Origin of the sequence: Phyllobacterium sp. YR531 (assembly GCF_000282595.1) — a bacterium.
Taxonomy (GTDB): domain Bacteria; phylum Pseudomonadota; class Alphaproteobacteria; order Rhizobiales; family Rhizobiaceae; genus Phyllobacterium.
In genome coordinates this window covers 345067-401158 of sequence record NZ_AKIZ01000016.1, presented here as the reverse complement: position 1 = coordinate 401158, position 56092 = coordinate 345067, and the positions used below count along the sequence as shown (strand labels likewise).

Below are 56092 nucleotides of genomic sequence, written 5' to 3'. Positions count from 1 at the left end.
CGTGATACCAACCGCATGGAAGGCAGGCGCACTGAAGCACAGACATTTGGTACGCCTTACTGGACAGCAAGCTATCGCGCCGGTGCCTTGACTAAGGTGCAGGAAGGGCTTGTGCGTGGTTTCATGATGCAAGCCGGTGATGATGGTGAAGTCTTCGCTGCATACGATGCTTGGCGGCCACGACCGATAGCATATGCGGAGGGAAACTACTTTCCCGGAGTAAACTTCGGCAACTTGATGTCAAACGGCGGATTTGAAACCGGGGCTTCCTCACCATGGGCATTCAGTGCAGGCGTTACCATCAATTCATCAATCGGTCATACTGGCTCTTATTGCATGCAATTGGACAAAGGCACGTCTGGCATAGGTAATGGTACACAGCGTGCTGCCAACCAGTTGGTCACGAATAACATCATTGCAGGAAAGCAATACCGGCTTGGCGCTTGGGTGATGGGTAATGTAAACTCATTGGCTGGTGCGTATCTCTCGATTGAATGGCGCACTGCGGCAAATGCTATCATTTCAACGTCTCCTATCGTGACAAACGCAGGCTTTACGACGGCGTGGCAATTCCTGTCAGGGACGGCTGTTGCGCCAGCCAACGCAGCCAGAGCAGTGGTGTATGCTACTCTGGCGACTACCGGCGCAGCACAAATTATGTTTATGGATGATTTCACCTTTGGACGATATGAATCGTTCGTTGGTTCTGGCGTTTTGCAGGCAATCACAAACGCCTTCACCATCGTCGTCAATGGGCTGCCAGATGGCTTCAAACTATCGGTTGGTGATTATGTTGAAATCCGTAAATCGCTGACTGTGAGATCACTTCACCTCATAACGGAAGATGCGATTGCCAACAGTAGCGGTGTCGTAACGTTGAAGATCAAGTACGCTCTCGATCTGCAAACCTTCACGTTGCCTTGCACCGTACACTTCGAAAAGGCGTCCTGCCTCATGCAAATTGATCCGGGTTCCTATGCCGGACCAAAGTCGTGGGCAAGCCGTGAGCCAAGTTTCGCTGCTACTGAGGTATTCTTCTCATGAGTGTTGTGCTTGATCCCGCTGTCAATGCTGCAGTCGAGTCCGGCCAAATTCGTCGTCTCGATCTCATCCGCTTCGACTTGCCGGGAAAGACTATCGGATACCACCGGGGAGGAAGGCCATTCACCTATAACGGTCTGGTCTATCTGCCTAATCGCTTTCTTTCAGCCGGATCAATGAACAGTGCGCTCGGCGTGGCAGTTACTACCAGGACGATCACGTTCTCCAATGTTCCAATCGCCGATCCAAACGACGCCATAGCGAAGATTGAGGAATACAATTATCCGAACGCTCCGGTCATTATTGCCCATCTTTGCGGCGATCCTGCAACTGATGAGGTCTTGGGTGTTCTGGCATCAAGCCTCTATGAGATCGACAAGGTTTCCTACAACAAGGGCGCTGTTGATGCGAACGGGGAGCGTTCACTGACCCTCTCCATAGACCTTCAACCGCCGGGGCGATCTGCTCGCGGCTCTACTCAAGTGAAACGCTCTCAGGAAGAGCAGCAGTTCGATAACTCGCTGACCGACACATGCTTAGAATATGCATCTGTCACAGGCAGCCAGCCTATCGAATGGGGCCAAAAGACAGGCTGATCCATGACCAGATTCGAGATTGTCGAGGCTACGCTTACAGCGGAGCTAGCGAAGCCGTATGCGTTTGGCATTGCCGACTGCTTCTTTCTTGGAATCGCCATGCTCGATGCGCTGTCCGGTTCGGACAACCGCAAGAAGTTCGCCAAGGCATATCGGACCATGGCGGGCGCGCAGCGAGCATTGCGGCGCAGAGGGCATACTTCTCTCGTTCCACTGTTTGAAACGCTCACCGAACGCTGTGCGCCGGCTGAAGCGCGTCTTGGCGATATCGTCATCCTTCAGCTTGGTCCGCATGAGCATGTCGGCATATGCCTCGGCTCGCGCTTCATCACCAAGATTGAGATTGGCCAGTCCTACCACAACCTGACTGACTGCATCGCAGCGTTCCGCGCAGGATAATCATTCATGCCCATTTTTTCGGCTATTGGCGCTGCGATTGCTGGCGCGCTTTTTGCTGGCTCTACGCTTGCAGCAACACTGATATCCTCGGCACTCGCTTTCGGTGCGCGCCTTGCAGTCAGTTATCTAAACCGGCCGAAGAAGCGTAAGTATTCCGCTGTTCAAGGAGAAATTCAGTACGGTGCTGATGTTCCCGTTGGAGCGATGTATGGCACCGGCAAAGTCAAAGGCCATCGCGCCTATTATGCCAAATGGGGCAAAGGCAACAAGTTCAATGGCGACGTTTATATCCTTTCAAACGGATGGTGTGACGGGCTTGAGGGACTGTATTTTTATGGCGAAAAGCAGACCCTTGTTCCTCAACCTGTAGAAGGCGGGGAGGTTGCTCGTTACTATGTCGAGGACTTCGGCAACAACCTGACGATCCGTTTTTATGACGGGCGTCCGGGGCAGCCGGTTGATACCAAGCTTGTCAATGATACCAATGATCTTGGCCGTAAGTGGAAGGCGACAAGTGTTTGCGCAGGCCTGTGCTATGTTGTTGTCGAGCGCGAATACGATAATCGCTTCGAAAAAGGCCAGCCAGAGTTCGAGTTCGTGCTTCGCGGGCTTCGGCTTTATGACCCGCGCAAGGATAGCACTGTTGCCGGAGGTTCTGGCGCCCATCGTTTGGACAATCCTGCGACTTGGCAGTTCAGCAAGAATCCCGCCCTGCAACGCTTTAATTATCAGCTCGGTCTGAAAGGTTTAATCTCCGGCCGCACATTGATTGGTGAGGGCAAGTCACTCGGTCAGCTTGATTTGTCGTCATATTTCGCTGCGATGAACGTCTGCGACACTATCAGGAAGGGAAAGCCAACCTACCAGAGCGCCATCTACGTTCAGGGCGATGATGATCATACAGAAATCCTGAAGGAATTTGACGATGCCATGGCAGGGTATGGCCTGAATCGTCGTGGCCTTTCGGGCGTTATTCCGGGTGCGCCCCAAATACCTGTCCTGGAAATTACTGCCGCTGATATCCCGATAGACCGTGCTCAGGAACTCAGCCTGCGCAAGTCGGCCTTCGACATGTTCAACATGATGTCGGGCCAGTTCACCTCCATTGAAAGCAACTGGAGCGCCGAGAGCCTAAAGCCGATTGTCGTCAACGCGGATATTGCGACAGATGGAAGGCGACGCCAGACCAGCAATGATTTTCTGCAGGTCTCTGATCCGGATATTGCTCAATACCTGCTCAATATTCGCTACCGCCAGAACAGAAAAGGCGGCCAAGCTACGGTTCCGGTCAGCCGCCGTGTAGGACTGAAAGTACAGGAAGGTGAATGGGTTACATTCCAAAGTAAATCTTGGCTGATAACAGAATGGCGATGTGACGAACGTTTCCAGTTCACGCTTCTCCTTTCCGAAACTGGCGCAGATATCTATGCGGATGGCAATATTGAGCCTGGCCCTGTCATCATCCCGCCTTCACCGCCAATCAATCCTTCCATCCTGACAACGGTACAAGGCTGGGCTGTCGAGGTAGGCATACAAGAGGGCGAGGACGGCTTTGAACGTCCGACGCTTCGTTTTGGTTGGACACCGCCCCAAGACCCAACGATCATTGCCGTTCGCTTTTTCTATCGCGTGGCAGGCACGACGGAAGAGTTTGAAGACCAGACCGGATTGCCGGAAAAAGGCGTTTACACAACTGCGAAGAATGTTCAGTCCGGCGTGTTCTATGAGGCACGGGCAACGATTGAGACGGTACCTGATCGTTTCAAAACATTCACGCCTTGGCTGACCACTGCGACAAAGACCAGCCGCGAAACGGTATATCTGCCAGGCATGGTTGACGACACCATTGCCAAGTTAACGCAAAAGCTCGACTGGATCGGCAAATCCCTGCGTGTTGCATCCGATGCGAGACAGCAGATAATGTCGCTGATCGCGGAGTCCGGTGCACAATCGGCAGAGGATTTCAAAGCAGTTCAGGCCAAGGTCGGAAACTTTGCAGCGTCGTTCCGTCAGCAGATCAGCGCAGTGGCTACCCAGAGCGCAGCAGCGGCACTCAGCATTACTGAGCTGACGGCAAGAATGAATGATCCGCAAACGGGTCTTCAAGCGCTTGCTGCCATCACGAACACGCTCTCGACAACAGTCAGTACAATCGACGGTGAACTGACTGCTGTTACCAATCGCGTTGATGTCAATGAAGCGCGTGTAGGGAATGTTTACGCCAACGGCATCTTTCGCGCCGAACAGGTTGCAACGCAGTCCGGTGCACTTTCCACCATGGGACTGAGCGTATCGGCATCAGCCGGAGGTGTTACTAGTCAAGCAGCGGCCTTCCTGAGTGCACTTGCCGGAGGAATGAGCGAATTTCTGGTCAATGCAGATCGTTTTGCCGTCATCAGCGGATCGGCGAAAAAGTATCCGTTGATCTTTCAAGCCGGTGTGCTTTACCTCAATGATGTTCGCGCAAACATGCTGTCGGCGATCTCGTCCACGCTTGGCAACGTGGATATCAGCAATGCGATCATTGGCAATCTCATCGTCGGCACTTCAAACCTTGGCTTTCGTGCGGTGACGGCAAATGCCGATTATTCTCTAGCGCAGCAAACAAATGGCAACAACAACGCAGGCTGGACCACGGTTGCGGGTTCGACAATCGTTACCCAGAATCCTGAACAGACCCCGGTGTTTTGTGAGTATGGCCTATTCACGTTCGTTAGAGCAGCTACTGGCTCGATATCATTTGCGAAAGTTCGCTGACGTCATGTTCAATCCGGCGAAATCCTGAAATCTATCGACAACACAGTTGCAGCGTCTGGCGGTGGTGCCGTTGAACGAACGATAAACGACGCCGGATTCTTTCTACACACCACACCAGCACTGGGCACAAATACCTACATTCTTGAATATCAAAACCAAACCAACACCGTGGGTGCAACTGTCCTAAGCGCCTACGTCAAATCCGTCTGGTGGAAAAAGTAACACCACAACTCTTAGAAAATTCCACTGCAGCCCGTGAAAGCGGGAAGGAGAGAACATGACTGTTGAAACGACAAACGAAGCCGGAACGCTCGAAGCCATTGCCGAAGCGATGGCACCGAAGGAGCCGGATATCCTGCCGATTGACCATGCCGAAGAACTGATGGCGGTGAAGATGTTCTATGAAACCCGCACCATTGGACTTCGGGCAGCATTGCGCCGCGAACAGCAGAAGAATGCGGAACTTCTGGAATCCAACAAGCAGCTACAGGAGCGGGTGGAAGCGGCAGAGAAGAATTTGGATGAGGTTCGCGAGGACGTCGCAAAGCTGACCCCTTCGAAACCCGGAAAGGCAAACTGATGGCGGAAGACACAGACATCGTTGCCGGGACCGTATCAGTCACAACCGGCACCAAGAATGTAACCGGCGTTGGCACGTTCTGGCTCACTGATGGCATCCAGCCCGGTGATACTTTCGGCAGTGACGGTTATACCCGTGCCCGTATTGATACGGTGAACAGCAATACGTCCATCACCCTGAAGGACAACTGGCGTGGTCCGACACTGCCTGCCGGTTCGGCTTATTGGATTAGGTGGCAGGGTGACAATTCCCGTTATGGCGTCCTGCTTGGCCAAGTGCGCAAGATGCTCAGCCAGGCAAGCGTTGCCGCCTTGGCCGCATTGAATGGTGCGCCGAACAAGCTCACGATGTTCACGGATGCAACCACCATGGGGCTGGTTGACTATATACCGCCACAAGCGAACGGGTTTGACATTACGGCTGGTCGTTCCGTGCTTGTCGAGGGTGCACTGGCGGCGTCACTGTCACGGTTTGGCGGTTATTATCCAACGGCAGCGGATGCCAATCTCAACAATGCTGTAGCAGGTGATTCCGGCCTGTACGGGACGGCAGTTGCAGGAACGCCGACGATCCCGGGCGTTTCGTTCTTCCACGTGATGACACAAGCAATTTACGTTGGAAACAATGCTCTTCACCAGATCGCCAGAGCTTATTTCGGAACGACTGCGCTGCCCTACGTTCTCGTTAGAACCAAGGGCGTGACCGATGCGACATGGTCCGCGTGGGCTTCGGCAAGTTCAGTGGCTGGCAATAATGCAAATGGATACTTCATAAGGTTCTCCGATGGCGTTCAGATTTGCTGGGGTGGCGGTGTCATCAGCGCGGCTGGCAATGCGGTCACGAGTGGCGTGTTTACCTATCCTGCTGCATTTGTTGCTGGAGCTGTTGGGCTCCGATCCAATGTCGCATGCGTGACCAGTGATCCGAGAGCGTTCATGGTTTCTCCGGGCGGCGCAAATGCAACAAGCATCACCATTTATTGCGGTCGGACGGCAGCGGGTGCGACCGTGGATATCGCTGTGTCTTATTGTTCAATTGGAAGGTGGTACTGATGAAAATAACATTTTCACCCATCGTCATGGATGCCACTCTCACTTTGAGCAAATCCGGTGACATTCTCACCATCAACGGCGAACAGTTCGATTTTACCGATTTGCCGGATGGAGGAACAATCCCTTCAGGCATCATCCCGTGTGATTTCATCTGCGGTGAAGTCTCGCGCATCAACGGCAAGATCAATCTTACCCTTGCGCTTCCTCATGGTCTCAATCCTTCCCAGCACGTCGCTTACCCACGCTGCATCAGGGATGCGGCTGACGGTGACATTGCTGTCCCGCATGATCCGGTGATTGAAGAGCCGCCCATGCCGACAAGGGAAGAATGGGAAGCGATGTACCCAAAGGTTCAGGTGGGGGAACAAACCGATGTGGAAGATTGATCCTGCAACTGTCGTCACCAAGGAAATGAAAACGACTGCCTTGGTGCCGGATCGTGTCACGCGCCGCCAGTTCCGCCTGCAGCTCATCGATGCCGGGCTCCTTGATCAAGTTGGGGGCTGGATTGCCACGCAGGACGAGCGGACAAAAGCTGCCTATGCCGACAGTGGAACGTTCCTGCGCACAGACGAAATGCTGCAGCAAGGCTTTGCGGCATTGGGCTTTGCCCTTGAACAGGTCGATCAGTTCTTCACCGATGCTGCCAAGCTGTGACGGGAGGTTTGATGAAAACCCTTCAGGAAGTCAAAAACTGGATTTCTGCTGTCGCTTACAGCGTTGCCGATACAATGGATCAAACCGGCATTACCGCCGCTTCCTATGATCGGCTTGGTTCAGTCGAAATCATCCGCAACGGTATGGCTAAAACTATCTTTTATGATGTTGTTGAAGGCAAAGCGCAAAACTCCCTCAGTCAGGAATTGCTTGACTGGATAGAGGCTGGCAACGAAATCAAACCATTTGATACGGCGTTGTTAGTAGAAGAAGCGTGGCAGGCGCTGCGAGCAAGGCGAAATGCCATCCTTGCAGAAACTGACTGGACGCAAATGCCTGATGCTCCGGTTGATACAGCGAAGTGGGCCGCATACCGGCAAGCGCTTCGCGACATGACCAATGGATTGGAAGACCCCACCATGGTCATCTGGCCGGTGCGGCCTTAGTTTACTGCGACCCTGCCTAATCGATAGAGCGCTTTTGGACTTTCAACAATGTTATGAGACCTAGGAACAAAACTGCGATAACGCACGCGAACGCTACTAATATTTCCATATATATCCCCTGAGTTTCTTCAGTTCTCTGGTTATTATTTTTGGCATTCCTGATCTTGGGGAGTCGAGTGCAGAAAGAGCACACCGACCAAATGTTATCCCAGCGCCGATAAAGGGCTAGTTAAGTCAGCGCTGGGAAGGTGCCATTCTATAGGGTGGCATAGACCAGTTAAACCCACTTGTAGGACAAGTGCAATTCATCATGCATAGTTAAATGTGTTGAGGGTGGCTCGAGGCTCGCTATCGTGCAGAACCCCGAGCCGTGCTGAAACTCCCATATCAGCAGCAACAATTTGGAGTACAGATTGAGGCAGAACAATACACACTTCGATCTAGCAACTTATTGCACATCTTTATGAGCTGGTACTCGATATCCATGCTCATGCCTTTCAGAACACGCGCGACCGGCAACAATCGATACCACCGACAGCGCAGCGACGATCAGTAAATAGGGCCATACGCTTGTAAGATAGGGTCTGTCCTTCTCATCGGTCATGACATTCACCTCCGATAATGAGGTTATACGTCTAAACTGAAACTTCAGATTAAAGTGAGGCCTGACGCCCTTCGTCATTGGAGTGATGTAACGGCGTCAGGACCTCTGCCGACACGTATCTACCCATGCCAGCCTCGTATTAACTCGCGCTGGCTCTCTCATGTTCCATATCTTTGAGGAAATCATCATGACAACGATTCTGGATAACCAGAAGCGCCTGACAGCGCTTGGCATTGACGTAGGCGTGCTGGATGGCAAGGCCGGACAGAAGTATCACGATGGCGTGGCTCTTGCTTTGGATCGACTCAAAGTGCCGGTTGCCACAATACCGCCTGTAGACAGCAAGTCGCCAGTTACTGCCCAGCCCAAAGCCACCCGTGCTATCAACGAAATCATCATCCATTGCACTGCCACGCCAGAGGGCAGTGATGTTTCGGTTGAGACAATCCGGGGCTGGCACAAGGCGCAGGGCTGGAAGGACATTGGCTATCACTACGTTGTTCTGCTTGATGGGACCGTTCAGCCAGGACGGCCGGAAGCGCAGATTGGCTCACATGTAGCGGGTCATAACACCGGCACGCTTGGCATCGTGTATGTCGGCGGCGTCGCGAAGGACGGCAAGACAGCCAAGGACACGCGCACGCCAGCCCAGAAAGCCGCGTTGATCGCGACGGTAAAGGCGCTGATCTCCAAATATCCCGCGATCAAGAAAGTCACCGGCCACAAGCAATACGCCGCCAAGGCGTGTCCCTCATTCGACGTTCGCAAGGACGCTCTCGGATCAATCATCTAATCCTCGAAGGAAATTCCCATGGACAAGACTGTCATCTTCAACACCGTCGTTCTGCCAATGGTTCGGCACTTCCTGCAAATCCTCTCCGGCTATCTCGTCGCAAGCGGCGGGCTTGATCAGGCCAATGCTGAGAATCTTACTGGCGCCTTCCTCGCGATCATCTCTGTGGGCTGGTGGTACTACACCAAAAACTCCACCAAGGCGCTCACTGCTGCTGCCCAGATTGATGCGAAAGTGCCGCCAAGTGTAAGCGTACAGATCAAGACGCCGGCCGGAATTCCCGACATAACAATACCCGCAGCGAAATAGCATTCCAGCATTGCGATAGGACAGGGCATGCCAATGGACAAAGACGCGGCTGCAGTACAGCGCTGGATTCAGCTACCAGACAAAACCAAGAGGTTCTTCGAACAGCTTGAAGAGAAGAACATCGACACTTTGGAAGTGGTAGCTGAAGCGCCAGCAGAGGATGTCACCGAAATCTTTGTCATGGTTCGCAATGCCAAGGTGATCGGCAAGTTCTTCAAATGGCTCATCGTGGGCGTACTCGGGATATTCCTGGGAACCATCATGTTCTGGGAAGGAATGTTGAAGGTGTTCGCATGGTTCAAGATCTGAAATCAATGAGCATGTGGGCAAAGGGGGCGATGACACTGTTTGCAGCCTTTGCCATCTACGGGGCGGTCAGTCTCGGGATAATGGTCGCTGATCGCCAGCCACCGATATTTTACATCAAAGCATCTGCGCTTTCGGTATCAGTCCCACAGGGCGGAACCATTGAGGTGGAATTTGAAGTCGAGCGGTCCCGGATTTGTTCATCAACCGTAAAGCGCTGGCTGGTGGATTCGGCAGGCACTCGTCATTCAATAACGAACTTCACTGTCGGCTCCAATCTTAAGAAGGGGCGAGAAGTCTATCAGCGCAGCATTACTATCCCAGCCAACGCTGCCGTTGGAACCGCCTATTATGAGGTGAAGCTGGAGTTTGCTTGCAATGTCATTCAGAGATTGGGCTGGACTGTGAAGGTAAATGCCCCACACATAAAATTCGAGATAACCCCGAGCACATCACTCGTGCCGTTTCAGCCGCCCGTTTTTGAAAGTATGGATTGAGGTATAGCCATCCATGTTATAGCTCAACCATCCATGCCAAGCATACATGTTATGAGTCCCCGGTGTCCTGACGGATGCCGGGGCTTTTTTAAGTGATCTGAGTAATGGGGGATTTCGACTATTTCTTATCAGCCTGAATTAAAGAGAGCATGCCAGCATTTTGACGTTCGACCGCGCTGACTTCACGACCTAGGTGGTCTCGCAGTACTTCAAAAGAAAACGACAGTGAATCCTCCGATTCTAATTCCGGCAAGCGCCCGTTATCCACGAGCTTTCGCCAAGCATTGTAAAGAAGGCCTGGTCGCTCAATCGGGATCACATCATCCAATGGCTCCTTGTTAAGTTCTTTTCTTTTGGTCATCTGAATTCGAAACGAAACATACTGGTTGTCATCGATCACGCCGATATCTCGAGCGCGATGAGCAATTGATTGCATCGAAACTAGCCACCGCTGTTTCAGCCCTTTCAGATGGCTCGCTCGAAGTGAGTAAAACTCCCTCAAAAGAGCTGTTTTAGGCACCAAAAAAGCCCCAGCGAACCAGTTGGCTTCACGTTCGATCCTTAACCGAGTACTTTTCGACTCCATATCATCTAACGTAATATCTCGATGAAGGATCAAATGGCCCAGCTCGTGGGCAGCATCAAATCTTGACCGCACTGCCGAGCCCTTCTCAGACCCTAAGATGATGAAAGGTGTTGATTCAATCCAACACGAAAATGCGTCAATCTTTTCGGAAGCCATACCAAAGCGTCCAACAATGACACCTTGAGATTCCAATAGTGCAACCATATTATTTATGGGACCGTCACCCAAAGCCCAGTGCCGACGTGTTCTCGCGGCAATATATTCCACTTGTTCAAGAGAGAACTCTCCATCGGGCTCTACGTCATTAAACAAAGGCACATTAGGCGCTGGAAGCCGAATGCCCGCACCCAAAAGTGTATCAACAAACTCGCTCAACCAATTGGTGCGAACGTCCAATGCCATATTCACTTTGTTGCTTTTTGGACCGACACTTCTGAAGAAACGCACTTTTTTCTTTTGCAACTTGTTAGAAGTTTCCTTGAAGAAAAAAGATACCGGTTGTTTTAAAACAGATGATAGTTGCATGAGGGTGTTCATGTCGGGTCGGCGGTCGCCATTTTCATAATACCCAACGGCGGTCCCGCTCACGTTTAATTCCCGTGCTACATCCGACCTAGAGAGTTGAAGTGCAATCCGTGCATCCGCAATGCGCTGAGGAACCACGCCTGCAGTACGATCAGGAAACTGGAAAACGTTCTCGTTCATCGTGAATCCCGAATCGTCTTTATAATTTCCTCTACAAGTTCTGCATCGGGCGACTCCGTAGGGCCTTCACCGACGTTGGCAGTTGATCCCGCATTAATTGTATGTGGAACTTTCAACAAGTTCTCTGTCCACCAAATCAATCGGTTTTGAGACGGGTGCGGGACTGAGAGATTTGCAAAACGCAAGTCACCATGCCCATGGAGCAACAAAATATGCTTTTTGTCTTGATTGTCATCGTGCTCCCTGTTCCATTCAGCAAAAAGATACCGTGTATTGGGAACAGCGAATTGGTCGCGGAAGATAGCACGCCTAGGTTTTTGGTGAGGATAATCTACCTGGTTTAAAGTGATCTGAGCAGACGGCGATTTCATAACGAGATGCTTACCTGTGGGGCTGGCGTAGTCCTCCCAGCACGGATCAAACGGTAATTGGCCTTCTCGGATAAGCTTATAAAACTCAAACTCCGCAGCGAGTACTACCAAGTCGCCACGTTGAAATTTACCGCTGGGTGTACTCAAGAATTCAAGCTTCTCGAAAGCTTGATCAGCACTTGCGTACGCGCGCTTCAAAGCCGCCGGAACTAATGGACGATAAATGGAAGGAAATTCTTCATCAACTAAGTCTTGGGCAGGATTAGTAGCGGTTGCCATGCAAATCTCCAAAAACACACTTTACAACAAATACGAGTATTTTTGGAAAAAAGTCAACACATATGATCTGTATGATTTTAATTTTAAACTGATATCCACTGTCTCTTTGCGCGCCGCTCTGTCCTTCGGAATGTACTGCATTCGACTTGAGGCGTTCTCCTAAATTTTTTTTTGCCGAAGTCCTTGAATTCGATTTGGCCAAAACTAAATCATTTTGCGTCGATCGCTCAAGTAGGATCGAAACCGCTGGAGGCGTCAACTTCGGCGTCTCAGCGTCATGTTGCTTCAAGGAGGATATGGCAATGACAGCAAATTCAAATTTCGCACCACTGTTCCGGTCAAGCGTTGGTTTCGACCGGGTTTTCAATCTCTTGGAAAACGCTCAGCGTGCAAGGTCGATAAGCGACTGGCCGCCTTACGACATTGCGAAAACGGGTGAAGACACCTACAGGATCACGGTCGCTGTGGCGGGCTTCTCACAGGACGATCTGGATTTGACGTATCAATCCAATCTCCTAACGGTCACCGGGAAGAAGGAAGAGTCACAACAGTCCGAGTATCTTCACCGAGGCATTGCTGGACGCCCGTTTGAGCACAGGTTTGAGCTCGCTGATCACGTGCGTGTAACCGGTGCAGGGCTTGAGAATGGTCTGCTATCAATTGAGTTGATCCGAGAGGTTCCAGAAGCCATGAAACCGCGCAAGATTTCAATTGGCACAGAGGAAACCGTCTCGGCATCGAAGGGGGTGGCGAAGTCAAAACATCAAGAGGCGGCCTAATATCAGCAACCGGGGAGGGCGCTAATTGCGCCTTCCTTTTTATAAAGGGAACAATTGTCATGATGGAGAAGTATTTCATGAGGCCCGTTTCCGTCTTGGTTGGCCTTGGCGTACCCGTAGACATCACCTCTGTTTTGGACGCCTACCAGTTGTTGAATGACTGGCCAGTTCATAGCCGGGATATTTCACACAGCATAGCTTTGAATGCTTGCAAAGGCGTGCTGACAGGGGAGATTGAAACTGAAACAGCTCGCGGGCTTTTTATGGCTTTCGCGAAAAAACATGACTTGCTTGCACCTGAAACTATCCCCGTCTTGAGGCATCGTCACGGCGGAGGAAGTCTGCGCGCACAGTGACCCAGTAGCCCCGGCGTCTTCACGGATGCCGGGGTTATTTTCCGTTTACGCCCCTACGCCGCATTTTGCCCTTGCGCCACTTTTCAGGCCCGCGACGGCATTGCCAAATAAGCTGCGAATTAATATGACGGCGGCATGAAGAACTTCAATATAACGAAAGCCGATAGCACGCACAAATTGTGGCTTATCGAGCACGATCTACACCTTGGATCGAGCGTTGCATTTTCCACTCCGAATACGTCCTTGCCCTGAATTCAAACGAGCCAATCGGTTTTCTTCGGTACAGTTGGTTCTGGGGTAAAATCCCCTACATGGAAATGATCTTTGTCACTCCCGAGCTCAGACGCAGCGGAATAGGGAGGCAAATGCTTCAGCATTGGGAAACGCTTATGCTTGCAAATGGGGCAGATGTTCTCATGACATCGAGTGTGATTGACGAGCCTGAGCCACAAGCGTGGCACAAGTCCAATGGTTTCCAGCTACAAGGCGCTATTTCTCTCGGCAGCTTTCAACCAGAAAGCGAAGTTTTTTTTATCAAAAGTCTATCGCAATAATCGCTGCGTATCGATTCTTAGAACCAATCAGCGCCGCTCTTTCCTTCGGGATGGGCGGCGCTTTTTGCATGATTGTGGAGAACCGCTTAGAATCTGTAACGTATGCCTATCGTATTGGCGTTCGAAGTTTCGCCCATGTCGCCGAATGTGCCGCCACCGCCTGAACGATGGTGCAACTGCCAGGTCAGTTCGAGATTGGGTTCTCCACGCCAGCGGAAAGACAGCTCCGGCCCCAAAAAACCGATAAAGGTGGCATTGCCATCGTAGCGCTCCTCTCGCCCTTTTTCGATTTCCGTCTTACCCGTCACGGCACTCAAGCCAGCAGTGAAGGCTGGAGAAATCAGCAGGTCGCCGATGACAAGACCTTGGTGCTTGAGGCGGGCACCAGCCCAAACCTCTGCAGAAGTATCATCATCCTCACCGAAGCGAATTGCTGCGCCGGCCACGCCACCAAGCAGAAAGCCTGCGCCAAGATCAAAGACATCGCGGCCATAAGTTGCGCCTATAATATAGTTCGATGTGTAGTCAGTGGTGAACACGCGCAGAGCGCCGCCTGCCGTGTCGGTGGTAAAAGCACCACCGAAAAGCGTGACATCGTTCTTGGTGGGTTGTTGTCCGGGCTTCAGGAATGGATCCGAAGTGGCAAAATATACGAAGGGTTCGGCCTTCGGTTTGGTTGATACATCAGCCGCGAGAGCGTTGTTAAGCGGTATCAATACAAGCGTTGAGAAGTAGGCGATTTGCTTGAACGCTTTGAAATTCATTTGCGGAACCCCAAGATAGAAATGTGTGTGCGAATCAATCACTCATCATACAATTCCGCGATTATGCCCTCGCGTGCAACTCTGCGTTTAAATTTTTTACTCCGTCAAAGAAAAAGGTAAATCGGTTTTTGCTGCAACTCTCGCGCGGCAGGCGAGTTGTAGACCATAGGAGGATAAATTCATGGAACAGCCAGATCTTGTCTCGAAATACAGGGCATCGCTAAAACAGGGTGACGCTGTGAAAATCTTAACTCGTGAACCTAGTGAAAATATTCCGGACAGCTCCGACTGGAAACAAGCCAAAGTCGTTTCAAGTTCGGAACAAGCATTGACTGTTATCTATGTTGACGGCGGCCAAGAGGTTATCCCATGGAATTCCGGACGGATATGCACTTCCATCACTAGCTGATCCGATCAATTTTTCCATCGTGCATCGAAAAAACGCCGTCTTGGCCACCTTGGGATTCGAAATCCCGCTCAAGGTCAGCCCAACGCCCGATGAACTGATTGCACGTGCTGCAGAATATAGGTGTATCGCCTGTCACAGTTTCGGGTATCGTTAGATAAATTGTCCCGCAATCCTTACAGTCTAGTTTGTGGTTGAGTCTTTCCAATTCCCGTTTGCCCCGCTGAGAAAAAAACCATTGTCGGCTGCCGCAATCTCATCTTCGCGGAGAGGCGCTCCACGCGTCCGTTCAATATCCACTAGGCTCAATTCTCTGCTCATCGCCAACGAACTCAATTGGCTTGGGTTTTGCACCCCTCTGTCAAAGAATGTCATGACGCAACGTGCAAGTCGTTCCCGCCGTATAAGTGGCTTGCCGCCAATTTGGCGAATTGCCAGTTCGTAAGCCTGCGCCATGACATCCCAATCGCGGGAAGAATACTTGTTTGCGTAAATGTTATTGCGAAAAGGCATAACTGTGCTTCCCACTGTGCCTAGAGCCATATCATCTCTCAAGCACCCATCATCAGTAGAATGCGCGGTGTTGATGTTGTATGCAGCATACACCTAACTTGCCGCGAGTCTATCGTCATCAGATTGAGGGTTACGGAACCGAACTCGTTGCGGCGGGTTGTCCGTTCAATGAGAGGAACGGCTGTGAATGAGGATGATTCCAGAGGGAAAAAGAACGGTGAGCATGTTTTTCGCAATCAAATGCTGAATGTAAGTTTTGCAGATGCGATGCGGTCGGCAAGGTCACCTATTCCGACCGACCAGAAGTTTCTAGATTTATTGCAACGCTTAGACAAAGCCGAAAAAGATCACAGTTGAGAGCGTCAAACCTTCCCTTCACCCTTGTGCTCGTAACAATACCACGATGTGCCATAGCGAGTATGAAAGCCATGACTGCCCCATTTCTTGCATCCGGGGTGATCGCACCAATGCTCCACTATCTTGTGTGATTTCACTGTATGGGAGGGGGTCTCTGGCTTTGGCTCGTCAGACATCATTACGCTTTCGGATTCGGGCAAGTTCAGTTTCGACCGATAGCAGCACGTTTGCGTTCAATGCCAATGCCATGTTGTCTGCTACTTCGATAATGGCATTTGCTGAAGCGGTCGGGATGGTCCCGCGAAATTGTTGAACAAACGATGGGTTGTGAACTCATGTGATTTCAATAGCGTCAGACCTTCGATAAGTGACAATATCACAATCTCCCACTGGTCGTCGTCATTCTCTAATCGAGATACGTCCGCGATCAGCACTTGCAACAAGTTCGGCTTAAGCTTCGGCCGGGCGAGAACAATCCATTCATTCTCGGACATGGGGGCGCTGGATGACCGCTACTTTATGACGTCGCCTCGCTCGGCCATTCCCGGCGGATAAGCTCCACGCCCTCGTAATATGTGGTCAGATCGAAATGGGGAAACCGGCGCTTGAATTTTGTTGAATCAAACAAGTTGTCCTGCTCATATCTGGGCAGCAATTCCCTGATCTCACCCACTTCTTTCGAGAACAGGCCAGCCGCAAGGATGGCCCATTTTGGCAAGACCCTGTAAGACACCGGCTTTCCAAAAGCGGTGCTGGCCATGGTGATGAACTCCTTATAAGTCGGCCGGTCGTCGCTGCAAGGTAGATGCCAAGTCTGACCGAACGCATCCGAAGCATTGCCGAGGGTCGCTAGTGCACGGCTCGCGTCGGGCGTCCAGATAAGGGTTCGTCGCGTATCGTCTCGCAGCGGTACAAGCGGCTTTTCCCCTTTCCTGAGCCTGTCGATAACGAGCGCATTGGTGAAGCTTTGTGTGTTGCCCGGACCATAAAATTCAGGGGCTCTGCCGATCAGCACCGGAATGTCTCCCCGCGCCATTTCCTCCAGCACCATGGAGGTCATTGCCGCGCGCACCTTACCCTTGCGCCCGACCGGGGCGAAGGGCATTTCCTCAGTCTGCTTTCGGGCATCCTGCGGGTACATGTAGGTGTTGTCGAAATAGGCGAAGCTGGCGCTTTCGGCTCGACAGGCATCCAGAGCATTTTTCAGCATCGTAGGAAACTGGGTCTCCCACAAGTTCGTATCTGCAGGCAGGCCGGCAGTGAAGTAGACGACATTGCTGCCCTTGACGGCGTCGACAGTCTGCCGCGCATCGAGTAGGTTGGCGGAGACGAGATTGTCGTTATCGTTCACCTTGCGCGGACTGCGGCTAACGAGCCGCAAGTCATTCGTATATGCACGACGCAGTTCCCGTGCGAGTTCCACTGCGATCTGGCCATTGGCCCCTAATATTGTTTGCATCTTTGATGCCTTTCGAAGTTACCACTATCCGGCGGCGGCAATCGGGCAGTGTGCAAGTTAATGTGGATCGTGGGACCTGAGCATGACTTTTAGGGCAAGATTAGCAATGTTGCCAAAGGGTGCTCGCAAAAGGCTTGTCAGATTCCACTTTCCTTGAATGAATATGCCTTTCGCATGGCTCATGGAGCGGAAACCCTCAATGCCGTGATAGGCTCCCATGCCACTTGGGCCGACGCCTCCAAAGGGTAGATCATCTTGGGCAAAGTGCATCAGCGTGTTGTTGATGCCGACGTTGCCCGACGTGGTGCGCGCCAGCAGTTCTCCACAATCGGCATCCTGTGCGCCAAAGTAATAAAGCGCCAGCGGGCGTGGTCGTGCATTGACGTAGTCGATCACTTCCTTGATGGAACGATAGGTTCGCACCGGCAGGATCGGACCGAAAATCTCTTCTCGCATGATTTCAGCGTCGTCACCTACTTCGACAACGAGCGTCGGAGGAAGCGTGCGCAGTTGCTGCGGTGCGTCATCAGGCATCAAGCCCGTTTCGATTATACGCGCGCCGCTCGTGCGGACATCTTCGACAAGGCCTTTCAGGCGCTCGTAATGATGATCGTTGATGATCGAGGTGTAGTCGCGGCTAGTTGGCCCATCGGGATAGAAGCGCGCGACACTTGCTTCGAATTCAGTAATAAAGGTCTTCAGATCCTCCTCATGTACTAGAGCGTAGTCCGGTGCGATACAGGTCTGGCCGCCGTTCGACAGTTTTCCGAACACGATGCTGTCGAGTGTCTGCCGTGTGGCATGGCCCTTGGCTACGATTGTCGGGCTCTTGCCGCCGAGCTCCAGTGTCAGAGGTACCAGATTGTCGCTCGCCGCTTTCATGATTTTGCGACCGACAGGCGTGCTGCCGGTAAAGAGGATATGATCGAAGGGCAGTCCGCTGAAGGTAGCGCCCACCTCTGGGCCGCCGAGTACGACGGCAACTTCTTCGGGCGGAAAGGTCCCGGTGATCATCCGTTGGATTACGTCACTTGTGCACGGCGTTAGTTCTGACGGCTTTAGCATCACGCGGTTACCTGCAGCCAGAGCGGTCGCGAGTGGGATAATCGTGAGTGAGAATGGATAGTTCCAAGGCGACATCACGCCGATAACGCCCTTGGGTTGATACTCGACATAGGCACGACCCGCTCGGTAAAACAGGCCAACGTGACGGCGGTCCTTCCTCATGAAACGCCGCAGGTTTCGATTCAGATAATCGATCGCTTGGACGACGCAGAGGACTTCAAGAATATCAGTCTCGTGGTGCGAGCGATGGCCGAAATCGGCACTTACTGCTTCTGCCAGTTCGCGGCGATACGTCAGCACGGCGGCGCGCAGCCGCTTTAGTTGGAACTTCCGGTCGGCGATGTTCGACGGCTCCTCATTAAGAAATGAGGCGCGCTGGCAGTCCAGAACCGTCGCCATATCGGAGCCAGAAACCGGAAGGGTCACGGTCATCGTGGTTGCTTTCATCCGCGAATGAATGCCAGCAGATCGGCGTTCACCACGTCGGCATTGACCGTCAGCATGCCATGCGAGAAACCGGGATAGATAATGAGCTGGCTGTTCTGCAATAGCTTGTCCTGCTTGATCGCCGCCGCCTTGTAGGGCACGACCTGGTCATCATCGCCCTGCATGACAAGTGTCGGCACCGTAATGGCCTTCAGATCGTCGGTATGATCGGTTTCGGAAAAGGCCTTGATGCCCTCATAATGCGCCTTCGCGCTGCCCATCATGCCCTGACGCCACCAGTTGTCGATCACGCCTTGGGAGATCTGCGCGCCAGAACGGTTATATCCATAAAAAGGCCCGGTCGGCACATCGATGAAGAACTGCGCCCGGTTTGCGGCGAGCGCGGCCCGGAAACCATCGAACACCTCGATTGGCGTGCCATCGGGGTTATCCGCCGTCCTAACCATCAACGGCGGCACGGCGCTGACCAGCACTGCCTTGGCAACACGACCCTGGAGCTGTCCATGGCGGGCGACATAGCGCGCAACCTGTCCTCCGCCCGTCGAGTGGCCAATGTGGATCGAGTTCTTCAGGTCCAGGTGCTCGACTACGGCCGAGGCGTCGGCTGCATAGTGATCCATGTCGTGTCCATCGCTGACCTGCTCCGAGCGGCCGTGTCCGCGACGGTCATGCGCGACGACCCGATAGCCTTGCTGGAGAAAGAACAGCATCTGATTGTCCCAATCATCAGCTGAAAGCGGCCAGCCGTGATGGAAGTGAATTGGCTGGGCATCCTTGGAGCCCCAATCTTTGTAGAAAATCTCAACACCGTCCTTCGTGGTGACATATGGCATGACTTCAACTCCCCTACGGTTGGTTTTACGTTCTTCGGTGATATATTTTCGGCCGCGCACTATGCGCACCAGATTTAATTTAGATCGATTTCGATTTGTGTGCGAACTATTAGTCTTTCGCCAACTCCGGCGTGTATAGTGCGGCCTGGAATTCGGGTTGATAATCATAGCGAACCAGCTTCTTCAGCCCGAGCGACTTAATAAATGTCGATAATGGACCGTCAGACAGGTTCATCTGAACGTCCTCACCGTTTCGACTGGAAGCCTGTTGAATTGCCCTGACATCCGAATATCCGTGCGTCAGTTGGCCTTTCGCGTCCAGATTGGTGAAATTGACACGCGTGATTTCGGGCTCCTTCGCCGCGATCTTGAGCTTCTTTCCAACCATAGAGAAATCCGGTTTCCCTTGTTCGTCATAGTAAGTGAATTTTACGTCGTTACCGTCGCTATTGTATTCAATCGGTATTAGCCACTTTGGCAGATTGTAACCGACTACACCTCTCACGCGGGCCAACTCGGTGTTGACCGGAAGCTTGAGAACATAGCCCCAGAGATCTTTATGGATGATCTCACCAACCAGCGATATCAACCCGAAATTACTCTTGTTGGGCCTCGTTGTTACGATGGAAATCGACAGTTCATTGTACGAGTCGTTATCGCAATATTTGTAGGCATATGAGGTGATTGCAATCAAACCTCTGCCCGGCACGAAGGAGATGGGCTGAACCCGGCTTCTCACCTGCTCCGGCATTAACTCTTCGATCCTGTCCATATCGGCCGTGTAGATCGCTGTAATGCTGCTGTTGCTATAGTAGAAATTCGGTGAGTAAGTGGTGAACCCAACTTCTTTCTTCTGCTTCTTAAGCGTTTTGAACCAGTTCAGATCCAGATCCGGCCTCTTTTCCGCGATCACGGAAAGTGGCGGATTGGAAAGAAACCTGTCGTATAGACCGTTCTTCAGGACGGGGACCGTATGACCGCCCAAATCGATTATCTTTTGATCGGCGTCGAGCTCGGCTTGGACCGGAGTTTTCATAACGTTGTTACTTGACGCTTCCGTGATGACCGCCTTGCCTGCAAAAAGATTTGGCGCGTAAAGCACCGCAGCTCCAAGAGCGAATGTTCCGACCAAAGCTGTAATGATCTTCCGTGATCCAGATTTCAGAGTTTGCATTTCAATGCCCTTTCTTCTCTCCATGACACGACCGGATTTTCGGGATTACTGTTTTGCTCAAAGATTGCGGATTCGCTTTCCGCCAGTGGCGATACCGCTGGGCGAAAAGGCGCGCATCGAGCGGGAATATCCGGAACTGTCTTGCGTCGGGTGTGAGCATTTTACGTCTCCAAATTTAATGTTGGACATGTCCTTAACATTCAAGTTAACTTTAGGGTCAAGAGATATTTTTCTACGGATTTCGAACATGAACATCGGTGAACTCGCGAAGCGCAGCAATCTAACCCCATCACGTATTCGCTTTTACGAGAGCATTGGCCTACTGAAGATGGTAGAACGGCGGCCGAACGGCTATCGGACCTATCCGCCTGAAGCGCTCGTATTAATTGAACTGATCGCCACTGCACAGAAGGCTGGATTTAGTCTCGATGAAATTCGAGTGCTCGTGCCGACTGATCTCGAAAACTGGCAACATGACACCTTGCTTGAGACGCTGCAGCGCAAGGTGGCGGACATCACGGCGCTTGAGGCGCGGCTCGCACAAAGCAGGAAGCAACTTGTCGCGCTGATAAAGGATATCGAGGCGAAGCCGGGCGACATCGACTGCGCGGAAAATGCACGTCGGGTGTTATCGCGAATGCTGGATAACGCCGACCTCCCGGACATGGACGCTGGTGACGTCAAACTTTTGGGAAAGGCTGGCCGGGTACGAGCAAACAGGCGCAAGTCGGCGGCAAATTAGGCTCAATAACCAGTCCACTATAGGAGCGCCGCTACCATCTCCGCCGTTGCCTTCGCCGACCACGGGTTCTGGCCAGTCACCAAACGACCGTCGGAAACTGTATAGGAGACGAACGGGAGCAGGGCCTTCTCGTAGCGAGCGCCACGACGCTTCATATCAGCCTCGGCATTGTAGGGCATCTTTTTAGCTACTCCAGCCAATACTTCCTCTGTCCAAGAAAACCCGGTCAGCCTTTTCCCGGCGACCAGCAAGTTCCCATCTGACAGCTTGGTATTTAATAGGCCACAATAGCCATGGCATACGGCTGAGACAATTCCACCGCGCTCCCATATGGAGCGCGTGATAGCCTGCAATTCAACGCTGTCAGGAAAGTCCCACATGACCGCATGGCCGCCGGTGAAGTAAATCGCGTCGAATTCCGCTGGATCGATCTGATCGGGTGACGCTGTGGTAGACAAGAGGGCAATACGTTCGGGATCATTCAGCCAAGCCCTAGCCGATGCGTCCAGCAACGGCCATTTGAGCGCGCGTGGTTCAAGCGGAGAATGTCCGCCTCTTGGGCTGACGATGCGCTGCGTGAAGCCGCGTTCAGCAAAAGAGTCGTAGGCATGCGTTAGTTCCGAAAGCCATAAGCCGGTCGGCTGGCGTGGGTCAGTATAGTGGGAAACATTACTGACGACGTGGAGAATTCGCTTGGTCAAGAGCTCGGGCCAATTCGTTTCGCGTTTATCTTGAGCGATACTAACCTTTAAGTCAGGTTTAAGGTCAAGGAAATTCCCTGCGTGAAAACTATGAAGCTTGGTTTTCCTTACTTTGGTCTATAGCGCGTAATAGCTACATCAGCCCTCGTATCCAACCGGATGCGGGGGCTTTGCGTTAGATTCGAGCGTGGAACGCTAGTCCAGCAGCACTTCCTTGCGGTAATAATCCGGGTCATTCTCTCGCAGTATGTTGAGACGTGTGCTCCGCAAACCAAACTGGCCATTTGGCAATTGTTCTACATTTACATCCGATGACGTTCCGCTCTCATCATATTTCGTATAAGTGACATTGCCGTCGTCTGAGAACTCGTCATTTGCCCAGTGTTTTTCTCCCGGATCATAATCATGGTGGAGATATGCGGCTCGGTAGTCTTTCTGACTGAGTTGTCCGCCCAGTTTAGCGAAGTCTGCGTCATTGCTGGCGATCATATCGACAGTGCTCTGCTGGCTGCGCCAACTTCCCGTCTCATCCGGTATGACAGCCTGAATCTTGATACGATTGATTTCCTCTCCCCCGCCCTTGGACGAAAGCTCGAACCTGACGCCTTCAATATACAACTCCCTGTCGCCAATATCTTTATAGTGGTGAAGGTCTCCGACGCCTTTTGCGATTTCATATTCCTGTTTCCAGGCCTTACCTTTGGTGAAGTCACCGTCTTCATCCACCTCGATAATGGTCTCATTCGTCGTAGCGTTGCGAACGGTAAAGGTATCGTCCATCGTGCGGAGTTCAAACTTGAGCAGATCGTTTCCCTTCAGGTCGGTAACCTGGCCCGACTGTACAGAGTAATCCGTATAATCGAAGACATTGAAGATGCTTGTCCGCTCAGTGCGTTGTGCATCCATGTGGATACGAGTCGCAACTTGTCTAAGCTTCGTTGTATCGTCCAGAATATGTTCAAAATTTTTATCTGGGGCCGCCTTCATGTTTCTGAAGATGCCTTGATCTGCCATTATGCGCATTGGCGTTCCTCTGTTCCCGCGTTTTACTTGGCGGGCGGCAAGTAACACCGCAAAAAACCATGATCAATATCTAAAATCGATTGAAATTTTTAGTAATTAAGAATGTTACAAGGATTTATCTGTATAGATTTCATAGAAGTCACGCCGGCGACGCTATGACGATGCTGATAAGAACGGGGAGACACTCCCCCCGTTATAACAGTTCACAGATAGATTTATCTTGTTTGACGTGCAGCTGCGTCTGGGCTGTCGCAGTCCTTCAAGCGGCTGCGATAGATTTTTCTATGTCCTTGGATAGAATGGCCTGTCAGGTCCTTGGCAATTTCGCCAACCAAAATCGCTTCAAGTTCCTTATGATAATGCTTGCGGAGCTCTCCAAGAGCCTTGGGAGCAGCAATCACGACGAGGCCCGTTATTTTACCCTTCAACACTCGTTGGTTAAGGATATCTGCGATGCCGCCAACAAAATTATCCTCGTCAGCTTGCCCTTGATCGGGATTTGCAGAACTGCTTTTTCTACCACCACTGGCATTGTTGCTATCAGTATCAACGTCAGCATCCGGCAGAGCTTTTAACTTCGGGTCAGCATCGTCACTGACATTCTCGAAGAGATTAAATTTTTCACCATCAGCAACGGCGATCGTTGCACCTTTAGAAATCTGCATACTTGATGTTCTCCGCGTCATGCCCGGACAGCTAGCGCCGATGGGCAAACAAAGGGCCGTGGCACAATTGCCCGGCCCTCAATAGGTAACGCGTCAGCGAGCCATTCGATGCAACAGAGGGTGATGCTTCCATATTTTGTGAAGATACGGCTCAGTGTGCCGCGATGGCAAAACTACTATTCACGGATGTGGTTTTGACCATCTCGATGGATGCCCGCATAGCGCAAACCTATCAGTGCCATCAAACCAGCAACTGCCAGTACGTTTATGTTCAGAAGAGTATTAAGTTGATCGGCGGTCCAAGGATAACTTGGCGTGGGACCAAGCCACCAGACCACAGCAAAAAGAAAAAATATTATGCATACGGTTATCTGTTGATAGCGTTTTTCGTGCGGGCAGAAGGATAAAGCAGCCAAAGCAATGCAAGGTGCAAAAAATAAGAGCGTTCCAGAGCCTTTACCAAACACCGCCGTTTCAAAGATCGTGTCGAAGGTGCCAATCACCGGCAAAGCCAGTCTGGCCGCGAAAGAATTGCTTTTTGCAGTTAGTATGATTGCAAAAAAGAACGGCACGGCCAACAAAGCAAGGATTGCTGTGGAATACCCGTCGCCCACAAGCCACCAAACATAAAGTGGGTAAAAGGGTTTGTTCAATATTATTACCCACGTGATTGTCACCGTGGCTTGGGTCAAAGCGTCTGAGTTCGGCTCGATTTTCCTGACCATATATGGTTACCGTTACAAAGAGTGCCATTTCCCAATCTGACTGTACGTCGGTAGCGATACTTTGGTTCAGTTTGCATTTTATTGAAGGGTTGCAAGCTAAGCCCTGCGCCGCGTCTTGCCCTTGCGCCACTTTTCCAGACTATCTTGCATGATAGATTTCGACGAAGAGATCCTCATACTCACGGGTGGAACGTTCTGAAGTTATGATTGTTGTCTTCTGGTGATCATTAGGAGGACATTATGACATCGGATCCAAAGAAAGCTTGGGATATCGCAGAGAGCGTAAAAACTTGTTTCCTTCTTACGGGGAAAAAACAGGTTCCCATGTCGGCAATGCCACGTAGAGAAGAGGGGGCTATTTACTTCCTGACCGACGCTGGCAGCGAGAAAGTTGCCGACATTGAAGCCGATCCAGGCGTTCAGTTATCCTTCACCAACCATTCGGGAAATGAGTATCTGTTCATTGATGGTGACGCGACCGTTTCCGACGATCGCTCGAAGATAAAGGATTTGTTCTCACCATTCGCAAAGGCATGGTGGGATAGCCCGGACGATCCGAACATCCGATTGATTACGGTTGTGCCCAATACTGCCGAATTTTGGGATGGTCCAAACTCAGTGATCGCCGCAGCTAAGATGCTATTTGCGGCTGCGTCTGGTGGACGTCCAGACATGGGTGAAAACCGCGAGACAAATATGTAGCCTCGGCTTCAGCGCCGCTCTGTCCTTCGGAATGGAGCGGCTATTCCTTCAACTTATTTTCAACGGTTAATTTGTTCTGAGCTTATAGGAACCAGAAGCTCATATAATAAGCCACCGGGTTTGTAATTCAATTTTCCAGTCCCATTGAGGTCCGCCGGAATTAAGCGCTCGATTATTTTCGAACCAAATCCGTGTCGATTTGGTTCTTTCACTTCTGGCCCGCCCATTTCACTCCAATGAAATTTCAGCGTCGGCTCCTCCAACTGGATAATCTCCCAGTTAATAGTCACCGATCCATTTTCTCTACTCAAGGCGCCGTATTTAACGGAATTGGTCGCGAGTTCGTACAATCCAAGAGTTAATGCAGATACTGCTTTTTCTTCAAAAACAATTCTTGGCCCTGCAATTCTGATATCAAAACCTAAGAAGGGCTTCAAAGCTTCTTCGATAATGTCTTTTATGGGAGCACGAGACCAATCATCGCGGGCAAGTATGTCGTGAGCTACCGCCATAGCCCCTATGCGTCCTGACACGGCTTTAGCTGCCTCATCGAGCGAACCTGCGGAGCGTAGCGATTGAGTGAAAATTGATTGTACCGTGGCAAGTGAGTTCTTTACTCTGTGTAGCAGTTCACGTGTCAGCACCTTTCGGTGCTCTTCGGCCTCTTTTCTTGGCGTGATATCTTGCGTTATGCCGACCATAGTGATGGCGGAATCCAATGAATCTGCGTTTATCTGGCCTCTTACTTCAATCCAGCGCCGTTCGCCCTTTGGAGTAGATATCCGATACTCAAGCTGGAAATCTTCATTGGTTTCAATTGCCTTGGCTACTACTGACCTCCAATGGTCCAAGTCTTCTGGAAAAATCGCGTTTTGAATATCTTCATAAGTTAAAGATTCGGATGGTTCACGTCCAAAATTTATCTTGCACTGTTCAGATGCAACCAATCTTCCAGATTTAACATCGAGCGTCCATGTGCCCATCTGGGCAGCCTTTAGAATGAAGCGAAGGCGGCTCTCTGAATATGAGAGATCGATCATGCGCTTTTCAATATCAATCTCGAGGCTCTCTTGGGATTTTTGTAGCTCTGCCAATCGATGTCTATCTGGTGAAACATCGAACTGAGAGGCAAAGAAATATTTGAGTTCGCCGGTATCGTCGAATACTGGTGATATCAGCACCCGGTTCCAAAAAGAGCTTCCGTCCTTGCGGTAGTTGAGCAGGTCAATTTCAATTGGCTCGCGCCTTGCAACGGCATCTCGAATTCGCGTTACATCTTCGTCGTTCGTACCGGTTCCCTGGAGAAACCTACAGTTTCTCCCGATGATTTCTTCACGTGAATATCCTGTAAGACGGCTGAAGGCATCGTTTGCAAAAACAATGGGATTATCATGTTGACTGGGATCCGTAATCAACATGGGCATACGGGTCGCTCTAACAGCGGCAGCAAAGGGATCTGAGGAAGCAGCTACCTTGTGGATTTCGCTTTCGATCCGAGCGTCTTCCTTATTGTTCAAAATGATAGTCCTATGATGCGTGCTTGGGTATATTTGCTGGTCTAAAGCATGAGAGGAGATATTCCAAGGTCAAGAGCTCGATCATTAAATTACTCTGCGGCTAACCTTCTCCTTGCGCCACTTCTCCAGCTTGCCGGTTGTTACTGGACGGCCAGCCGCCTCCACGTAGATATCAGCTTCCCTGGCAGCCTCTACGAACGCCATACGGGCAACGCCGGGTGACATCTCACCATCGTAGCATTTGACGAGGGCGTGCTTGGCGACGTCGAGTTTTTCGCTATCCGTTCCCGGCCATTCATTCACGATGAACTCCGCTGCCTGCATGACGGAGGTAATGACCTTCATCTTGCCCAACTGGCGGGTCATCACGGTAACTTCTTTGAACGGTAAATCTTCCATAAGTCGGTGAACGACTATTGTTGCGAATCGGTTCCCTAAAATCAGAACCCATCACCCTTATGCTCGTAGCAATACCAAGAGGTGCCGTAGCGAGTATGAAACCCATGGCTACCCCATTTTTTACATCCGGGATGATCGCACCAATGCTCCACGATTTTGTGCGGTTTCCCTGTTTGGGATGGGCTCTCGGGCTTTCGGGCGTCAGTCATTCGTATCTGGCTCAGCAAAATCTAGGAACTCGCGGATGATTTCCAAAAGGGTTTCCGGTCCTCCGGCCGCTGTGAAGAAATCGTTCTCAATATAGATTATGTACCAGTTCAGTTCATGCTCATACTCAACTTTCTTGGGTTCAAATCGGTGATATTCATCAACTAAATCTGTAGACCGAAGGTCTATTCTCAACTGCCAGCCAGGATTGTCGCGCGCTGTGCCCTGAGGGTGTTCCCATTTACTGTCGCAACGGTTTTTGTACCCGGATCCCAGACGTCGTCGCCAGCATATGTTTTTCTTGAAATCTAACTGACAGAACCATGGCTGTATCATTACAAAAGGCGGGGTTCTTCTTCCGCCAATGGTTTTGGTGGGGCTGAATCGGCCCGGAAAGGGCTTTTTGGCTGAACTATCAGCCATTCTCTCCGCAAAAGGGGTGGCAATAAGACAAATTCTCTCACCAATCCTGCTAAAAAATGCGCAAGGACGTCAAAAGTAAAACGATTGTCCTTCGAATTAGGACTTCAGCAGCACATCTTTTACGGCCTCGTATGCTCAACTAACAGGAGTCGGGAATGCCAAAGATCGATGACGGTAACGGAAATGTTTTTTTCGCTCCTCCCGCCCGAGATAACCTAACCTCATCTCCGCGAGCGATGAAATTTGAAAATCAACTAAAAAAGGCGGTTGCGCGACGACCCGATATCAATGACGAAACACGAAAGAAGTTTCAAAGGGAACAACAGGCGGCTTTAAACGCGATGCCCCTGTATTCGAGCGCTCCGGCCCGGGCGTTGCGTGACGATGTGCAACAGGAATTCAAAGTGTCGATTGCAAATGAACTCCTTTTCGTGGGAGATAGTTTTGCTGTTCCAAGTGAAACGCTCGATAAGACGGTTGGGGAAATCAGGCAGCGATTCCCTGATAATCCTTCAGTGACTCAAGCGGCGACGAGTGGCCGTGCTCTTGCCGTAAACCAATGGAAAGCCGAAGGCCGAACGAAAGAATTTGTAACACCTGTAGTAACTGCGGCAGCAGCTGCGCAATCCGGTCAGAGGTCCTGGCAATCTGTTACTGCGGTAGCACGCGACCAGTTGAATACAATTCCGGTAGCTGGACGGGCGCCGCTTGTTGTTGAAAGCGATATCAGGCAGCGCGTTTCCATGCTGGTTCATTACGGACCACAAGACGCTGCCTACAGTGCTGCAATTGAAGCTGCCCAGACTGAACGCCTCGTTGAGTCTCCCGTCAGGGAGATCGATGCGGTATTCGCGAGCGAGGGCGCCCCAGCAGCTGCGGCACGTCTTCGCGAAATCATTGAAAACTCATCGCCTGATACTGCCAGCAACATTTTGGAAAAGTCGTATGGCACGCTAGAGAAAATCGGAGCGGCACTGCACAGCGAGCTTCTGAAAACGCCAGCCTCCGATCGGTCCATACCTTTAACTTCGATGGCAACTGCCCCGGAAACAAAAAACGAAAGTCGGAAAGATCGGGATTTTGTTAATCCCATTACCTATACCAGTGTGCTTGATGATCTAGGCGCGGTTGCTACACGCGTTGGCAATCCGGCCGAAAAGTACAGGAATATCGACCGCTTGGCGGGCATTGTTGCGGATAGCATCCCGACGGATGAGCAATTTGGCTATGATAGCCGAGACGGGCGACCCCGAGGTTACGAGACAGCTTTCCGCTCCGTAGTTGAGCAGGGGAGCGGATCCGCATTGCCTCTGGCAGTCGCTCGAGCTCTAAAAGAGCGCAATCCTGAAGACAAGAGAGCAGATGCTATTATCAGTAATACCGGCGTTGGAATAGAAAGCTTACGCAAGCAAGCGGTCGCAGACGCTGCAGATATGGAAAAACAGAGCCGCCCCCTGATCATGCTTGCGAAGGAATGGTCAGGCCTGATGACGCAAGGCGAGTTTGCATCGGCCATGGAGAAATATCTCCAGGCAAACCCTGATCAACAGGCAGCCGTAGAAAAGGCAAATCTGCAGATTGCCCGCGATCGGGACGCTCTTTGGTCAGCAACAACGCCCATCGATGCATTTAATGGGTCCCTTAATGGGTCGAAAGGTTTTGAGGTTGTCCGTCGGGCTCGGGACGACACTTCGAATCGAGACATCCTGAACTTCGTTCTGGCCAACGAGGGCGTTGCTATGTCGCCTACGGTTCCGCCATGGTGGACGCCAAGGGCAGGCCTGGATCTGGCAAAACCCGTTTTCCAGAATGATAAGGTCCTTACTGCACTGAAAAACTCGCCGGACTACATTACGACGGCTTTCGCCAATTCTGGACAGATCATACAGAAGGCCAGGATAGGCGGAGCTGTGCTTGCCGGATTGCACGCCAGTGATATGTTCAAGGCCGGATCAGACTTTTTCAGCAGAACATATGCAGGAATGTTCGCGCTCAGCGGCGTCAACCATAGCGTCGAGTATGCGGCAACAAATCGTGGTGTTGATCTTGGCAAAAATCAGGTGTGGAGTGGATACAAGAATGCGTTCGGAGTTGTCTTCGCCGGCCTGGATACCTCCTATGCGATTGAAAGTTTTATTGATGGAAAGCCTATTGCCGGAGCGGCATTTGCGGGAAGTGCTGTGTCAGGAATGATTGCGTTCAGTCACCCCATTGCGGGCGCAGTAATTCAACTGGCATCAGCATTAATTTACAATGTTTTTGGTGAGAGCGAAAAACGCGACTTTGAAAAGTACAGTAAACAGCTTTTGGGCTTTGCTGGATTGAAACCAGAAGTCGTTGAGCAGTTTTCCCAATTTAATGCAAACGGCTATGGGGTAGGGCAAGTCTTTGGAACTTTGGCGAAAACCTTCGCTCATATCGCGCCGCAAGACATGATGAGTTACCTCGAATCACTACCAGATGATAAACGCGAATCGTTGATCCGCAATGCGCGACTAGTAGCGCGTGATGATTACGGAAAGCCCAAACTAACCGCAGAAAGTGATTTGGATGTCATTCCTGGTGCTCGAACAAGAATGGAGGGCCTCAATGGGCCAGGCAGGACTCCGGAAAACCCGACGCGAGCAATCAATCCAACGCCTGCCAGTATTTATGGCGTTGCGTTGTGGGCTTCGGAAAACGGCTATAAGATTCCCGGGCTGAACATCGATCTCGCTCCCTATCATGGGAATTGAGATAATATTCAAAGACATGGCAAACTGGGTCGTCGATAAGCAGCTGTTATGCGCGCTTTACTGTTATCAAGACGGATTGAGAGAAAATATCCGCGACTGTCCATGGTTGGTGGGCGATCGTCTTATGAGATTCCGCGCGAACACAATCTTGAAGGTGATACATTGGCACGCAGTCGGGATCTCGCAATAGCTGCACTTGTACGAATTACTAAATCCCCCACCACAAAGGAGTAAGCGCGCCATCAAGCGCCAGGCCACAATGCCGAGAGTGCTTGTGGGCGGTTTCCATGCATATCGCGGCATGGCCCAGTATTTTGCAAATCAATTGCAGTATCTCCGCCCGGATGTGTCCTTGACGGATGTTGCAGGCAGCAACTTTCACGACATTCAGATGGTTTCACCCAAATCAGCCTGCCTTGTCGGCAACATTGTCCGGAATGCCGGTCGACGGTCATAACAGCTTCACTTGGATACCACCCGCGTCCGGTTATATCTGTTCTTTTGATAATAAAAAGTCAATCCAGCATCACCTATATCCCAAAGGCCAGAACGGTACATTCTATTTACAAGCAGACCGAATCAAACCGTCATCGACGCAAAACGAGCGCAACGCCCTTACCAATGTCCCTCACCGCTTTAGCAGGTTCTCGGTCACGAAATCCACGAATACACGAACCTTCGGCGACAGATGGCGGCTCGACGGCCAGAGCACACGGAACGTAGTTGCTCCTGTCAGATGGTGATCGAGAACCTGCACCAGCGTGCCGCTCACTATCTCCTTCCGCACGGTGAAATCCGGCAGGCAAGCAAGCCCAACGCCCTGCTGCGCAAAGACGAGCTGAGGCTCCAGCGCATTGGTGATCGTCGAAGGTGACAACGGTAGATCAATCGGCACTCCGTTGAGGCTAAGGGGCCAGTCCAGAAGTTTCCCCGAGGCCAGTGATCTATACATGATGCAGGTATGCTGACTTAAATCGCCGGGTAATTGCGGAATACCCCGCCGCTCCAGATAGTTGGGTGAACCCACAATTACCTGCCTGTAAGTGCCGATCACTCGCGACATGAGCCGGGAATCCGAACCTTCGCCCGTTCGCAACACTGCATCAAACCCTTCATCAATGACATCGACCAGTCGGTCAGAACAGTCCATGTCGAGTTCAATGTTTGGATAGTGCTTCTGGAATTCCGCCAGTTGCTCCATGAACGGCATTCCTGCCGACGGGAGGCTGAACCGCAACTTGCCGCGTGGGGTATCATGAAGCTGTGCAAGATCGAGTTCCGCTGCCTCCATTTCCGCAGCGATCCGCCGACACCGTTCCAAAAACATGCGCCCCTCAGGGGTGAGCGTAATGCTACGAGTGGAGCGATGAAAGAGCCGGGTCCGCAGCCGCTCTTCGAGTCGCATCACTGCCTTGCTTACGGCGGAGGCGGAAAGTCCAAGGCGGCGACCGGCTTCTGTGAAGCCTCCCGCATCCGCAGCCTCCATAAACGCACTTAATGCTCCCAATCGGTCCATTATTACAGCTCCATGCACGACATATATTCGAAAGTGAAACGAATTATATCTTATTTATCTGCAATCATGAAATGCCTATTCTGTCTGGCAGAAGGTGGACCGCTTCATCAGTCTCGTGGAGAGACTATCGAGAGATGGGCGCTGCTTCGCACAACACTTTAAGAGGCTCCTCAATGACATCGACATCAAAGGCTGAGGCTAGCCAAGATAATTCAGCACCATTGCCGCAAAGATTGCCGCTTGCTGGGTTGCTTGCACTTTCAACAGCCGCTTTCATCACGCTCCTGACCGAAATCATGCCGGCCGGTCTGCTTTCTGCGATTGCGCAAGGCCTGGAAGTATCCGAAAGCCTCGCGGGCCAATTCATCACCGCCTACGCTGTCGGAGCGCTTATCGCTGCCATTCCCATTACTTCATTGACGCAGGGAGTGCGGCGGCGTCCTCTTCTGCTCGTTGCAATTTTCGGCTTTGCCCTCGTCAATTTCGTCACAGCGCTCTCCAACAACTACACCATCTCAATAATCGCTCGCTTCTTCGCGGGCGTGTTCGGCGGCATAGTCTGGTCGCTGCTGGCTGGCTATGCGGTCCGTATGTCGCCATCCCATCTGAGCGGGCGGGCGATTGCGATTTCCGGCGCTGGCGCGACCATTGCTCTGGTGCTCGGCGTTCCGCTTGGCTCGTTGGTCGGTAGGTTTATTGGGTGGCAAGGCGCTTTCGGTCTGATGACCGCTTTTTCGCTGGCGCTAATCGTATGGGTGATTGCCATCGTGCCGGACTTCCCCGGCCAGACGAAGGAGCAGCGTCAGCCCCTTATCCGTATATTTCAGACGGCAGGAATCCGCGCCGTGTTATTCGTGGTATTCACCTTCGTGGTCGCTCACAATATTCTCTACATCTATATCGAACCCTTACTTCAGCCTGTCGGCCTCTCAGGGAGTGTGGATGTCATCCTGTTCATATTCGGCGTCGGTTCCGTCGTGGGGTTGTGGTTCACCGGCACGCTCGTGGATCGTCACCTGCAACCCCTTGCTGTGATGAGTGTCCTGACCTTCGGGGTTGCTGCCATACTGCTCGGCATCTGGGGAGACGTTGAACAGATGATTTATCCCACCGTTATCATCTGGGGCATGGCCATCGGTGGCTTTGCCACGATCACCCAGACGGCGTTGTCCCGCTTTGCCGGCGACTCCGTTGATGTAGCCCAGGCGATGTACACTACCGGCTGGAATACAGCGGTCGCGGCTGGCGGTATAGCTGGCGGACTTCTGCTCGACCGCTCTGGCACAGCCGTTTTTCCATGGGTTGTCCTCGGCATTCAGGCCATCGCACTGGGCGGCGTCGTCTTCGCGATGAACCGGGCATTGTTACGTACTCGCTGAAACATGGCTCATGCTCATCCCTTTTGGTTTGAGGCGGCCGTTCTGATAAACGTGAAATGCTGTCTCTTTTGGACGGCGAGCGGATCGTCAGTGTGGTCGTCCATTATGTTGAAGTCGAGGTTCATCCCGGGCCACCTGTCCGTTTCAAGAAGCGACCGCGATGATGAAGCTTGCTGAATATTGAAACTCGAACTCCCGGCTCGCCGACTTCGTGTTCAACAAGGATGGGAGCCTGCAGCGCGCCGCTAACCCTCCGCACTTGGCTGTTCTGCATTTAATCGCTGAAATCAGAAACTAACAGCTATACCGCGATTGGCGAAAAAGCGGTCAAATCGGGTTAAGGGCAGCTCTACGTCAGCTTGGCTAACTTGATCATGACCAGACGGATTGTGGAAGCGGACGCTGCCCTGAGACGCTCCGGTTCCCAACACTAGATGTCCACCCTTCGAAGGAGGTTCATTTTCAGGCCACCGTATCGAGCTGTTAACTGAAGCCATGAAGAACTCATGCTCAGAAAATATCTCAGGAATGTCTATCGTTGCTACGTTGGTGCGAACTTCGGCGGAAAGCCCGAAACGCTCAGTAACAAAGGTTACGAAAGGAGCATAAATCAACCCTTTGATGGAGTCGTCAGTTTCGTTCACAACGTAACCGCCATAATCAGTGCATGCACGCGCTAGCGACAGGGTCGAATGGACTTCTCCGCGTGCAGCGAGGATCATTTTCAGGCAGGCCATACCGCAGACATTGTTTGCCCAACGCACATATTCCTCAATCGTGTCGGCACCTGAATTACGCCAGAGGGGATCACGGCGCAGTGCGGCAGGGCCTTCGGACAGAACCGGCAAAGTCATCTCCGGCGTTTCCCACTGGCTAAAATATGGAGTTCTGGACACTGTAATAACCATTATGCGTCTCAGAGCAAAAGCGGCTCTTCTTCGACTGACTTGAGTTGTTCGAGCACGATCGGGCCGTTGTCCGGTACAGGCGGTAGCGGTATTTTACATTTTTTTAACACCAAACCTTGCATGATAATCGCAGAGCACCTTGTGTAATTCCATCGAGCTCCTTCATTAATACAGCTAACCGGCTTAATGATGCGTTGATGGCTCATACGGGGTCCACACCTCTGAGCGTTCGATAATCGAAGTATCACCAAGCCTACTTCGTCCTATGCATTTTCCCGAAACGCTCTACGCTCACGTTCAGACGTTATTCCCATCATGTCGTGCCATTTTGCGGCAGATCCGACGAAGGCAACCTGTGCTTCCGAGGCTACGCTAGACGTCGCCGGTTAACTCGAAGAACTCTCCCACATCAACGTAGTTTCGCCTGTGTCCATGACTTCAAATCCCCTCCACTGAGGACAAGTGGCTGCTGGCGAAGCACGCCGGCGCCTCGAGGTGCGGTTGATTATCTTGGGATACGAGCTGCTTCTTCCGCCGTAGAGAACATACGGGGACTTGGGTCCGACCGCTCATAATCAGACAACGCCAAAAATCCGGCCGTTGCAGTGATTGCAAAGATTGCCGCGACTAAGATCTGATCTCGAATTGCCATCTGCATCTCCGATTGAGGGATTATCGAACTTGGCTTCTGGCGATCAAAGCAAACGATAAACAGACACATGCGATCTTGATTCCGAAGTGAACTCAGACCCAATCCAATCCTCATGTCGACTCTCGAGTTCAAATCCGGCGAGTTGAGCCATAAGATCCAATTCCGCGGGCCATATATAACGATGCGGGGAGCGGCCTACTGCAGCATTGCCATCTTCGCCAAACTTGAAGTGGTGTGATACGACATGTTGTTTCAAAACGTCGTAGGTATCTAGTCCGATATAGCCAGGACTTAATTGCCAAACAACAGCGTTTTGGGTCGGCGGCAACCTGCGCAGTTCTGGAACCCAAAGCTCGATCAGAAAACGCCCACCAGAGGTCAAATGACGAGCTGCATTGCGGAAGCACTCAACCTGCTCTCTTTGAGTAAGCAGATTCGAAATGGTGTTGTAGACGAGATAGACGAGGCTAAAAGTACCCGGGACCTGCGTCGCACTCATGTCGCCCAGCACAACAGGAATTGTCGCTTCGTCTACTTTGGTTCTCAATTTTGCGATCATTGAAGGCGAAGTTTCGATGCCAGTGACATGCACCCCGCGATCATTTAGGGGAACGGCGACGCGACCCGTTCCAATCGCGAATTCAAGAACTCGACCGTGCTCAGCAAGTTCTTCAATTCGTTGAACGGTGACGTTCAAAATGTCAGGCGAGAACATACCTTCGCCCGGAGTATCATAGGCGTCTGCTACCTTGTCGTTCCAGATTTGCTTTTCGTCCATAACAGAGCTTTATAAGTTGGATCACCCGATTAACTAGTGCTGCATTGCAACAACTCATACTAGATGCGCTGACACTCGATCGCATCACTGCACGTCAGCGCCGCTCTGTCCTCCGAGATTGGACGGCGCCTATATATCTTTACGTAAGCTTGTCTTGATCGGAACAACCAGTGCATCAAGAGTTTCTTCTATGTTTGCGGCAGCAGTATCGATAATCGTAGAGCCCGTTTTTGATTTTTCAAACGTTCGGTTAACAACCTGTTGCCATGTTGGAAGTTCCATTCCAGGGATGTCTGAAACTCGGTTTTCTACACGACGTTGGTGTTCAAATACATCTGAGCATGTGACCTCAACCTCTTCAAAACTGACTTCGGCTCGTGATGCAACATCCCGCCAAGCCCGCCGGCTTTCCTCAGTACTATTCACGTAATCGGCGATCACCACAGCCCCCAGTCGAAGGTTTTCCTCTGCAATGGCGTGGCCCACAACATAAGATGTTGGGTTATTGTCTTCTATAACGACGCCAGCGGAGATTAAGGACTGAGCAATAGTGTCTGCACGCAAATGAAAACCATTCAATCGACGAGCCAAGTCGCGTGCAATGGTGCTTTTTCCAGTTCCCGGCAATCCACTCATAATGATCAGCATTTATACCTCTTTGACGATATGGAGATTCTCAGATGTTTGACCGTGCCCCTTGGCTGACTCAAATCTCGGCTCAAGTTTGCGCTATTAGCCGCTGCGCATTGTATTGCGTTGGCGCTTTTTACCCGGCATGCCGGTAGATACCGTGCGCTCCGCGGCCTCAATGTAGATATCAGCTTCCTTGGCAGCTTCTATGAAGGCCAATGCGGGCAACGCCGGGTGACATTTCACCGTCATAACATTTGATAAGCGCGTGCTTGGCAATGTCGAGCTTTTCGCTATCCGTTCCCGGCCATTCATTCACGATGAACTCTGCTGCTTGGATGACGGAGGTGAGGATCTTCATCTTGCCAAGCTGGCGGTCATTACGGTTACTTCTTTTAATGGTAAATCTTCCATGAGTCGGTGAACGACTCTTGCAATGAATCAGTTCCGACCTAGTGCAGTAGATTTCCTGAGCCAATGGTTTTACAGTCGAGCGTAGCGCTCGCCATCAAGGGAGTTTGGAAGCAATTACGTCCAGTTTCTGCACGACAGGCGGGGATGAAAACAACTCGTCTGCGCGGGAAAATAGCAACTTGGCCAAGTCTCCATTAAGGTGGAAATCCCGTCCGTCTTCTTTTTCAAAGACGTCGAATATTCCAAATTTCGCAGGACCCATCTCCAGCGCAAACCATGCAGTGGTATCGCGTTCTTTATTTACGATCGATAGTCCTGCTTTTAGGAAGTCCGCGACAGCTCCTTCAAGCCCAGGTTTTGCTTCAAAAGCTACATAAAGTCCTTTGGTGACCATCGCGTTACTCCTCGCTTGTGTGTGGCGGGAGCACGTATTATCTCTCAATCGTCAGTGGCCGATGTGTGCATGCCCGACGATCCCAGCAGTGTTTAGTAATAGACCTTCGGAGTCAATGAGAGAACAAGGATCACCTATGTTTGTTCCACCGCCATCTGACAATCAGTCTCACGCTCTGGATATGGGCCATCCCGCTTTGGAACAACGATCATCATGAGCCATCCCCCTTGAATGGAACTTCGTTATCGAGACGCGCTCCCCAATTACTGTTCTCGTAAAATGCAAAGACATCGCCATCGCCGTTGTCGGGCATTCCGTAAAAGATGAAAACCTCACCAAGCTCGTCATGGGTTCCATGGACGCCTTTGTAGGGAAACTCATCGGGATTTGTGGATTCGGCAATTGACACGCTGTAAGCGGCATCATCCGAAATGATTATATCGGCAGAGCCAGACAATTCTCTGCGATCTTTCAATGCTTCCCTGACTTCAAATTCAAATTCGGAGTCCCAAAACTCATCGCCGGCGAAAGTCTTTCCTCGAAATCTGACCAACCAAGGCATGGTGCTTCCTCCAATTAGTTCTCAACTACCACTGTTCCGTCGATGTCATGAAATTGGAATATCTCAGGCGATGGAGAAATTGGCACACGCGAAATAGCAATCTTTGATCCATTATCGAATATAATCGTGAATGTATCTGACGCTTCAACAAAGTCTGAAACCGCAATACGCTGTTCGTCTGCTTTCCAAGTGACCACAGTGTCAGTGTAGATGCCGAACCCACTCCCATCGGCGAAGTCAAGATTCAACTGATTGAACTCTGTTGTAGAGAAGGACTTGAATTTTTTCCCTATAAGCCGGTCTCGCAGGTGCATGATGTCGCTCCTCCTAGAGCAATAGGGGCTCTTCTTCGGCTTTGGTTGGTGGCGCGAGAACAATCAAGTCATTGTCGGGCAGGGGCCGCTGTAGCTGCATTGCTTCGCGGGGTGATCCATTGAGCCAGATATCGAATTCTTCAGGCGTCCTGAGAATGACTGGCATCGCCTTGTCATGAATAGGTTTCACAACAGCATTGGCATTGGTCGTCAAAAACCCGAACACCTCAACGTCGATCTGACCTTCCTTCGCCTTCCTGATACCGCGCCATGGTGTCCATAGTCCGGCAAAGCAGAACATGGGCTGATCCTCGTTCAAAGCAAACCAGTGCAGGGGTTTGCGATTGGTGATTGGATCGGGGTTAGGGCCATACTCTGAGAAACTCGTTGCAGGTACGACGCAGCGAAACTCCTTGCCAAGCCACTTTTGCCAATGGGAGTAATGCGTATTGCGAATATTGGTGGTGCCATAGTTCACGCCCGTGCTGGTAACAGCCTTGTCGGGTGAGGGCATTCCCCATCGCAGCATGGCGAGTTCGCGCTCACCATGGGCATCGTTTCTGACGATAGGAGCCGGATAGTCCGGGAAGACTTCCAGATCGAAGTCAGTCATATTGGTCAGATTGCTGCGTGTTTTGAATAAGTCTGCAATCTCTCGATAACTGCTTTTGTGCCGGTAAAGGTTACACATAGACTAGTCTCTCAGTTGGTTTCTTACCCCGATCATATTCGATGTTTTGTTATTGCACATCGTGCATCTCAATTTGAAACTAAGCGGTTGGATGTAAGCATTCTGACCAAATTTCCACGCCAGTTCATACCGATTAAGTTTGCCTATGTGGCCGCATTTCATGCAGTAGCCGAAAAGTTCATCCCATGACTGAAGCTGGCTGAACCGCTCGGTATTCTTGATTGTTCCCAATCGACGGCGGCTGCTAGCCACGACGCTCGACCGGCATCCAAGTGTATCGTGGCGTCCACTTTTTTCTTCTGCTCTGTTCGGGAGTTATCCATTCACCGTCAAAGGCTTTCTGGAAGCACTCTGCATCATGTTGATCGCCAAACATGTAGACGATGTAGACATCGGGATGAACGTGGACATTCCTGTTCAAGCGATATCGACCAAGAAGCCTTGCCAGAAACTCAACATTGTCGAAGCGCATTTTGACTTCGCTGGCATGAAGGGCGACTTGAAAAGGATAATACTTATCAATGAGGGTTGGTGGCGGCTCGCCTCTGCTCCTCGCCATGTCAGTGCCTCGGCTTCAAGAGTTTGGGCTTCCAACCGCGGGCAAACCCGAAGCCCATGGCAAGCGATGCATATTCAAGTTCTTTGGTCAGGAAGCTGCGTTCTTCAATCAGCCTAGCAATAGCGGCATTTGCATCGCCTTCATGTTCCGCAATCAGCTGGTCGGCCTCATCCTCGTAGCTTCGGTCTGTTTCATTCATGGCTCTCTCCTTAGAGACAAGCCTGTCCGGCCCCATGCAGGCAGGGTCATTCAGTCTTAAATTGTGTTTTGAAGCAGCCGCAATCTGCTGCGATGTTCCTAAAATGTTCTCATTAGCAAAAAGAGTCAAGTTTGGAAATCTTGTTAGCCATTATGTTCGGAACAAACCGAGATTTGGCTAAAAGTTAGCCACTAAATTATGCAACCAAATCAATGATTCTGGCAGTCCCTCCGGGCCCACCATTTTTCTGAAATCACCATAGCTTCATTTTCAACTATGGATAAGTCCTGCCATCCATTCGACGATATCGGGATGGGTGAACCCGCATAGCGCGCTGAGGTGCCGCAACAAACCTCATGGAAACTTCAAGAATACGCCAAAACAGGTCGTTTAGCGTCACCTATGCTACCAAAGGCTAAGATACAGACATGAAGTGTTGATGCTACTCTGCCTTGGTTGGTAACGAGCGAGCACAATGAGCAGGATAACTCCCAACCTCGAAGAGAAATTGGCAGTGCTAGAGCACACAGAGGCCGAGCTGCATGCCTTGTTCGAGTTAACATCCTTGACCAATCTGGACGAAATATCTCAGGCGCTGTCGGCAGCAATTTCACAAACTGAAAATCAATTGGCGTTTACGCGGCGCGAAGCTCTGAAAACGTAATACAAGCGATACCCTTGAGACCCCTGTTCTAACAGAACAAGCAGGTATCGCGAAGCTTCATGCATTATAATGATCGGCGTGTTTACCTATGCTTATACGGCGAACAACACCGCCGTAACAGCGAGCGTACCGAACAGAATCATTGAGCAGGTCATCCAGTTGGAAATATCGCCATTTTGTTTTGTGTGCCGCATCATATCGACTCCTCCTGAGCGTAACTGATTAAAACCAGTGCGTTCTCAACGATCACGTGACTATCTTGGCCGGTGCCAATGTCGTTGGTCGATGTCGTGATCCTGTCCTCTGACCCGGCTGCGAAATATTCCTTTCGAGCGCTGTTAATCAGAGAATTGGACTATAGCAATATAGCTAATCTGATTCAATTTTTGCTGGTTGGATGCGTCATCACATTTTGATGTACACTTTGAAAGATCGTGATGCGCGGGTTAGGCGGCGGAGGTTTCTACGAGTCTGGGAAACACCATCCGCATTAATGCGCCACGCCCGCCATGGAAATTTGTCGGCGCATCAAGCATTTCAAGGCGTCCGCCGTGGTCTTCAATGATCTTGTTGACAATTGCCAGCCCAAGGCCTGTGCCTTTTTCTCTGGTTGTGACATAGGGCTCAAGCAGTTGGTGCCGGTTTTCTGAAGGCAGTCCTTTGCCATTGTCCAGTACCTCAACCATAATAGATGACCCGGCTCCTGTGGCTCTGACAAGAATATATCCTTGGTCGATAATACCCTGCTCGAGCACACCATCAATCGACTCGGATGCATTCTTGATAATGTTGCCAAAAGCCTGACCCAAGAGCCTATTGTCAAAATTGCCGAGAAGCGGCTCATCGCCGAAATCATGTTCGAACGTGATGCGATTGTTGCTGATTTCAACCAGAAATGAAGCATCCTTCAGCACATCGACCACATTTGTCGTTGTGAACTGCGGTTTCGGCATTCGTGCGAAATCTGAAAATTCATCTACCATACGGCCAATATCGCCAACTTGGCGGATGATGGTGTCAGTGCATTGGTCAAAGATCGCGCGATCCTCAACGATCACCTTGCCATAGCGCCGTCGAATACGCTCGGCAGACAGCTGGATTGGTGTAAGCGGGTTTTTGATTTCATGAGCGATACGTCGCGCCACATCTGCCCAAGCGGACGACCGGTGAGCGGCTACAAGGTCGGTTATATCGTCGACCGTAACGACAAAGGATGCATTTCTTGTATCGGCGTCTTCACGCGTTATTTGAACGTTGAGAGAGCGGGCAACACCATTGCGTGTGATACTGATTTGCCTGCGGCTTGATGAACGATCATGGATGCCGGCAAGGGCAAATATCTCGCTGATCTCCGGGAATACAGTCGTAACAGGTTTGCCAAGTGCATCCGACACATTGATATCAAGCATGTTCTCGGCGGGGCGGTTCAAGCCTGCAATCTCACCATTTGCATTGACGCTGATAACTCCCGCCGTAACGCCGGACAGCACTGCCTCGGTAAAACGCCTGCGTTCGTCAATCTCGTCTTTGGCTGAAGTGAGGTCATGGTGTTGGGTTTTTAACTGCCCAACCATGTTGTTGAATGTTTGCGATAAAGCGCCAATGTCGCCATCTGAACCTTTAACGGGCACGGAAATATCGAAATTGCCAGTTGCTACCTCTTCAGCCGCGCCGATGAGAACGCGGATTGGCTGCACGACACGGTTTGCAACTGCGATGCCTGTCCAGACCGCCGTCAGCAACAGCAACAGTGTCAGTTCAGTATAGAGAAGCGCGTAGGCAATCTGCGTATTGGCCCGGTTGCTGGCCAGCAGCTGATATTCCTTATTATTGTCCGTCATGATGCGCATATTATTTAGTGCAGACGCGTCGACAGACCGAATTGTGTAGAGATAGAGATCAGGCAGCGCTTGGGTCTTGATGACCGCTCCTACGAGATTGGTTGCTCCTGGCGGTATCAACACAGGACGTTCCCCTGCCGCTCCGCTTATCGCTTTGAGAGGAACCGCAGGAAGTGTCAGATCATTGAACAATCGTGCGCTGACGACCACTTCGCCATTCGATTTGACGAGCGAGGCCCCGAGCAGATTATTCCGGTCAGCATCGTAGGTCAGCCAATCCGAAAAAGCGCCTCTATCGAGATTGTAGAGGAGCCTTCTCTGGTCGAGTTCAATCACCATCGAGAGCGTCGTGGACAGAAGGCTTTGGGCATTGTCTTCCGTATACGACTGGGCAGCCTTGATCGACATATCGATAATCTGATTATTCTCGGGATTGATCCATGAATTCAGCCGGTTATCGAGAACGATCAGCGAAAAACAGGCAACAATGATCGAGGGGATCGACGCAATCAGAGCGAAGATAATGGTGATGCTAGTATGCAGGTCACGGTTCTTCTCCTTGCTTTTGAAGAAGATGAGTTTTCTTAACGTTGCATAGGACAGATAAATCAGGATCAGAATGGAGACCGCGTTTGCCCCGATAATGACCTGTGTAACCGCTTTTGTCGGCGAAATGCTGGTTATGCCCATCATGACAACGAAGGAAACTATAGTTGTCGCCAAGACCAACAGCGTCATTCCCAACGCGCCTTTGGGCAACACCTGCGGTTTCACTATGCTTTTACTGTCCGGCATTTAGCAGCCTCTTTGTGCGCCCGATCTGCGGAGCGACAATATAAGTTCTTTCGATTATCGCTCCCCGCCAACCTTGTAAAGCAAGCTTACTTTGAGACATTGCGCTACAGCAGGGCTAAAGCAAATTTCATCGACACCGTGCCTGACTGTTTAATGGAGAACTAAGTTGACAAGAAGAACGATACTGATGTTTCCGGATGCCGGTTTGAAAGCAGCCGCACGGCCTGTAAAGGAGTTCGATAAGCATTTGCACGAGTTGGCGGATGATCTTCTCGATACGATGAGGGCGGCACCAGGGATCGGAATTGCCGCACCTCATATCGGGGTTATGCAACGCGTCATTGCCATAGATATTCCTGGAGACTCAGGCCATTCCGTTTATGTCAATCCTGCAGTGGAGTGGTCATCTGCCGAGATGGCGCGGCATGATGAAGGAAGCATATCGATGCCCGGTGTTACAGATTCTATCGAGCGGCCCGCTTCGGTTCGGGTGCGTTATCAGGATTTGGCCGGCATCGAGAAAACACAGACTGCAGATGGTCTTCTGGCAGTTTGCCTGCAGCATGAGATCGACCAGCTCGATGGGTTGTTCTGGATTTTCCGTTTGTCAAAACTGAAGCGTGATAGAATTGTGAAGCGCTTCAATAAAATCCGGACCGCCAAAGAAGTCTGATCTGAGGATGATGACAAATCATTAACCTCGTCACAGAGTATTCCTCTTGACTGAATCTTTCTTCCGTCGGCAATGTGGGAAGGCAAAGTGGAACTAGGGTCATGCCGATCAGCAAGTCGCGAAAATCACCATTCAATACATCGAATGAGCGTGGTGGTGATCGTTTACTCCAGATTGAAGCAGTCTATGACAGAGTACCCGTTGGCCTTTGCTACCTCAATCAGGACAGTTTGATCGTTACCATCAATGATCAATTGTCCCGATTACTTGGCGTAGAAAGTGAACGGGCAGTAGGACGCAATATAGAAGATATTATTCCGCAGCACGCGCCGCTGTTATGCCGCGCCCTGTCTGCTGCCCGGAATGGTGAAATTATCCCAGATGGTGAAGTTGAGATTGCCGAAGAGTGCTTCATGGTTTCTGCCGCCGCAGTCATGAACGATCTTGGGCAGTTTGCGGGAATTTCAGTCGCCTACACCAATATTACCGAGCTACGCCGGGCGACACGCAAACTTCAGGAAACTGAACAGCGAACAGCCTATGCACTGGAGAGCGCGGGCCAATGGATTTGGGACCTCAATATTCCGGCCAATCAAGTTTGGCGCTCGCCACAATATCGCGTCCTGCTGGGACTTGACCCAAATGCCGTTGAAAAATCGAGCGTCGCCTGGGATATCCTTCACCCGGACGACAGGGCACATACGCTGCAGGCATTCGACGACGCATTGAGTGGTAAAAATCCGTTCTTTGAAGCGATCTACCGGGTGAAGCGTCCGGATGGTGGCGATACCTGGATATTGAGTCGCGGCAAGATTGTTGAATATGGGCCTGACGGTGCTCCTGTGCGGCTCTTGGCAACCAGTGTCGATATCAGCATGCAAAAGCGTATCGAAGAACAGCTTTCAAGCACTGTTGAACTGCGGATGAAGCTCGAAGAAAAGCTTCTGACGGCAAACCGCAAGCTAAAAAACCTGTCCGAGCGTGATCACCTCACCAATTTGCCCAACAGGAGGAAGTTCAGTCATCTTCTGAGGCAGGCGTTTGGACAGGCACATGAAGTTCACAAAAGCTTGGCAGTGGTGATGGTCGATATTGATCATTTCAAAACATATAATGATTTCTATGGGCATCTCGCAGGTGATAATTGTCTTGTTCAGGTAAGCCGTGCCTTGAACAAGGTTATCAAGCAAACGGATGGATCGCTTGCCCGCTTTGGCGGCGAGGAGTTTGCAGCACTGCTTTCCGGCGCTGCCAAGCACGAGGTGATGAAGGCGGCCGATCAGATGCTGAGTTCGGTTGCTGCAATGAATCTCAAGCACGAAGCCAGCCCAAGCGGGTTGGTCTCGGTCAGCATTGGAATTGCGATACTCGATGAAGACAACAGGTTGTCAATCGCAGGGCCGGATGACCTTCTGAACTTGGCGGATACTGCACTCTACGAGTCAAAACGTAATGGGCGCGCGAGAATCAGTCTCTGGGGCTCTTTCACGAAATAGGCTGATGGTTTCCGCGAATTGTCTTTCGCCACACCAGCGGCGCGTTGAAAGTCATTGATTTAACGTTCTGATTGTCTTTAACGTCACCCAACCAAAATAGGCTTGCCTGAACGATCTGATCGATCGGCTGGGCAAAGGTGGTCAGTGCGTATGAAGACCAGCCAGCCTGCTCAATATCATCAAAACCGATCACGCACAGATCTTCTGGTATGCGAATGCCGAAATCCTGTCGGGCACTGTCCATAAATCCGAGTGCCATCAAGTCATTCACACAAAAGACAGCATCCGGTCGGTTTAATCCGGTCAGAAGGTCATGCGCAGCACGTCTGCCACTCTCATATACCGTGTTGCCATGTCGGGCGGTTACCACACTGAGCCCCAAGCCGGCGGCCGCAGCGTGGAAGCCTTTTTCGCGTGCCATCAGGCTGGGCGTTCCAACTTCAGAATTGACAAATGCAAGGGAGCGGCAGCCTGCTCGTAGAAACGCACTAACTGCGATTTTGGCGGCCTGATGATCTTCAAGATTGATATGGAATGGTCCGCTGATGTCATCATCGCGGTTAATAAGTACAATCCTCTGCCCGCTATCAAGGCATAGTTTGGTAATGGCTTTATCGGGAAGGCCCGAGAGTAAAATCGATGCGTCAGCCCGATAACTCAGCGTCTGACGCAGAGCTGAATCGACCCCGCCATCAGAGCGGTCAGTATTTATGAGCATGGAGACTTTTCCTGCCTTTTGCAGCTCATGCGTAAGAGCGCGAACAAGCCTTGCGCGATATGGCGTGTCCATCTCGGATACGATTAGGCAGACAATACCGCTCTCGCTTCGCATCAGCCCTCGCGCAAGCTGATTGACGTGGTATCCGAGGGCTTGCGCCGAATTCATGACGCGTTTGCGGGTTTCCTCCGAGACGCTGGCGCCGGGAGTAAATGTGCGCGAAACGGCTGATCGCGATACGCCTGCATGTTGTGCAACGTCGTTAGCACTGACAAATGACTTGCTCAATAAGTCCCCCAACATGCTTTTGCACGCGCTTGCGTTTATCGGAAGTGTATTCATATGCAAATTTCTTGGCTGCAATCAAGTTCCTTACTTGACAACGTAATGAACGATGTGAAACTTTTGCACACGCTTGCAAAATGCGTGCGGCATGGAGGTGCCGTATTATCCAGGGAGGAAGATTTATGCGTTCAGTATTCGCAATTGCCGCTGCTTTTGCTTTAGGTTTTCAGATGTTGCCGAGCGAAGCCAAGGCCGCCGGAAATCTCAATTTGATCTGCTCTGCCGATGTCGTCATTTGTGAAATGATGAAGGGCATGTTTGAGAAAGAGAAGGGCATCGCGGTTAACATGGTGCGGCTCTCGTCTGGCGAGACCTATGCCAAAATCCGCGCGGAGGCACGTAATCCCAAGACTGATATCTGGTGGGCTGGCACCGGCGATCCGCATCTACAGGCCGCTTCGGAAGGCCTGACACAGGAGTACAAATCGCCACTGTTGGATCAGTTGCAGGATTGGGCGAAGAAACAGGCGGAAAGTGCCGACTTCAAAACTGTTGGTGTTTATGCCGGTGCACTTGGTTGGGGTTACAATACGGACATCGTGAAGAAGAAGGGCCTTAAAGAAGCCAAGTGCTGGGCTGATCTTGTCGACCCTGCGTATAAAGGTGAAATCCAGATGGCAAACCCGAATTCATCGGGTACTGCCTATACGGCCTTGGCGTCTCTCGTACAGATTATGGGAGAAGACAAGGCCTATGAATATCTCAAGCAGCTTAACGCCAACGTTTCTCAATATACCAAATCCGGGTCAGCGCCGGTAAAGGCAGCTGCGCGTGGCGAGACGGCTCTTGGCATCGTCTTCATGCATGATGCGGTAGCGCAGATATCCGAAGGTTTCCCTGTGAAGGCAGTCGCTCCTTGCGAAGGCACAGGCTATGAAATCGGCTCAATGTCGATCATCAAGGGCGCGCGCAATCTTGATGAGGCCAAACAGTGGTATGACTGGGCACTGAGTGCTGAAGTTCAGTCGCACATGAAGGATGCAAAATCCTTCCAGTTGCCGTCGAACAAATCTGCGACTGTTCCGCCAGAAGCGCCGAAGTTCGAAGATATCAAACTCATTGATTATGACTTCAAGACTTATGGTGATCCTGCCAAGCGCAAGGAATTGCTTGAGCGTTGGGATAAGGAAATTGGCGCGAGCGCCAACTGAGTTTCCAATAATTCAATTTGTGCCCGGATGGACAGCCCGGGCATGCCTCTCACAATTCCCCTGTAGTGCGCGGAAAGCCTTATGGAACGCAGTGACCGGCGATTAAACATTGCTCTCGGAATCGGACTTGCAGGTCTCATTCTGGTGCCTTGGTACAGAATTGAGACGGGCTTTTACGGCTTTGGCTGGCTTGGTGGTTTTCCTTCTGGCAGCGCAGAAGCGCCAGGGCTTGTCCAGATATTTGCTTACGGTCGTTGGACTATAGCCATTATCGCGTTGATTTTCGTTTTGGGCCTTGGTGCCCGCACTTTGAACGTGTCAAAGCTCCGGTCAAATCTTCTTGTCACTGCCGGAACTGCGGGTCTGCTCTTTCTCGTGCTTCAAGGACTGGCCGTCGGATTTACGGGATGGACGTGGCTCATCAGTGAACATTTGTTCGGGCCACTTTCGGACGGGCAACCCTCAATGGGGGCGGGTGCCGGTCTCGTTGCTCTCTCTTTTGTGTTGCTGTTTTCATATGGCCTTGCGGAAAGGGGCGTGCTCAGAGGTGACGCTTTTGTTGTCGCATCAATTGCACTGCTGGTTTTTCTGGTCGCGATCTTTGTTTTCTACCCGGTTGGAAGCATGCTTGTCGGGGCATTTCAAAGCTTCGATGGCTCGTTCGATCCGTCCGGTTTTATCCGCAACATTCAGGATCCTTCGATCTGGAGTCTGGATTGCGTCATAGGTGGTAATCGTTGCGGGATCGCCTGGCGCACGCTGTTGCTGGCTATACTGGCGGCATTTGGCTCGACTCTTCTCGGGCTTTGCTTTGCGCTGGTCGCGACGCGTACGCGCTTTCCGTTCAAGAAGGGATTGCGCCTTCTGACCATCCTGCCGATCATTACGCCACCCTTCGTGATTGGACTTGCGCTGATCCTGCTTTTTGGGCGTGCAGGCGTGGTCACCCAGCAACTGTCGAGCCTTTTCGGGATTGAACCGGGCCGCTGGTTGTATGGATTAACCGGCATCTGGATTGCACAGGTATTGTCGTTTACGCCGATATCTTTTCTGGTTTTGATTGGAGTGGTCGAGGGGGTAAGTCCTTCGATGGAAGAGGCTTCGCAAACCTTGCGTGCAGATCGCTGGCGCACATTCTGGAAAGTGTCGCTGCCCTTGATGAAGCCGGGTCTGGCAAATGCCTTTCTGATTGGTTTCATCGAAAGCATGGCTGATTTTGGTAATCCGCTCGTTCTTGGCGGCAGCCACGGCGTTCTTTCAACCGAGATTTTCTTCGCTGTTGTCGGCTCTCAAAATGACCCGTCCCGCGCAGCAGTGCTCGCGATAATTCTTCTGTTCTTTACGCTGTCAGCGTTTCTGGCGCAGCGCCTGTGGCTTTCGGGCAAGAGTTTCGCGACGGTAACGGGGAAAGGCGATTCCGGCGCTCATATTGCTCTTCCAAAATCCCTATCAATAGGCGTCCATGCGATTGTCGTTCCATGGATCATTTTCACACTGGTCATTTACGGGATGATTTTCTTTGGTGGGTTCGTTCGCACGTGGGGCCTCGATAACACGCTTACTTTCGAACATTACGAGCGGGCGTTTTCGTTCACATTTGCAAATGGCTCAATTTCCTGGACTGGTGTCGCCTGGAATTCGTTCTGGACTACCATAAAGATTGCCTTGATCGCAGCACCTCTGACAGCGGCCGTTGGGCTGCTGACCGCCTACCTGATTGTCAGGCAGCGTTTTGTTGGCCGCAATGTGTTCGAGTTTGCACTGATGATGAGCTTTGCCATTCCGGGCACCGTTATCGGCATCAGTTACATTATGGCGTTCAATCTGCCTCCACTGGAAATGACCGGCACTGCTCTGATCCTTGTTGCCTGTTTCGTATTCCGCAATATGCCTGTTGGCGTACGAGGCGGCGTCGCGGCCATGAGCCAGCTCGACAAGAGCCTTGATGAAGCATCGCTGACTTTGCGCGCTGCCAGCTTCCGGACAATTCGCAAAGTCATTTTGCCACTGCTGCGTCCGGCGATAGTTGCAGCTCTTGTCTACTCTTTTGTGCGGGCAATCACATCAATCAGCGCAGTTATATTCTTGGTCAGTGCCGAGTACAACATGGCGACTGCCTATATCGTCGGTCTTGTCGAAAACGGTGAATACGGCGTGGCGGTAGCTTACTCGTCCATGCTGATCGTTGTCATGATCGTCATCATCACCTGTTTCCAGCTTCTGGTGGGAGAAAGAAAACTGCGCCGTGAAAACCGCGTCGCCACAGCTTTCGTACCATCCGCATCTCCAGAGAAGGCCGCGTAATGGCAACCAACCTCACAGGATCAGTTGTTTTCTCCAACGTCAAAAAACAGTTTGGCACCTTTACCGCCATTCACGATCTGTCGCTTGATATACAGCCCGGAACGCTGGTTACTCTGCTCGGGCCATCCGGTTGCGGCAAGACGACCACATTACGTATGCTCGCCGGTCTCGAGCACCCCACCGCTGGACGCATCATGATTGGCGGCAAGGATGTGACTATGCTTCCCGCCAATGAACGGGATGTCTCCATGGTATTCCAGTCCTATGCGTTGTTTCCGCATATGTCAGTTCTGGAGAATGTGGCTTACGGTCTTGAATCATCCAAGATGAAGAAAACCGAGGCTAGAGAGCGGGCGGAAGAGGGCCTTAATCAGGTTGGACTGGCCGGCTATGGGCAAAGGCTACCGGCAGAGCTTTCCGGTGGGCAGCAACAGCGTGTCGCGGTAGCCCGAGCGCTGGTTCTGGAACCGCAAGTGCTTTTGCTCGACGAACCACTGTCCAATCTTGATGCGCGTTTGCGCCGCCGCGTACGTACGGAAATTCGGGAACTCCAGCAGCGTCTTGGCTTTACCGCCGTTTATGTCACCCATGATCAGGAAGAGGCCTTAGCGGTTTCTGACCGCATTATTGTGATGCAGGACGGCGTGGTAGCCCAGCAGGGGTCTCCTCGCGAACTATACGAAGCGCCAGTCTCCTCCTTCATTGCTGACTTCATAGGCGAGGCAAATGTTGTGCCCTGCGAAGTACTGCAAAATGAAGTCGGCAAGGCTACAGTTCGTGTCGGGAAACTTGAGCATAGTGTTCCTGCACGCGGCAATGCTGTCCCCGGTCCCGCCAAGCTTGCAGTGCGGCCCAATGCAATCACCTTGCAGGCATCTGAAAACGCCGCTTTTCCAGGAAAGATAAAGTTTGCAGCCTATCTTGGTGACCATGTGGAATATGAAGTTGAAACCGATGCGGGCACGCTGTTTGTGGTTGATCCGGCAGTCGATCAGCACTTGGAGCCGGGAACAAGCGTCGCTATCGGCTTTCACAGCCGCGGTATAGCGCTCATCAATAATTGATCTACCAGTTGTATCAGGGGAATAGATAATGACATCGCATGCTGCCCATCTTGAGGAACGCCTTGCCTTGGCTCAAAAGATGGCGACCGAGGCTGGAGCACTGGCGCTGAAGTACTTCAATGCGCGTGAGCAATTGATTGTCGAAACAAAGGCCGATCCTCAGGATGTCGTGTCGATTGCTGATCGGGAAGTAGAGGAACTTATTCGTTCCCGCATAATGGAGAGCTTTCCCGATGATGCGGTGCTTGGTGAGGAATATGGCGTCAGCTCTGGTACATCTGACTACACATGGGTCGTGGACCCGATTGATGGCACCAGCCCATTCGTCAACGGCATGCCTAGCTGGTGTATTTCAATTGCAGCGCTTTATGGCGAAGAGATTGCAATCGGTGTGATTTATGTTCCATGCAATGATGAGCTGTATTCGTCAGCCCTAGGAATGGGGGCGACACTGAATGGCAAGACCCTGCAACTTGATGGCACGCGGACCATACGCAATGCGGTTACGGGAATAGGTGCAAACCATCATGTGAGTCCTGCAACGGTTGCGTTGATCGTTGAGAAGCTGCTTGATGCCGGCGGAAACTTTATACGCAATGGTTCCGGCGCACTGATGCTTGCCTACGTGGCTGCGGGCAGGCTGGTCGGCTACTACGAACCATATATGCATGCGTGGGATTGCATGGCTGGATATTGCCTTGTCAAAGAAGCCGGTGGTTGGCACCATCCATTTCCCGTCAAGGGTGACGGGCTTACGAAGGGAGCGCCCGTACTCGCTGCATCTACGGGCGCCGTTACAGATTTGCGTGCAATCGCCAATCTCTAATCAGGTCCTCGGCGATCAATTTTCCTGAATGGAAACGCCGCCTTCACCAATCTTAAGCTCGATGCCGTCGGGCTTCGACTCTTTATCGTAAATGTAAAATCCCAAACCGGCGACCAATACAATAAGGCCGCCAATAATCAGAAAAAGCACATTTCGACTCATTGTTCATCCTTCCAGAAATTATCTAATACTAAAGGTATAGATCATCTGATTATCAGGCTGGCAATAGCTTAGCGGCCTGAATTTGAGTGCAATATCATCCTGTTGCGATATGTTGTTGGTCTCAAGAGTGTCAAAATGGTACACTTTTGGTTGGCTGTTACAGCCCTTTGGATGAGCAGTGCCACGCGACGGTTAAGCACGTTGTAAAAAGTATGGTTTCCCGAGGCTGGCGCAGGGCGCAGATCATTGACTTATCACGACAAATAACATCGATTAACGTTGGTGTGTGGGTCACCGGTTCTGGAAAAGCAGATATCATGAAGTTTGTGCGGGATTTACTGTGGGCGCCGACAATAGGTCTATCCTGGCTGTGGGGGCTAGGCTTTTTCTATTCCATCCACGTCACGCTGACATATGGCTGGCTGGGCTTCTTTGGCTTTGCAATAGCGAATGTTGCAGGGCTCTGGCTCTTCGGCTATATATTGGGAAGAACCAAACGCTCACCCGACCAAATTATCAAGGACATTGAAGGCCGTTACGCGGGTGTGTTCCTGCTGTTTCAAATGGCAGCGTTGGTTGTGACGATCTTTGGATTTGTGGCTTATCTCTGGCAGCCAATCGTAGGTGAAGGCTCGGGCGTTGGTGTCGCGCTCCTATTGTTATTTGCCTGCGCTATTGGTCACGCGCTTACTTTGCAGCAGCTGAAACTGTTGCATATCCTGTACACTGCTGTCGGCGTAACCGCCGGTATCGTTCTCTATGTCGGCCTTGCAAAAACATCGACATATCCTGGCGTGCCGCTACAGAGTTTCGACGCGCGATTCTACGGTCTGATCATGCCTACGCTGATAGGCTTTCTCCTTGGACCCTGGCTGGATATACAGCATTGGCAGCGTGCCGTGACTATCAAGCGTGAAGGTGGAAATGTCGGGCGGGCTTATGGCTTGGGTGCATTGCTCTTTTTCAGCTTTCTGTTTCTTAATGCCCTGACTGCGTCGGCGGTTGGGCCTATTGGCAGTATTCTTTCCATTGATGGCTTGCCGAGTGCCCAAGGAGCGGTTTCAGCTGCCACAGTTCTTGCTGCTGAAAGCGGCCAATCTTATCTTGCAGGGGCCTTTGTCATTTGGACAGTCATTGCCTTGGCGTCTACCGTCGACAGCTTCTACTGCGCAACCTCGTGGTTCCTGAAAGGGAAAAATCTGCGTAGTAACAGTCCGCTGCTGGCGCTGATCCCTGACAATATTGCATCCTCTCCGCTCTGGCTTTTGATAGGCGCGACGTGGGTCTCCTATGCAGCTGTGCCAGCCAATTTTTCGCTCATGTATTTCATGATGCCATTTGCAACGTTATTCGTGAGTGCATCTGCAAATCTTGTCTGCGAATCTTTGGGCGCAAAAGCGCGGTTTGATCCTGTTTTGAGTTTCCTGATTGGATGCGGCTCATCGCTGATCTTTATAATCGGCTATATAGAGCCGGTTCCTGGATTCCTGATTATATCACCGTTCATTGGCCTCATCGGTGCATTGCCAGTGATCATTGAACTGGTTGGGCCGCGCTCGAAAGCCATCCCTGTGGATATCGTCGATCAACCGGTGCGCATGATGACGTCTACGCCATTGATGTCGGCTGCAGGCAGTGAGGAGATTTCGCCATCGCATGGCTTTGATGGGGAATGGTTCGTCATGCAGCTCGTCCCCACTTATGACGACACCAATTCAGTCGGTAACGTGTATTTCGCAAATTATGTGCGTTGGGTCGGTAAGGCGCGCGAGTTGTTCTTCAATGTTTGCATGCCGGATTTTGATCTCGCAACAACGCGTTTTTACATTCTTACGCGCTCTTTCACCCATGATTACCGTCGCGAGTCTAAAGAGTTTGAGCAGATCAGTGTGCGAATCAAGATTGCCCGCCATAATCGGAAGTTCGTGACCTTAAGCCATGAAATACACAGTGGCACGCAAGGGTTGCTGGGGCATGGCGAGCAGTCGCTGATGTTTGTGGATAGGGAGCACTACAATCCGCTTGATATACCTGGAGAGGTGATCAAGGGCTTTCTTGCTTACTGGCCAAAGGACTCACGCTTGTCGCCCAGCTATCGGCCCAAAACTATCGAGCAATCGAAACGGCAGGCTTAAGACTAATAAGTTTAATATGTGCAGGCGAATAACTTGCTTTGAGCCTAGCTTGCGACTTGATATCGCTCGCGATCAAACTCCAGCAGAGCGAATGTTTTCTCCACCGGCTCGGCAGGGCTGAATAGAAAGCCCTGTACCTGGTCGCAGCCCTCTTTTTGAAGGCATGCGAGCTGCTCGCGTGTTTCGACGCCCTCAGCAGTAATCTTCATACCCATACTGGCGCCCAAGCCCATAACAGCTCTAATAATCGCCAAGCTGCCTCGGTTATGCGGAAGGTCACGCACGAAGGACTGGTCGATTTTGATCTTGTCGAACGGCATTTTTCGCAGATAGCTCAGACTGGAGTATCCAGTACCAAAATCATCCAATGCTACGCTGACGCCCATGGCTCTAAACTGGCGTAGCAGCGAAATCGCAGCAACATTCGCCTCTAGAAATACGGATTCCGTTATTTCGAGTTCCAGCCTGCTAGGATTGAGTTTGTTCTTTGTCAGCGCATCTCTCACAATGGATGCAAGGTCGGAGTGCCGGAACTGGATTGCCGAGATGTTGATTGCAACATTGATATCTGCCGGCCAGTTGACCGCTGTGCGGCACGCCTCTTGAATAATCCATTCGCCAAGGGGGATGATGTTACCGGTCTCTTCTGCAATCGGAATGAAGATCGTTGGCGAAATGAAGCCGTGAACCGGGTGCTTCCAACGCAGGAGTGTTTCGAAGCCAACAGTTTTAAGCGTGGCAGCTGAGACGATTGGCTGGAAATGCAGAATAAACTCATTACGAGCCAGTGCACCACGTAGGTCCATTGCCAATGCACGCTTGGCTTCAATGCGCGCATCCATTTCCACTTCGTAGAAACGATAGCTGTTGCGGCCTTCATTCTTGGTGCGATACAATGCCAGATCGGCACAGCGCATGATGTCATTGACGCTGTCGGTCGGCGCGATGGCAATGCCGATGCTTATATGGATGTTGATCTGGATACCGTCGATCCAGAATGGCTGAGAAACATTGTGCACCAACTGCTGGGCAAGTTCTGTGGCCGCGGCATGGTCTGCGCCCGTAGCCAAAATGGCAAATTCATCTCCCGACAGGCGGGCAACAGTATAGGTGGATGGCGAACTACCCCGAAGACGGTCAGCCACCTGTTTGAGCAATTGATCGCCAATGCCGTGCCCAAAACTGTCATTCACTGTTTTGAACTCATCAAGATCAATGCAGAATACTGCAAAGCTTCGCAGGCCATGTTCCAGTTTTTTCGTTGCCTCGCTCAATTCATCGTTGAACAAGGTGCGGTTAGGCAGGTCGGTCAGCACGTCATAGCGTGCCAGATATGATAGCTGGTCATCGGATTGTTTTGCGGCAGTAACGTCCGATCCTACACCCCGGTAACCGACAAATTGTCCGGCATTGTCAAAAATTGCCTTACCTGTGAGCGACCACCATCGCGTTTCACCTTTGATGTTCACCGGCAGAATATGATTGCGAAAGGTTGTCCTGTTTTCGATTGCCTGCCAAATCGAGCCAACCTTCATGGCGGCATCAGCATGTGACTGGTCAATCTTGAAGAGTTGCGCGAAAGGCATGCCTTGCAGCTCGCGCATTGTTTTAGCTGCAATTTGAGCCAAACGCGGCGACGTATGCTGCAGTTTCAAATCAGCATCGGTCTCCCAGATCCAGTCACTGGCATTCTCTTCAAAATCATAGAGCAGCAGGCTGATAACTTCTTTCTGCTGTTCGACCTTAATCTGATCGAGCGTTCTCATAACAATGAGATTGCTCATGTGAACAATCGTGAACAAAATGAAGAGCGCATAAAACGCCAACAGAATCGCGATAAAAAGAAAGAAATCTTCGCCGGTGGAGGCCAATGCGAAAAACGAGCCGGTGATGATTGTGCCGGAATAAGCGATTGCAGCAAGCGGCACAACTGCTACGCCGATGCCAGTCGCCATTAAACCTGCTGCGGTACAGGCTATCAGCAGCCGATGATAGGCATCGGCATTCAAGAAAAGCATCAAAGGTATGCTTGCGAGACAAATGCCATAAAGCGCCGATACGATGATAAGGTATTTTATGGCGTCAAAGCCGAGTTCCTTGACCTTCGGAACATTATACCATTGCCAGCATGCAAATAGTGAAATTGCCGTCATCAAAGCGACAACTGTGGCTAGACCCGCCAGATAGGGGCGGGGGCCGATGTCCCAGAATACGTAAGTGACCACGAACGTAACGCACATTGCCACTAGTACTGTGAAAGGTGCCAGCCTGAGTGCAACATCCATCTGCTCTGCATAGACACGGCGTTTGACGACGGGGTTTATATTCCCGCGCATTCCGAACATGGATCGGACAGCGTCAAAAGTATGAAAGTTTGACAGTCGCACGCGCAGCCTCG

At 51.3% G+C, this 56092-nt stretch carries 57 protein-coding genes and 2 pseudogenes (1 of these 59 cut by a window edge); 29 read left to right on the top strand and 30 right to left on the bottom strand.

The window, feature by feature from the left end:
* The 14 genes and pseudogenes from PMI41_RS25630 to PMI41_RS09040 form a co-directional block, all read left to right on the top strand.
* Positions 1-621, top strand: a pseudogene (locus tag PMI41_RS25630) (carbohydrate binding domain-containing protein) (its annotated part extends 66 nt beyond the left edge of the window); the annotation flags it as partial.
* Between the two features lie 72 nt (positions 622-693).
* Positions 694-1044 (top strand): annotated as a pseudogene (locus tag PMI41_RS25625) (hypothetical protein); the annotation flags it as partial.
* Positions 1041-1637, top strand: a complete 597-nt coding sequence (locus PMI41_RS09095; protein ID WP_008123993.1) for a DUF2163 domain-containing protein — start codon at positions 1041-1043, stop codon at positions 1635-1637. The pseudogene PMI41_RS25625 and the gene PMI41_RS09095, both read left to right, overlap by 4 nt.
* A 3-nt stretch (positions 1638-1640) precedes the next feature.
* Positions 1641-2036 carry a hypothetical protein gene (locus PMI41_RS09090; protein WP_008123991.1) on the top strand — a complete coding sequence of 132 codons (396 nt, stop codon included), beginning with the start codon at positions 1641-1643 and terminating at the stop codon, positions 2034-2036.
* Between the two features lie 6 nt (positions 2037-2042).
* Entirely contained in the window at positions 2043-4793 is a 2751-nt protein-coding gene (locus tag PMI41_RS09085) for a hypothetical protein (RefSeq protein ID WP_008123989.1), read from the top strand.
* A gap of 277 nt (positions 4794-5070) precedes the next feature.
* Positions 5071-5373: a hypothetical protein gene (locus tag PMI41_RS09080; protein ID WP_008123987.1), complete on the top strand. Its 303-nt coding sequence runs from the start codon at positions 5071-5073 to the stop codon at positions 5371-5373.
* Positions 5373-6425 (top strand): hypothetical protein, encoded by a 1053-nt coding sequence (locus tag PMI41_RS09075; protein WP_008123984.1) that lies wholly within the window; start codon positions 5373-5375, stop codon positions 6423-6425. Before PMI41_RS09080 ends, PMI41_RS09075 begins: the two co-directional genes overlap by 1 nt.
* Positions 6425-6811, top strand: a complete 387-nt coding sequence (locus tag PMI41_RS09070; protein WP_008123982.1) for a hypothetical protein — start codon at positions 6425-6427, stop codon at positions 6809-6811. Before PMI41_RS09075 ends, PMI41_RS09070 begins: the two co-directional genes overlap by 1 nt.
* Entirely contained in the window at positions 6798-7082 is a 285-nt protein-coding gene (locus PMI41_RS09065; protein ID WP_008123980.1) for a hypothetical protein, read from the top strand. Before PMI41_RS09070 ends, PMI41_RS09065 begins: the two co-directional genes overlap by 14 nt.
* Before the next feature lie 11 nt (positions 7083-7093).
* Positions 7094-7528, top strand: a complete 435-nt coding sequence (locus tag PMI41_RS09060) for a tail fiber assembly protein (RefSeq protein WP_008123978.1) — start codon at positions 7094-7096, stop codon at positions 7526-7528.
* Between the two features lie 791 nt (positions 7529-8319).
* Entirely contained in the window at positions 8320-8925 is a 606-nt protein-coding gene (locus PMI41_RS09055) for an N-acetylmuramoyl-L-alanine amidase (protein ID WP_008123976.1), read from the top strand.
* Positions 8926-8943: 18 nt separating this feature from the next.
* Positions 8944-9234 (top strand): hypothetical protein, encoded by a 291-nt coding sequence (locus PMI41_RS09050; protein WP_008123975.1) that lies wholly within the window; start codon positions 8944-8946, stop codon positions 9232-9234.
* Between the two features lie 33 nt (positions 9235-9267).
* Entirely contained in the window at positions 9268-9543 is a 276-nt protein-coding gene (locus PMI41_RS09045; protein WP_157179346.1) for a hypothetical protein, read from the top strand.
* Positions 9528-10037 carry a hypothetical protein gene (locus PMI41_RS09040; RefSeq protein WP_008123973.1) on the top strand — a complete coding sequence of 170 codons (510 nt, stop codon included), beginning with the start codon at positions 9528-9530 and terminating at the stop codon, positions 10035-10037. The genes PMI41_RS09045 and PMI41_RS09040 overlap by 16 nt, the downstream gene beginning before the upstream one ends.
* A gap of 118 nt (positions 10038-10155) precedes the next feature.
* Here the strand turns inward: PMI41_RS09040 and PMI41_RS09035 are convergent, their stop codons facing one another.
* Complete coding sequence (locus PMI41_RS09035) at positions 10156-11328, bottom strand: XRE family transcriptional regulator (RefSeq protein ID WP_008123972.1); 1173 nt, start codon at positions 11326-11328, stop codon at positions 10156-10158.
* Positions 11325-11978 carry a hypothetical protein gene (locus PMI41_RS09030; RefSeq protein ID WP_008123971.1) on the bottom strand — a complete coding sequence of 218 codons (654 nt, stop codon included), beginning with the start codon at positions 11976-11978 and terminating at the stop codon, positions 11325-11327. The genes PMI41_RS09035 and PMI41_RS09030 overlap by 4 nt, the downstream gene beginning before the upstream one ends.
* A 302-nt stretch (positions 11979-12280) precedes the next feature.
* Between PMI41_RS09030 and PMI41_RS09025 the strand changes: the two genes are divergently transcribed.
* The 3 genes from PMI41_RS09025 to PMI41_RS09015 all read left to right on the top strand — a co-directional run bounded on the left by PMI41_RS09025 (position 12281) and on the right by PMI41_RS09015 (position 13667).
* Positions 12281-12757: an Hsp20 family protein gene (locus tag PMI41_RS09025; RefSeq protein WP_008123968.1), complete on the top strand. Its 477-nt coding sequence runs from the start codon at positions 12281-12283 to the stop codon at positions 12755-12757.
* A gap of 59 nt (positions 12758-12816) precedes the next feature.
* On the top strand, positions 12817-13113 hold the full coding sequence (locus PMI41_RS09020; RefSeq protein ID WP_052025860.1) for a DUF982 domain-containing protein: 297 nt from the start codon (positions 12817-12819) through the stop codon (positions 13111-13113).
* A gap of 179 nt (positions 13114-13292) precedes the next feature.
* Positions 13293-13667, top strand: a complete 375-nt coding sequence (locus PMI41_RS09015; RefSeq protein WP_244423918.1) for a GNAT family N-acetyltransferase — start codon at positions 13293-13295, stop codon at positions 13665-13667.
* A gap of 86 nt (positions 13668-13753) precedes the next feature.
* Here PMI41_RS09015 and PMI41_RS09010 read toward each other — a convergent pair whose 3' ends face one another.
* Positions 13754-14431: a hypothetical protein gene (locus PMI41_RS09010; protein ID WP_052025859.1), complete on the bottom strand. Its 678-nt coding sequence runs from the start codon at positions 14429-14431 to the stop codon at positions 13754-13756.
* Between the two features lie 181 nt (positions 14432-14612).
* On the opposite strand from PMI41_RS09010, the gene PMI41_RS09005 reads away from it, so the two are divergent.
* Positions 14613-14840, top strand: a complete 228-nt coding sequence (locus PMI41_RS09005; protein ID WP_008123960.1) for a hypothetical protein — start codon at positions 14613-14615, stop codon at positions 14838-14840.
* Between the two features lie 180 nt (positions 14841-15020).
* Here PMI41_RS09005 and PMI41_RS09000 read toward each other — a convergent pair whose 3' ends face one another.
* The 5 genes from PMI41_RS09000 to PMI41_RS08970 all read right to left on the bottom strand — a co-directional run bounded on the left by PMI41_RS09000 (position 15021) and on the right by PMI41_RS08970 (position 20685).
* Entirely contained in the window at positions 15021-15350 is a 330-nt protein-coding gene (locus tag PMI41_RS09000; protein WP_157179345.1) for a hypothetical protein, read from the bottom strand.
* A gap of 874 nt (positions 15351-16224) precedes the next feature.
* Complete coding sequence (locus tag PMI41_RS08985) at positions 16225-17166, bottom strand: SDR family oxidoreductase (protein WP_008123956.1); 942 nt, start codon at positions 17164-17166, stop codon at positions 16225-16227.
* A 57-nt stretch (positions 17167-17223) separates the two neighbouring features.
* The gene (locus PMI41_RS08980; protein ID WP_040854405.1) at positions 17224-18663 is read right to left on the bottom strand and encodes a coniferyl aldehyde dehydrogenase; all 1440 of its coding nucleotides are present in this window, start codon (positions 18661-18663) and stop codon (positions 17224-17226) included.
* Positions 18664-18674: 11 nt separating this feature from the next.
* A complete protein-coding gene (locus tag PMI41_RS08975) occupies positions 18675-19511 on the bottom strand; it encodes an alpha/beta hydrolase (protein WP_008123953.1) in 837 nt (278 codons plus the stop codon).
* Positions 19512-19620: 109 nt separating this feature from the next.
* Positions 19621-20685: a hypothetical protein gene (locus PMI41_RS08970; RefSeq protein WP_008123951.1), complete on the bottom strand. Its 1065-nt coding sequence runs from the start codon at positions 20683-20685 to the stop codon at positions 19621-19623.
* Between the two features lie 247 nt (positions 20686-20932).
* Between PMI41_RS08970 and PMI41_RS08965 the strand changes: the two genes are divergently transcribed.
* Entirely contained in the window at positions 20933-21427 is a 495-nt protein-coding gene (locus tag PMI41_RS08965) for a MerR family transcriptional regulator (RefSeq protein ID WP_040854175.1), read from the top strand.
* 17 nt (positions 21428-21444) lie between these two features.
* On the opposite strand, the gene PMI41_RS08960 is transcribed toward PMI41_RS08965, so the two are convergent.
* From PMI41_RS08960 to PMI41_RS08945, 4 genes are all read right to left on the bottom strand, one after another.
* Positions 21445-22128 (bottom strand): type 1 glutamine amidotransferase domain-containing protein, encoded by a 684-nt coding sequence (locus tag PMI41_RS08960; RefSeq protein WP_008123947.1) that lies wholly within the window; start codon positions 22126-22128, stop codon positions 21445-21447.
* Positions 22129-22323: 195 nt separating this feature from the next.
* Positions 22324-23151 carry a hypothetical protein gene (locus PMI41_RS08955; protein ID WP_008123945.1) on the bottom strand — a complete coding sequence of 276 codons (828 nt, stop codon included), beginning with the start codon at positions 23149-23151 and terminating at the stop codon, positions 22324-22326.
* A 215-nt stretch (positions 23152-23366) separates the two neighbouring features.
* A complete protein-coding gene (locus PMI41_RS08950; protein ID WP_008123944.1) occupies positions 23367-23816 on the bottom strand; it encodes a host attachment protein in 450 nt (149 codons plus the stop codon).
* A 176-nt stretch (positions 23817-23992) separates the two neighbouring features.
* A complete protein-coding gene (locus PMI41_RS08945) occupies positions 23993-24469 on the bottom strand; it encodes a hypothetical protein (protein ID WP_244423917.1) in 477 nt (158 codons plus the stop codon).
* Between the two features lie 312 nt (positions 24470-24781).
* On the opposite strand from PMI41_RS08945, the gene PMI41_RS08940 reads away from it, so the two are divergent.
* Complete coding sequence (locus PMI41_RS08940) at positions 24782-25243, top strand: pyridoxamine 5'-phosphate oxidase family protein (RefSeq protein WP_008123942.1); 462 nt, start codon at positions 24782-24784, stop codon at positions 25241-25243.
* A gap of 59 nt (positions 25244-25302) precedes the next feature.
* Here the strand turns inward: PMI41_RS08940 and PMI41_RS25560 are convergent, their stop codons facing one another.
* From PMI41_RS25560 to PMI41_RS24205, 3 genes are all read right to left on the bottom strand, one after another.
* Positions 25303-26760, bottom strand: coding sequence for a PAS domain-containing protein (locus PMI41_RS25560; protein ID WP_008123941.1), 1458 nt, complete (start codon positions 26758-26760; stop codon positions 25303-25305).
* A gap of 84 nt (positions 26761-26844) precedes the next feature.
* The gene (locus tag PMI41_RS08930) at positions 26845-27126 is read right to left on the bottom strand and encodes a DUF982 domain-containing protein (protein WP_157179344.1); all 282 of its coding nucleotides are present in this window, start codon (positions 27124-27126) and stop codon (positions 26845-26847) included.
* Between the two features lie 234 nt (positions 27127-27360).
* Positions 27361-27789 carry an Imm53 family immunity protein gene (locus PMI41_RS24205; protein WP_052025858.1) on the bottom strand — a complete coding sequence of 143 codons (429 nt, stop codon included), beginning with the start codon at positions 27787-27789 and terminating at the stop codon, positions 27361-27363.
* 404 nt (positions 27790-28193) lie between these two features.
* On the opposite strand from PMI41_RS24205, the gene PMI41_RS08920 reads away from it, so the two are divergent.
* Positions 28194-30524 (top strand): hypothetical protein, encoded by a 2331-nt coding sequence (locus PMI41_RS08920; RefSeq protein ID WP_157179343.1) that lies wholly within the window; start codon positions 28194-28196, stop codon positions 30522-30524.
* Positions 30525-31152: 628 nt separating this feature from the next.
* On the opposite strand, the gene PMI41_RS08905 is transcribed toward PMI41_RS08920, so the two are convergent.
* Positions 31153-32040 carry a LysR family transcriptional regulator gene (locus PMI41_RS08905; RefSeq protein WP_008123930.1) on the bottom strand — a complete coding sequence of 296 codons (888 nt, stop codon included), beginning with the start codon at positions 32038-32040 and terminating at the stop codon, positions 31153-31155.
* A gap of 173 nt (positions 32041-32213) precedes the next feature.
* Between PMI41_RS08905 and PMI41_RS08900 the strand changes: the two genes are divergently transcribed.
* Positions 32214-33419, top strand: a complete 1206-nt coding sequence (locus PMI41_RS08900; protein ID WP_008123927.1) for an MFS transporter — start codon at positions 32214-32216, stop codon at positions 33417-33419.
* A 287-nt stretch (positions 33420-33706) separates the two neighbouring features.
* Here PMI41_RS08900 and PMI41_RS08895 read toward each other — a convergent pair whose 3' ends face one another.
* From PMI41_RS08895 to PMI41_RS08840, 11 genes are all read right to left on the bottom strand, one after another.
* Positions 33707-34327, bottom strand: coding sequence for a C39 family peptidase (locus PMI41_RS08895; RefSeq protein WP_008123926.1), 621 nt, complete (start codon positions 34325-34327; stop codon positions 33707-33709).
* Between the two features lie 695 nt (positions 34328-35022).
* Positions 35023-35757 (bottom strand): class I SAM-dependent methyltransferase, encoded by a 735-nt coding sequence (locus PMI41_RS08890; protein WP_008123924.1) that lies wholly within the window; start codon positions 35755-35757, stop codon positions 35023-35025.
* A gap of 129 nt (positions 35758-35886) precedes the next feature.
* Positions 35887-36405, bottom strand: coding sequence for an AAA family ATPase (locus PMI41_RS08885; RefSeq protein ID WP_008123923.1), 519 nt, complete (start codon positions 36403-36405; stop codon positions 35887-35889).
* An 84-nt stretch (positions 36406-36489) separates the two neighbouring features.
* Positions 36490-36639 carry a hypothetical protein gene (locus PMI41_RS25190; RefSeq protein ID WP_162130118.1) on the bottom strand — a complete coding sequence of 50 codons (150 nt, stop codon included), beginning with the start codon at positions 36637-36639 and terminating at the stop codon, positions 36490-36492.
* Positions 36640-36895: 256 nt separating this feature from the next.
* Positions 36896-37195 carry a hypothetical protein gene (locus PMI41_RS08875; protein WP_008123920.1) on the bottom strand — a complete coding sequence of 100 codons (300 nt, stop codon included), beginning with the start codon at positions 37193-37195 and terminating at the stop codon, positions 36896-36898.
* Between the two features lie 211 nt (positions 37196-37406).
* Complete coding sequence (locus PMI41_RS08870) at positions 37407-37757, bottom strand: hypothetical protein (RefSeq protein WP_008123918.1); 351 nt, start codon at positions 37755-37757, stop codon at positions 37407-37409.
* A 14-nt stretch (positions 37758-37771) separates the two neighbouring features.
* Complete coding sequence (locus PMI41_RS08865; RefSeq protein WP_008123915.1) at positions 37772-38071, bottom strand: hypothetical protein; 300 nt, start codon at positions 38069-38071, stop codon at positions 37772-37774.
* A 13-nt stretch (positions 38072-38084) separates the two neighbouring features.
* A complete protein-coding gene (locus tag PMI41_RS08860) occupies positions 38085-38762 on the bottom strand; it encodes an SOS response-associated peptidase (protein WP_008123913.1) in 678 nt (225 codons plus the stop codon).
* A 244-nt stretch (positions 38763-39006) separates the two neighbouring features.
* Entirely contained in the window at positions 39007-39321 is a 315-nt protein-coding gene (locus PMI41_RS08855; protein ID WP_008123911.1) for a hypothetical protein, read from the bottom strand.
* A 1-nt stretch (position 39322) separates the two neighbouring features.
* Positions 39323-39520 carry a hypothetical protein gene (locus PMI41_RS08850; protein ID WP_008123909.1) on the bottom strand — a complete coding sequence of 66 codons (198 nt, stop codon included), beginning with the start codon at positions 39518-39520 and terminating at the stop codon, positions 39323-39325.
* A gap of 1110 nt (positions 39521-40630) precedes the next feature.
* Entirely contained in the window at positions 40631-42820 is a 2190-nt protein-coding gene (locus PMI41_RS08840) for a PAS domain-containing sensor histidine kinase (RefSeq protein ID WP_008123902.1), read from the bottom strand.
* Positions 42821-42986: 166 nt separating this feature from the next.
* On the opposite strand from PMI41_RS08840, the gene PMI41_RS08835 reads away from it, so the two are divergent.
* Both PMI41_RS08835 and PMI41_RS08830 read left to right on the top strand, forming a co-directional pair.
* Positions 42987-43493, top strand: coding sequence for a peptide deformylase (locus PMI41_RS08835; RefSeq protein WP_040854166.1), 507 nt, complete (start codon positions 42987-42989; stop codon positions 43491-43493).
* A gap of 101 nt (positions 43494-43594) precedes the next feature.
* The gene (locus PMI41_RS08830; protein ID WP_008123897.1) at positions 43595-44989 is read left to right on the top strand and encodes a diguanylate cyclase; all 1395 of its coding nucleotides are present in this window, start codon (positions 43595-43597) and stop codon (positions 44987-44989) included.
* Here PMI41_RS08830 and PMI41_RS08825 read toward each other — a convergent pair.
* Positions 44979-46010: a substrate-binding domain-containing protein gene (locus tag PMI41_RS08825; protein ID WP_008123894.1), complete on the bottom strand. Its 1032-nt coding sequence runs from the start codon at positions 46008-46010 to the stop codon at positions 44979-44981. The genes PMI41_RS08830 and PMI41_RS08825 overlap by 11 nt on opposite strands.
* A gap of 164 nt (positions 46011-46174) precedes the next feature.
* Between PMI41_RS08825 and PMI41_RS08820 the strand changes: the two genes are divergently transcribed.
* The 4 genes from PMI41_RS08820 to PMI41_RS08805 all read left to right on the top strand — a co-directional run bounded on the left by PMI41_RS08820 (position 46175) and on the right by PMI41_RS08805 (position 51397).
* Positions 46175-47203 carry an ABC transporter substrate-binding protein gene (locus PMI41_RS08820; protein ID WP_008123892.1) on the top strand — a complete coding sequence of 343 codons (1029 nt, stop codon included), beginning with the start codon at positions 46175-46177 and terminating at the stop codon, positions 47201-47203.
* An 81-nt stretch (positions 47204-47284) separates the two neighbouring features.
* Positions 47285-49507 (top strand): iron ABC transporter permease, encoded by a 2223-nt coding sequence (locus PMI41_RS08815; RefSeq protein WP_008123889.1) that lies wholly within the window; start codon positions 47285-47287, stop codon positions 49505-49507.
* A complete protein-coding gene (locus tag PMI41_RS08810) occupies positions 49507-50571 on the top strand; it encodes an ABC transporter ATP-binding protein (RefSeq protein ID WP_008123887.1) in 1065 nt (354 codons plus the stop codon). The genes PMI41_RS08815 and PMI41_RS08810 overlap by 1 nt, the downstream gene beginning before the upstream one ends.
* Positions 50572-50599: 28 nt before the next feature.
* Positions 50600-51397: an inositol monophosphatase family protein gene (locus tag PMI41_RS08805; RefSeq protein WP_008123884.1), complete on the top strand. Its 798-nt coding sequence runs from the start codon at positions 50600-50602 to the stop codon at positions 51395-51397.
* A gap of 15 nt (positions 51398-51412) precedes the next feature.
* On the opposite strand, the gene PMI41_RS25240 is transcribed toward PMI41_RS08805, so the two are convergent.
* On the bottom strand, positions 51413-51559 hold the full coding sequence (locus PMI41_RS25240) for a hypothetical protein (protein ID WP_008123882.1): 147 nt from the start codon (positions 51557-51559) through the stop codon (positions 51413-51415).
* 317 nt (positions 51560-51876) lie between these two features.
* On the opposite strand from PMI41_RS25240, the gene PMI41_RS08795 reads away from it, so the two are divergent.
* The gene (locus PMI41_RS08795) at positions 51877-53694 is read left to right on the top strand and encodes a thioesterase family protein (RefSeq protein WP_008123880.1); all 1818 of its coding nucleotides are present in this window, start codon (positions 51877-51879) and stop codon (positions 53692-53694) included.
* Positions 53695-53738: 44 nt separating this feature from the next.
* Here the strand turns inward: PMI41_RS08795 and PMI41_RS08790 are convergent, their stop codons facing one another.
* Positions 53739-56030, bottom strand: coding sequence for an EAL domain-containing protein (locus tag PMI41_RS08790; RefSeq protein WP_244423916.1), 2292 nt, complete (start codon positions 56028-56030; stop codon positions 53739-53741).
* Between the last annotated feature and the right edge of the window lie 62 nt (positions 56031-56092).

What these genes read in the sequence shown, in the direction of transcription:
- PMI41_RS09095 (WP_008123993.1), top strand. Translation starts at nt 1,041, where the DNA reads ATGAGTGTTGTGCTTGATCCCGCTGTCAATGCTGCAGTCGAGTCCGGC.
- PMI41_RS09090 (WP_008123991.1), top strand. Translation starts at nt 1,641, where the DNA reads ATGACCAGATTCGAGATTGTCGAGGCTACGCTTACAGCGGAGCTAGCG.
- PMI41_RS09085 (WP_008123989.1), top strand. Translation starts at nt 2,043, where the DNA reads ATGCCCATTTTTTCGGCTATTGGCGCTGCGATTGCTGGCGCGCTTTTT.
- PMI41_RS09080 (WP_008123987.1), top strand. Translation starts at nt 5,071, where the DNA reads ATGACTGTTGAAACGACAAACGAAGCCGGAACGCTCGAAGCCATTGCC.
- PMI41_RS09075 (WP_008123984.1), top strand. Translation starts at nt 5,373, where the DNA reads ATGGCGGAAGACACAGACATCGTTGCCGGGACCGTATCAGTCACAACC.
- PMI41_RS09070 (WP_008123982.1), top strand. Translation starts at nt 6,425, where the DNA reads ATGAAAATAACATTTTCACCCATCGTCATGGATGCCACTCTCACTTTG.
- PMI41_RS09065 (WP_008123980.1), top strand. Translation starts at nt 6,798, where the DNA reads ATGTGGAAGATTGATCCTGCAACTGTCGTCACCAAGGAAATGAAAACG.
- PMI41_RS09060 (WP_008123978.1), top strand. Translation starts at nt 7,094, where the DNA reads ATGAAAACCCTTCAGGAAGTCAAAAACTGGATTTCTGCTGTCGCTTAC.
- PMI41_RS09055 (WP_008123976.1), top strand. Translation starts at nt 8,320, where the DNA reads ATGACAACGATTCTGGATAACCAGAAGCGCCTGACAGCGCTTGGCATT.
- PMI41_RS09050 (WP_008123975.1), top strand. Translation starts at nt 8,944, where the DNA reads ATGGACAAGACTGTCATCTTCAACACCGTCGTTCTGCCAATGGTTCGG.
- PMI41_RS09045 (WP_157179346.1), top strand. Translation starts at nt 9,268, where the DNA reads ATGGACAAAGACGCGGCTGCAGTACAGCGCTGGATTCAGCTACCAGAC.
- PMI41_RS09040 (WP_008123973.1), top strand. Translation starts at nt 9,528, where the DNA reads ATGGTTCAAGATCTGAAATCAATGAGCATGTGGGCAAAGGGGGCGATG.
- PMI41_RS09035 (WP_008123972.1), bottom strand. Translation starts at nt 11,328, where the DNA reads ATGAACGAGAACGTTTTCCAGTTTCCTGATCGTACTGCAGGCGTGGTT.
- PMI41_RS09030 (WP_008123971.1), bottom strand. Translation starts at nt 11,978, where the DNA reads ATGGCAACCGCTACTAATCCTGCCCAAGACTTAGTTGATGAAGAATTT.
- PMI41_RS09025 (WP_008123968.1), top strand. Translation starts at nt 12,281, where the DNA reads ATGACAGCAAATTCAAATTTCGCACCACTGTTCCGGTCAAGCGTTGGT.
- PMI41_RS09020 (WP_052025860.1), top strand. Translation starts at nt 12,817, where the DNA reads ATGATGGAGAAGTATTTCATGAGGCCCGTTTCCGTCTTGGTTGGCCTT.
- PMI41_RS09010 (WP_052025859.1), bottom strand. Translation starts at nt 14,431, where the DNA reads ATGAATTTCAAAGCGTTCAAGCAAATCGCCTACTTCTCAACGCTTGTA.
- PMI41_RS09005 (WP_008123960.1), top strand. Translation starts at nt 14,613, where the DNA reads ATGGAACAGCCAGATCTTGTCTCGAAATACAGGGCATCGCTAAAACAG.
- PMI41_RS09000 (WP_157179345.1), bottom strand. Translation starts at nt 15,350, where the DNA reads ATGCCTTTTCGCAATAACATTTACGCAAACAAGTATTCTTCCCGCGAT.
- PMI41_RS08985 (WP_008123956.1), bottom strand. Translation starts at nt 17,166, where the DNA reads ATGCAAACAATATTAGGGGCCAATGGCCAGATCGCAGTGGAACTCGCA.
- PMI41_RS08980 (WP_040854405.1), bottom strand. Translation starts at nt 18,663, where the DNA reads ATGACCGTGACCCTTCCGGTTTCTGGCTCCGATATGGCGACGGTTCTG.
- PMI41_RS08975 (WP_008123953.1), bottom strand. Translation starts at nt 19,511, where the DNA reads ATGCCATATGTCACCACGAAGGACGGTGTTGAGATTTTCTACAAAGAT.
- PMI41_RS08970 (WP_008123951.1), bottom strand. Translation starts at nt 20,685, where the DNA reads ATGCAAACTCTGAAATCTGGATCACGGAAGATCATTACAGCTTTGGTC.
- PMI41_RS08965 (WP_040854175.1), top strand. Translation starts at nt 20,933, where the DNA reads ATGAACATCGGTGAACTCGCGAAGCGCAGCAATCTAACCCCATCACGT.
- PMI41_RS08955 (WP_008123945.1), bottom strand. Translation starts at nt 23,151, where the DNA reads ATGCGCATAATGGCAGATCAAGGCATCTTCAGAAACATGAAGGCGGCC.
- PMI41_RS08950 (WP_008123944.1), bottom strand. Translation starts at nt 23,816, where the DNA reads ATGCAGATTTCTAAAGGTGCAACGATCGCCGTTGCTGATGGTGAAAAA.
- PMI41_RS08940 (WP_008123942.1), top strand. Translation starts at nt 24,782, where the DNA reads ATGACATCGGATCCAAAGAAAGCTTGGGATATCGCAGAGAGCGTAAAA.
- PMI41_RS08930 (WP_157179344.1), bottom strand. Translation starts at nt 27,126, where the DNA reads ATGACCCGCCAGTTGGGCAAGATGAAGGTCATTACCTCCGTCATGCAG.
- PMI41_RS24205 (WP_052025858.1), bottom strand. Translation starts at nt 27,789, where the DNA reads ATGGCTGATAGTTCAGCCAAAAAGCCCTTTCCGGGCCGATTCAGCCCC.
- PMI41_RS08905 (WP_008123930.1), bottom strand. Translation starts at nt 32,040, where the DNA reads ATGGACCGATTGGGAGCATTAAGTGCGTTTATGGAGGCTGCGGATGCG.
- PMI41_RS08900 (WP_008123927.1), top strand. Translation starts at nt 32,214, where the DNA reads ATGACATCGACATCAAAGGCTGAGGCTAGCCAAGATAATTCAGCACCA.
- PMI41_RS08895 (WP_008123926.1), bottom strand. Translation starts at nt 34,327, where the DNA reads ATGGTTATTACAGTGTCCAGAACTCCATATTTTAGCCAGTGGGAAACG.
- PMI41_RS08890 (WP_008123924.1), bottom strand. Translation starts at nt 35,757, where the DNA reads ATGGACGAAAAGCAAATCTGGAACGACAAGGTAGCAGACGCCTATGAT.
- PMI41_RS08885 (WP_008123923.1), bottom strand. Translation starts at nt 36,405, where the DNA reads ATGCTGATCATTATGAGTGGATTGCCGGGAACTGGAAAAAGCACCATT.
- PMI41_RS25190 (WP_162130118.1), bottom strand. Translation starts at nt 36,639, where the DNA reads ATGACGGTGAAATGTCACCCGGCGTTGCCCGCATTGGCCTTCATAGAA.
- PMI41_RS08875 (WP_008123920.1), bottom strand. Translation starts at nt 37,195, where the DNA reads ATGGTCACCAAAGGACTTTATGTAGCTTTTGAAGCAAAACCTGGGCTT.
- PMI41_RS08870 (WP_008123918.1), bottom strand. Translation starts at nt 37,757, where the DNA reads ATGCCTTGGTTGGTCAGATTTCGAGGAAAGACTTTCGCCGGCGATGAG.
- PMI41_RS08865 (WP_008123915.1), bottom strand. Translation starts at nt 38,071, where the DNA reads ATGCACCTGCGAGACCGGCTTATAGGGAAAAAATTCAAGTCCTTCTCT.
- PMI41_RS08860 (WP_008123913.1), bottom strand. Translation starts at nt 38,762, where the DNA reads ATGTGTAACCTTTACCGGCACAAAAGCAGTTATCGAGAGATTGCAGAC.
- PMI41_RS08855 (WP_008123911.1), bottom strand. Translation starts at nt 39,321, where the DNA reads ATGGCGAGGAGCAGAGGCGAGCCGCCACCAACCCTCATTGATAAGTAT.
- PMI41_RS08850 (WP_008123909.1), bottom strand. Translation starts at nt 39,520, where the DNA reads ATGAATGAAACAGACCGAAGCTACGAGGATGAGGCCGACCAGCTGATT.
- PMI41_RS08840 (WP_008123902.1), bottom strand. Translation starts at nt 42,820, where the DNA reads ATGCCGGACAGTAAAAGCATAGTGAAACCGCAGGTGTTGCCCAAAGGC.
- PMI41_RS08830 (WP_008123897.1), top strand. Translation starts at nt 43,595, where the DNA reads ATGCCGATCAGCAAGTCGCGAAAATCACCATTCAATACATCGAATGAG.
- PMI41_RS08825 (WP_008123894.1), bottom strand. Translation starts at nt 46,010, where the DNA reads ATGTTGGGGGACTTATTGAGCAAGTCATTTGTCAGTGCTAACGACGTT.
- PMI41_RS08820 (WP_008123892.1), top strand. Translation starts at nt 46,175, where the DNA reads ATGCGTTCAGTATTCGCAATTGCCGCTGCTTTTGCTTTAGGTTTTCAG.
- PMI41_RS08815 (WP_008123889.1), top strand. Translation starts at nt 47,285, where the DNA reads ATGGAACGCAGTGACCGGCGATTAAACATTGCTCTCGGAATCGGACTT.
- PMI41_RS08810 (WP_008123887.1), top strand. Translation starts at nt 49,507, where the DNA reads ATGGCAACCAACCTCACAGGATCAGTTGTTTTCTCCAACGTCAAAAAA.
- PMI41_RS08805 (WP_008123884.1), top strand. Translation starts at nt 50,600, where the DNA reads ATGACATCGCATGCTGCCCATCTTGAGGAACGCCTTGCCTTGGCTCAA.
- PMI41_RS25240 (WP_008123882.1), bottom strand. Translation starts at nt 51,559, where the DNA reads ATGAGTCGAAATGTGCTTTTTCTGATTATTGGCGGCCTTATTGTATTG.
- PMI41_RS08795 (WP_008123880.1), top strand. Translation starts at nt 51,877, where the DNA reads ATGAAGTTTGTGCGGGATTTACTGTGGGCGCCGACAATAGGTCTATCC.
- PMI41_RS08790 (WP_244423916.1), bottom strand. Translation starts at nt 56,030, where the DNA reads ATGCGCGGGAATATAAACCCCGTCGTCAAACGCCGTGTCTATGCAGAG.